65 protein-coding genes and 2 tRNA genes (1 of these 67 only partly in view) are annotated in these 51,813 nt (G+C 61.5%); 29 read left to right on the forward strand and 38 right to left on the reverse strand.

The window, feature by feature from the left end:
* Positions 1 to 221: 221 nt before the first annotated feature.
* Positions 222 to 740, reverse strand: a complete 519-nt coding sequence (locus ACZIRK_RS20225; protein WP_245474694.1) for an arsenate-mycothiol transferase ArsC — start codon at positions 738 to 740, stop codon at positions 222 to 224.
* 277 nt (positions 741 to 1,017) lie between these two features.
* Between ACZIRK_RS20225 and ACZIRK_RS20230 the strand changes: the two genes are divergently transcribed.
* The 3 genes from ACZIRK_RS20230 (at position 1,018) to ACZIRK_RS20240 (ending at position 2,144) form a co-directional block, all read left to right on the forward strand.
* Positions 1,018 to 1,263: an H-NS histone family protein gene (locus ACZIRK_RS20230; protein ID WP_463328029.1), complete on the forward strand. Its 246-nt coding sequence runs from the start codon at positions 1,018 to 1,020 to the stop codon at positions 1,261 to 1,263.
* A gap of 329 nt (positions 1,264 to 1,592) precedes the next feature.
* Entirely contained in the window at positions 1,593 to 1,859 is a 267-nt protein-coding gene (locus ACZIRK_RS20235; protein ID WP_245474693.1) for a hypothetical protein, read from the forward strand.
* A 144-nt stretch (positions 1,860 to 2,003) separates the two neighbouring features.
* Positions 2,004 to 2,144 carry a hypothetical protein gene (locus ACZIRK_RS20240; RefSeq protein WP_165435194.1) on the forward strand — a complete coding sequence of 47 codons (141 nt, stop codon included), beginning with the start codon at positions 2,004 to 2,006 and terminating at the stop codon, positions 2,142 to 2,144.
* A 326-nt stretch (positions 2,145 to 2,470) separates the two neighbouring features.
* On the opposite strand, the gene ACZIRK_RS20245 is transcribed toward ACZIRK_RS20240, so the two are convergent.
* The 3 genes from ACZIRK_RS20245 to ACZIRK_RS20255 all read right to left on the reverse strand — a co-directional run bounded on the left by ACZIRK_RS20245 (position 2,471) and on the right by ACZIRK_RS20255 (position 4,486).
* Positions 2,471 to 3,592 (reverse strand): helix-turn-helix transcriptional regulator, encoded by a 1,122-nt coding sequence (locus ACZIRK_RS20245; protein ID WP_028166818.1) that lies wholly within the window; start codon positions 3,590 to 3,592, stop codon positions 2,471 to 2,473.
* 377 nt (positions 3,593 to 3,969) lie between these two features.
* Complete coding sequence (locus tag ACZIRK_RS20250) at positions 3,970 to 4,203, reverse strand: hypothetical protein (RefSeq protein ID WP_028166817.1); 234 nt, start codon at positions 4,201 to 4,203, stop codon at positions 3,970 to 3,972.
* Between the two features lie 106 nt (positions 4,204 to 4,309).
* Positions 4,310 to 4,486: a hypothetical protein gene (locus ACZIRK_RS20255; RefSeq protein WP_165435193.1), complete on the reverse strand. Its 177-nt coding sequence runs from the start codon at positions 4,484 to 4,486 to the stop codon at positions 4,310 to 4,312.
* A 208-nt stretch (positions 4,487 to 4,694) separates the two neighbouring features.
* Here ACZIRK_RS20255 and ACZIRK_RS20260 point away from each other — a divergent pair, with 208 nt between their 5' ends.
* Both ACZIRK_RS20260 and ACZIRK_RS20265 read left to right on the forward strand, forming a co-directional pair.
* Positions 4,695 to 4,910 carry a hypothetical protein gene (locus ACZIRK_RS20260; protein WP_130225726.1) on the forward strand — a complete coding sequence of 72 codons (216 nt, stop codon included), beginning with the start codon at positions 4,695 to 4,697 and terminating at the stop codon, positions 4,908 to 4,910.
* Between the two features lie 215 nt (positions 4,911 to 5,125).
* Complete coding sequence (locus ACZIRK_RS20265) at positions 5,126 to 5,482, forward strand: DUF6481 family protein (protein ID WP_130225725.1); 357 nt, start codon at positions 5,126 to 5,128, stop codon at positions 5,480 to 5,482.
* A gap of 110 nt (positions 5,483 to 5,592) precedes the next feature.
* On the opposite strand, the gene ACZIRK_RS20270 is transcribed toward ACZIRK_RS20265, so the two are convergent.
* The 5 genes from ACZIRK_RS20270 to ACZIRK_RS20290 all read right to left on the reverse strand — a co-directional run bounded on the left by ACZIRK_RS20270 (position 5,593) and on the right by ACZIRK_RS20290 (position 9,062).
* On the reverse strand, positions 5,593 to 5,838 hold the full coding sequence (locus ACZIRK_RS20270) for a pentapeptide MXKDX repeat protein (protein ID WP_130225724.1): 246 nt from the start codon (positions 5,836 to 5,838) through the stop codon (positions 5,593 to 5,595).
* Positions 5,839 to 6,599: 761 nt separating this feature from the next.
* Complete coding sequence (locus tag ACZIRK_RS20275) at positions 6,600 to 6,827, reverse strand: hypothetical protein (RefSeq protein ID WP_130225722.1); 228 nt, start codon at positions 6,825 to 6,827, stop codon at positions 6,600 to 6,602.
* 329 nt (positions 6,828 to 7,156) lie between these two features.
* Complete coding sequence (locus ACZIRK_RS20280; RefSeq protein WP_130225720.1) at positions 7,157 to 7,396, reverse strand: hypothetical protein; 240 nt, start codon at positions 7,394 to 7,396, stop codon at positions 7,157 to 7,159.
* A gap of 294 nt (positions 7,397 to 7,690) precedes the next feature.
* The gene (locus ACZIRK_RS20285; RefSeq protein WP_245474692.1) at positions 7,691 to 8,056 is read right to left on the reverse strand and encodes a response regulator; all 366 of its coding nucleotides are present in this window, start codon (positions 8,054 to 8,056) and stop codon (positions 7,691 to 7,693) included.
* Between the two features lie 16 nt (positions 8,057 to 8,072).
* Positions 8,073 to 9,062 carry a sensor histidine kinase gene (locus ACZIRK_RS20290; protein ID WP_130225719.1) on the reverse strand — a complete coding sequence of 330 codons (990 nt, stop codon included), beginning with the start codon at positions 9,060 to 9,062 and terminating at the stop codon, positions 8,073 to 8,075.
* A 1,299-nt stretch (positions 9,063 to 10,361) separates the two neighbouring features.
* On the opposite strand from ACZIRK_RS20290, the gene ACZIRK_RS20295 reads away from it, so the two are divergent.
* Genes ACZIRK_RS20295 through ACZIRK_RS20305 form a run of 3 tightly spaced genes read left to right on the forward strand, consistent with a single transcriptional unit; the run spans position 10,362 to position 13,290 of the window.
* Positions 10,362 to 11,384, forward strand: coding sequence for a TRAP transporter substrate-binding protein (locus ACZIRK_RS20295; protein ID WP_130225717.1), 1,023 nt, complete (start codon positions 10,362 to 10,364; stop codon positions 11,382 to 11,384).
* Positions 11,381 to 11,935, forward strand: a complete 555-nt coding sequence (locus ACZIRK_RS20300) for a TRAP transporter small permease (RefSeq protein WP_130225716.1) — start codon at positions 11,381 to 11,383, stop codon at positions 11,933 to 11,935. The genes ACZIRK_RS20295 and ACZIRK_RS20300 overlap by 4 nt, the downstream gene beginning before the upstream one ends.
* A complete protein-coding gene (locus ACZIRK_RS20305) occupies positions 11,932 to 13,290 on the forward strand; it encodes a TRAP transporter large permease (RefSeq protein WP_130225715.1) in 1,359 nt (452 codons plus the stop codon). Before ACZIRK_RS20300 ends, ACZIRK_RS20305 begins: the two co-directional genes overlap by 4 nt.
* A 194-nt stretch (positions 13,291 to 13,484) precedes the next feature.
* Here the strand turns inward: ACZIRK_RS20305 and ACZIRK_RS20310 are convergent, their stop codons facing one another.
* From ACZIRK_RS20310 to ACZIRK_RS20320, 3 genes are read right to left on the reverse strand one after another with little or no spacing between them, the layout of a single operon-like run.
* On the reverse strand, positions 13,485 to 14,384 hold the full coding sequence (locus tag ACZIRK_RS20310) for a hydroxymethylglutaryl-CoA lyase (RefSeq protein WP_463328030.1): 900 nt from the start codon (positions 14,382 to 14,384) through the stop codon (positions 13,485 to 13,487).
* Entirely contained in the window at positions 14,384 to 16,390 is a 2,007-nt protein-coding gene (locus tag ACZIRK_RS20315; RefSeq protein ID WP_463328031.1) for an acetyl/propionyl/methylcrotonyl-CoA carboxylase subunit alpha, read from the reverse strand. The genes ACZIRK_RS20310 and ACZIRK_RS20315 overlap by 1 nt, the downstream gene beginning before the upstream one ends.
* A 2-nt stretch (positions 16,391 to 16,392) precedes the next feature.
* Entirely contained in the window at positions 16,393 to 17,997 is a 1,605-nt protein-coding gene (locus ACZIRK_RS20320) for a carboxyl transferase domain-containing protein (protein ID WP_130225712.1), read from the reverse strand.
* A gap of 320 nt (positions 17,998 to 18,317) precedes the next feature.
* On the opposite strand from ACZIRK_RS20320, the gene ACZIRK_RS20325 reads away from it, so the two are divergent.
* Both ACZIRK_RS20325 and ACZIRK_RS20330 read left to right on the forward strand, forming a co-directional pair.
* On the forward strand, positions 18,318 to 18,968 hold the full coding sequence (locus ACZIRK_RS20325) for a TetR/AcrR family transcriptional regulator (protein ID WP_130225711.1): 651 nt from the start codon (positions 18,318 to 18,320) through the stop codon (positions 18,966 to 18,968).
* A 26-nt stretch (positions 18,969 to 18,994) separates the two neighbouring features.
* Positions 18,995 to 19,468 (forward strand): Lrp/AsnC family transcriptional regulator, encoded by a 474-nt coding sequence (locus ACZIRK_RS20330; RefSeq protein ID WP_130225710.1) that lies wholly within the window; start codon positions 18,995 to 18,997, stop codon positions 19,466 to 19,468.
* On the opposite strand, the gene ACZIRK_RS20335 is transcribed toward ACZIRK_RS20330, so the two are convergent.
* Positions 19,465 to 19,881 (reverse strand): MarR family winged helix-turn-helix transcriptional regulator, encoded by a 417-nt coding sequence (locus tag ACZIRK_RS20335; protein ID WP_130225709.1) that lies wholly within the window; start codon positions 19,879 to 19,881, stop codon positions 19,465 to 19,467. The two genes, ACZIRK_RS20330 and ACZIRK_RS20335, sit on opposite strands and share 4 nt — an antisense overlap.
* Positions 19,882 to 19,973: 92 nt before the next feature.
* Here ACZIRK_RS20335 and ACZIRK_RS20340 point away from each other — a divergent pair, with 92 nt between their 5' ends.
* The gene (locus ACZIRK_RS20340; protein WP_130225708.1) at positions 19,974 to 20,426 is read left to right on the forward strand and encodes a DUF2000 domain-containing protein; all 453 of its coding nucleotides are present in this window, start codon (positions 19,974 to 19,976) and stop codon (positions 20,424 to 20,426) included.
* Positions 20,427 to 20,452: 26 nt separating this feature from the next.
* Here ACZIRK_RS20340 and ACZIRK_RS20345 read toward each other — a convergent pair whose 3' ends face one another.
* Positions 20,453 to 20,761: an ETC complex I subunit gene (locus ACZIRK_RS20345; RefSeq protein WP_035691450.1), complete on the reverse strand. Its 309-nt coding sequence runs from the start codon at positions 20,759 to 20,761 to the stop codon at positions 20,453 to 20,455.
* Positions 20,762 to 20,984: 223 nt separating this feature from the next.
* Between ACZIRK_RS20345 and ACZIRK_RS20350 the strand changes: the two genes are divergently transcribed.
* Positions 20,985 to 22,139, forward strand: coding sequence for an OpgC domain-containing protein (locus tag ACZIRK_RS20350; protein WP_028166802.1), 1,155 nt, complete (start codon positions 20,985 to 20,987; stop codon positions 22,137 to 22,139).
* Between the two features lie 183 nt (positions 22,140 to 22,322).
* Here the strand turns inward: ACZIRK_RS20350 and ACZIRK_RS20355 are convergent, their stop codons facing one another.
* Complete coding sequence (locus tag ACZIRK_RS20355; protein WP_463328032.1) at positions 22,323 to 24,134, reverse strand: carbamoyltransferase family protein; 1,812 nt, start codon at positions 24,132 to 24,134, stop codon at positions 22,323 to 22,325.
* 355 nt (positions 24,135 to 24,489) lie between these two features.
* Here ACZIRK_RS20355 and ACZIRK_RS20360 point away from each other — a divergent pair, with 355 nt between their 5' ends.
* Positions 24,490 to 24,765, forward strand: a complete 276-nt coding sequence (locus tag ACZIRK_RS20360; RefSeq protein ID WP_130225706.1) for a hypothetical protein — start codon at positions 24,490 to 24,492, stop codon at positions 24,763 to 24,765.
* A gap of 98 nt (positions 24,766 to 24,863) precedes the next feature.
* On the opposite strand, the gene ACZIRK_RS20365 is transcribed toward ACZIRK_RS20360, so the two are convergent.
* The gene (locus ACZIRK_RS20365; RefSeq protein WP_028166799.1) at positions 24,864 to 25,640 is read right to left on the reverse strand and encodes a cyclase family protein; all 777 of its coding nucleotides are present in this window, start codon (positions 25,638 to 25,640) and stop codon (positions 24,864 to 24,866) included.
* A 205-nt stretch (positions 25,641 to 25,845) separates the two neighbouring features.
* Between ACZIRK_RS20365 and ACZIRK_RS20370 the strand changes: the two genes are divergently transcribed.
* From ACZIRK_RS20370 to ACZIRK_RS20400, 7 genes are all read left to right on the forward strand, one after another.
* A complete protein-coding gene (locus ACZIRK_RS20370; protein ID WP_130225705.1) occupies positions 25,846 to 26,085 on the forward strand; it encodes a hypothetical protein in 240 nt (79 codons plus the stop codon).
* A 294-nt stretch (positions 26,086 to 26,379) separates the two neighbouring features.
* On the forward strand, positions 26,380 to 28,788 hold the full coding sequence (locus tag ACZIRK_RS20375) for a phosphoketolase family protein (RefSeq protein ID WP_130225704.1): 2,409 nt from the start codon (positions 26,380 to 26,382) through the stop codon (positions 28,786 to 28,788).
* A gap of 31 nt (positions 28,789 to 28,819) precedes the next feature.
* Positions 28,820 to 30,001 carry an acetate/propionate family kinase gene (locus ACZIRK_RS20380; RefSeq protein WP_463328033.1) on the forward strand — a complete coding sequence of 394 codons (1,182 nt, stop codon included), beginning with the start codon at positions 28,820 to 28,822 and terminating at the stop codon, positions 29,999 to 30,001.
* Positions 30,002 to 30,175: 174 nt separating this feature from the next.
* On the forward strand, positions 30,176 to 30,526 hold the full coding sequence (locus tag ACZIRK_RS20385) for a hypothetical protein (protein ID WP_028166795.1): 351 nt from the start codon (positions 30,176 to 30,178) through the stop codon (positions 30,524 to 30,526).
* A gap of 189 nt (positions 30,527 to 30,715) precedes the next feature.
* Complete coding sequence (locus ACZIRK_RS20390) at positions 30,716 to 30,874, forward strand: hypothetical protein (protein ID WP_165435192.1); 159 nt, start codon at positions 30,716 to 30,718, stop codon at positions 30,872 to 30,874.
* Positions 30,875 to 31,114: 240 nt separating this feature from the next.
* The gene (locus ACZIRK_RS20395; protein ID WP_130225702.1) at positions 31,115 to 31,441 is read left to right on the forward strand and encodes a hypothetical protein; all 327 of its coding nucleotides are present in this window, start codon (positions 31,115 to 31,117) and stop codon (positions 31,439 to 31,441) included.
* Between the two features lie 38 nt (positions 31,442 to 31,479).
* Positions 31,480 to 31,941 carry a cupin domain-containing protein gene (locus ACZIRK_RS20400; RefSeq protein WP_130225701.1) on the forward strand — a complete coding sequence of 154 codons (462 nt, stop codon included), beginning with the start codon at positions 31,480 to 31,482 and terminating at the stop codon, positions 31,939 to 31,941.
* A 41-nt stretch (positions 31,942 to 31,982) separates the two neighbouring features.
* On the opposite strand, the gene ACZIRK_RS20405 is transcribed toward ACZIRK_RS20400, so the two are convergent.
* From ACZIRK_RS20405 to ACZIRK_RS20430, 6 genes are all read right to left on the reverse strand, one after another.
* Positions 31,983 to 32,390, reverse strand: coding sequence for a hypothetical protein (locus ACZIRK_RS20405; RefSeq protein WP_130225700.1), 408 nt, complete (start codon positions 32,388 to 32,390; stop codon positions 31,983 to 31,985).
* Between the two features lie 331 nt (positions 32,391 to 32,721).
* Positions 32,722 to 32,798: transfer RNA gene (locus tag ACZIRK_RS20410), tRNA-Pro, on the reverse strand.
* Positions 32,799 to 32,957: 159 nt separating this feature from the next.
* On the reverse strand, positions 32,958 to 33,440 hold the full coding sequence (locus ACZIRK_RS20415) for a DUF192 domain-containing protein (protein ID WP_463328034.1): 483 nt from the start codon (positions 33,438 to 33,440) through the stop codon (positions 32,958 to 32,960).
* A gap of 126 nt (positions 33,441 to 33,566) precedes the next feature.
* Positions 33,567 to 34,229 (reverse strand): cold-shock protein, encoded by a 663-nt coding sequence (locus ACZIRK_RS20420; RefSeq protein ID WP_130225698.1) that lies wholly within the window; start codon positions 34,227 to 34,229, stop codon positions 33,567 to 33,569.
* A gap of 197 nt (positions 34,230 to 34,426) precedes the next feature.
* The gene (locus ACZIRK_RS20425; RefSeq protein WP_130225697.1) at positions 34,427 to 35,188 is read right to left on the reverse strand and encodes an SIR2 family NAD-dependent protein deacylase; all 762 of its coding nucleotides are present in this window, start codon (positions 35,186 to 35,188) and stop codon (positions 34,427 to 34,429) included.
* Between the two features lie 106 nt (positions 35,189 to 35,294).
* Positions 35,295 to 35,540, reverse strand: coding sequence for a hypothetical protein (locus ACZIRK_RS20430; RefSeq protein ID WP_028168571.1), 246 nt, complete (start codon positions 35,538 to 35,540; stop codon positions 35,295 to 35,297).
* Positions 35,541 to 35,729: 189 nt separating this feature from the next.
* Between ACZIRK_RS20430 and ACZIRK_RS20435 the strand changes: the two genes are divergently transcribed.
* Positions 35,730 to 35,927 (forward strand): hypothetical protein, encoded by a 198-nt coding sequence (locus tag ACZIRK_RS20435; RefSeq protein ID WP_130225696.1) that lies wholly within the window; start codon positions 35,730 to 35,732, stop codon positions 35,925 to 35,927.
* A 57-nt stretch (positions 35,928 to 35,984) separates the two neighbouring features.
* Here ACZIRK_RS20435 and ACZIRK_RS20440 read toward each other — a convergent pair whose 3' ends face one another.
* Together ACZIRK_RS20440 and ACZIRK_RS20445 are read right to left on the reverse strand one after the other, a co-directional pair.
* A complete protein-coding gene (locus tag ACZIRK_RS20440) occupies positions 35,985 to 36,335 on the reverse strand; it encodes a hypothetical protein (RefSeq protein ID WP_456641573.1) in 351 nt (116 codons plus the stop codon).
* A gap of 330 nt (positions 36,336 to 36,665) precedes the next feature.
* Entirely contained in the window at positions 36,666 to 36,854 is a 189-nt protein-coding gene (locus tag ACZIRK_RS20445) for a hypothetical protein (RefSeq protein ID WP_130225694.1), read from the reverse strand.
* A gap of 360 nt (positions 36,855 to 37,214) precedes the next feature.
* Between ACZIRK_RS20445 and ACZIRK_RS20450 the strand changes: the two genes are divergently transcribed.
* On the forward strand, positions 37,215 to 37,379 hold the full coding sequence (locus ACZIRK_RS20450) for a hypothetical protein (protein ID WP_155255576.1): 165 nt from the start codon (positions 37,215 to 37,217) through the stop codon (positions 37,377 to 37,379).
* Positions 37,380 to 37,430: 51 nt separating this feature from the next.
* On the opposite strand, the gene ACZIRK_RS20455 is transcribed toward ACZIRK_RS20450, so the two are convergent.
* The 3 genes from ACZIRK_RS20455 to ACZIRK_RS20465 form a co-directional block, all read right to left on the reverse strand.
* Positions 37,431 to 37,643 carry a hypothetical protein gene (locus ACZIRK_RS20455; RefSeq protein WP_028168574.1) on the reverse strand — a complete coding sequence of 71 codons (213 nt, stop codon included), beginning with the start codon at positions 37,641 to 37,643 and terminating at the stop codon, positions 37,431 to 37,433.
* A gap of 533 nt (positions 37,644 to 38,176) precedes the next feature.
* Positions 38,177 to 38,386, reverse strand: coding sequence for a hypothetical protein (locus tag ACZIRK_RS20460; RefSeq protein ID WP_130225693.1), 210 nt, complete (start codon positions 38,384 to 38,386; stop codon positions 38,177 to 38,179).
* A 124-nt stretch (positions 38,387 to 38,510) separates the two neighbouring features.
* A complete protein-coding gene (locus ACZIRK_RS20465) occupies positions 38,511 to 38,714 on the reverse strand; it encodes a hypothetical protein (RefSeq protein ID WP_130225692.1) in 204 nt (67 codons plus the stop codon).
* A 229-nt stretch (positions 38,715 to 38,943) separates the two neighbouring features.
* Here ACZIRK_RS20465 and ACZIRK_RS20470 point away from each other — a divergent pair, with 229 nt between their 5' ends.
* Positions 38,944 to 39,396: a VOC family protein gene (locus ACZIRK_RS20470; protein WP_130225691.1), complete on the forward strand. Its 453-nt coding sequence runs from the start codon at positions 38,944 to 38,946 to the stop codon at positions 39,394 to 39,396.
* Between the two features lie 312 nt (positions 39,397 to 39,708).
* On the forward strand, positions 39,709 to 40,365 hold the full coding sequence (locus tag ACZIRK_RS20475) for a glutathione S-transferase family protein (RefSeq protein ID WP_130225690.1): 657 nt from the start codon (positions 39,709 to 39,711) through the stop codon (positions 40,363 to 40,365).
* Between the two features lie 129 nt (positions 40,366 to 40,494).
* Here ACZIRK_RS20475 and ACZIRK_RS20480 read toward each other — a convergent pair whose 3' ends face one another.
* The gene (locus tag ACZIRK_RS20480) at positions 40,495 to 40,740 is read right to left on the reverse strand and encodes a porin (protein ID WP_130225689.1); all 246 of its coding nucleotides are present in this window, start codon (positions 40,738 to 40,740) and stop codon (positions 40,495 to 40,497) included.
* 31 nt (positions 40,741 to 40,771) lie between these two features.
* Positions 40,772 to 41,029 (reverse strand): PilZ domain-containing protein, encoded by a 258-nt coding sequence (locus tag ACZIRK_RS20485; RefSeq protein ID WP_028168579.1) that lies wholly within the window; start codon positions 41,027 to 41,029, stop codon positions 40,772 to 40,774.
* Between the two features lie 226 nt (positions 41,030 to 41,255).
* Between ACZIRK_RS20485 and ACZIRK_RS20490 the strand changes: the two genes are divergently transcribed.
* The 4 genes from ACZIRK_RS20490 (at position 41,256) to ACZIRK_RS20505 (ending at position 42,708) form a co-directional block, all read left to right on the forward strand.
* Positions 41,256 to 41,330: transfer RNA gene (locus ACZIRK_RS20490), tRNA-Glu, on the forward strand.
* Positions 41,331 to 41,523: 193 nt separating this feature from the next.
* On the forward strand, positions 41,524 to 41,898 hold the full coding sequence (locus tag ACZIRK_RS20495) for a hypothetical protein (protein ID WP_130225688.1): 375 nt from the start codon (positions 41,524 to 41,526) through the stop codon (positions 41,896 to 41,898).
* A gap of 353 nt (positions 41,899 to 42,251) precedes the next feature.
* Entirely contained in the window at positions 42,252 to 42,452 is a 201-nt protein-coding gene (locus tag ACZIRK_RS20500) for a hypothetical protein (RefSeq protein ID WP_245474690.1), read from the forward strand.
* Between the two features lie 46 nt (positions 42,453 to 42,498).
* On the forward strand, positions 42,499 to 42,708 hold the full coding sequence (locus ACZIRK_RS20505) for a PRC-barrel domain containing protein (protein WP_130225686.1): 210 nt from the start codon (positions 42,499 to 42,501) through the stop codon (positions 42,706 to 42,708).
* Position 42,709: 1 nt separating this feature from the next.
* On the opposite strand, the gene ACZIRK_RS20510 is transcribed toward ACZIRK_RS20505, so the two are convergent.
* Both ACZIRK_RS20510 and ACZIRK_RS20515 read right to left on the reverse strand, forming a co-directional pair.
* The gene (locus tag ACZIRK_RS20510; protein WP_349645068.1) at positions 42,710 to 43,204 is read right to left on the reverse strand and encodes a VOC family protein; all 495 of its coding nucleotides are present in this window, start codon (positions 43,202 to 43,204) and stop codon (positions 42,710 to 42,712) included.
* 262 nt (positions 43,205 to 43,466) lie between these two features.
* On the reverse strand, positions 43,467 to 43,688 hold the full coding sequence (locus tag ACZIRK_RS20515) for a hypothetical protein (RefSeq protein ID WP_130225685.1): 222 nt from the start codon (positions 43,686 to 43,688) through the stop codon (positions 43,467 to 43,469).
* Positions 43,689 to 44,969: 1,281 nt separating this feature from the next.
* On the opposite strand from ACZIRK_RS20515, the gene ACZIRK_RS20520 reads away from it, so the two are divergent.
* Positions 44,970 to 45,881 (forward strand): sialate O-acetylesterase, encoded by a 912-nt coding sequence (locus tag ACZIRK_RS20520; RefSeq protein ID WP_463328035.1) that lies wholly within the window; start codon positions 44,970 to 44,972, stop codon positions 45,879 to 45,881.
* Positions 45,882 to 46,275: 394 nt separating this feature from the next.
* Here ACZIRK_RS20520 and ACZIRK_RS20525 read toward each other — a convergent pair whose 3' ends face one another.
* From ACZIRK_RS20525 to ACZIRK_RS20555, 7 genes are all read right to left on the reverse strand, one after another.
* Positions 46,276 to 46,428, reverse strand: coding sequence for a hypothetical protein (locus ACZIRK_RS20525; protein WP_165435190.1), 153 nt, complete (start codon positions 46,426 to 46,428; stop codon positions 46,276 to 46,278).
* A 362-nt stretch (positions 46,429 to 46,790) separates the two neighbouring features.
* Positions 46,791 to 47,978 (reverse strand): 6-phosphofructokinase, encoded by a 1,188-nt coding sequence (locus ACZIRK_RS20530; protein WP_130225683.1) that lies wholly within the window; start codon positions 47,976 to 47,978, stop codon positions 46,791 to 46,793.
* A gap of 78 nt (positions 47,979 to 48,056) precedes the next feature.
* A complete protein-coding gene (locus ACZIRK_RS20535; RefSeq protein WP_130225682.1) occupies positions 48,057 to 49,202 on the reverse strand; it encodes a fructose-1,6-bisphosphatase in 1,146 nt (381 codons plus the stop codon).
* Positions 49,203 to 49,475: 273 nt separating this feature from the next.
* Positions 49,476 to 49,763: a hypothetical protein gene (locus ACZIRK_RS20540; RefSeq protein ID WP_463328036.1), complete on the reverse strand. Its 288-nt coding sequence runs from the start codon at positions 49,761 to 49,763 to the stop codon at positions 49,476 to 49,478.
* A gap of 796 nt (positions 49,764 to 50,559) precedes the next feature.
* Positions 50,560 to 50,826: a DUF6894 family protein gene (locus tag ACZIRK_RS20545; protein ID WP_456641567.1), complete on the reverse strand. Its 267-nt coding sequence runs from the start codon at positions 50,824 to 50,826 to the stop codon at positions 50,560 to 50,562.
* A gap of 42 nt (positions 50,827 to 50,868) precedes the next feature.
* Positions 50,869 to 51,579, reverse strand: a complete 711-nt coding sequence (locus ACZIRK_RS20550; RefSeq protein ID WP_130225679.1) for a Crp/Fnr family transcriptional regulator — start codon at positions 51,577 to 51,579, stop codon at positions 50,869 to 50,871.
* Positions 51,580 to 51,783: 204 nt separating this feature from the next.
* A protein-coding gene (locus ACZIRK_RS20555) for a hypothetical protein (protein WP_155255580.1) crosses the window boundary here: on the reverse strand, positions 51,784 to 51,813 show its final stretch. Its footprint extends 138 nt past the window's final position; the window shows 30 of its 168 coding nt (coding positions 139-168); its start codon lies off the right edge, out of view; its stop codon occupies positions 51,784 to 51,786.

Raw genomic sequence — 51,813 nt, forward strand, 5'->3', positions numbered from 1 at the left:
CCGCCCGAACCGTCGACGCTGTCTGCCTCGCCATCGGCCAGGTTCTGCAGCTCTTCACGCCCAAAGAATGCGCAAGCTACTTGGCAAACTCAGGATATGCACGAACCTAACTTCATCACGCTCTAGTCTTCCACACCCACGACGGCCGGCAGATCGATCTCCGTTAGGCTGCCTCCGACGACGGCTGCGCTACGCCTGACGATGAAGACGATCCGCGCCGTTCAGGACGCGCGCGCGTCCGAAAGCGAGCCCAATAGATCGTCGACGTGGCGGTCGATCAAGGCCAAGGCAATGGCAGGCTTGGCGACGTCTACGTCGTCCACATGCCAGTATCTCACTCTGTCCGCCATCTCCGGAAAACGCCGTTCGATGAGCGGCCGATGCTCTGCTTCCTTCAGCGCGATGATCAGATCCGCGCTCTCCAGGTCAGGCAGAGTGCAGGGTTGAGGGTACCGCAAGTTTCCGACCGGCCGGATGCCCCTGGCCTGCAGACCATCGAGAGCGAAAGGCGACATTGGGCCGACGTTGTCGGGCGATCCCCTTTCCGCGGCCCCTTTCGAGAAGGCGCGCCAGTTCAACTCGGCCAGCCCTGCGCGGTGATTGAATAGCTCTTCTGCAAACCGGCTGCGGTAATAATTGCCCGTGCACAGGAACAACAGATGATGAGCCATCGCGAAAGAATCATGAGCTGAGAGAGAGCCGCCGTCCCGATTGATATCGATGGTCGCTTTCTTGCGCAATTGCGCGAGGGCTGCAGAAAGGTTCGCAAGGTACGAATTTGATCATCAAATCATCTTGCAGACGATGATGCACTCTTACACGGATTCGTCATTGTTGAGGCACGTTTTGTCGCAGCGTACCCAGCGGGAGGCGGGTGGATAATGAGCGATCATTATGAGGTTGGGATCGTGATGGAGTTATGTCATGAGACGAACCGAACTCAAGCGGATGAGTTCTGACCGTCTGTGGACGTTGCGTGTCGAACTCGCTGGCGTCCTGCGACAGAAGATTCTGTCGATGAAGGCGCAGTTGGAAGATCGTCTGAGGAAGCTGCGGGTCCCCGCTTCGGCGCATCGGCCATATCCGGAGATACAGCCCAAGTACCGTAATCCTGATCAGCCATCGGAAACCTGGGCTGGTCGAGGCAAGAAGCCGCGGTGGCTGGTCGCGCAGCTGAGGTTGGGAAAACGGATCGAGGATTTCAGAATCAAGGTGCGGAAAAAGAGCCGGATCGCCGACGGCCTGGCGCGCGTCGGCAGGTAGTGTCCGCCGGGCGAGGAACGAAACCGCGGGGCCAGCGTCGAATCCCAGCCTCCGGTCGAACGCCCCCTACCCCCACCGGCCGGAGGAAAACCTCCAAGGTTGGCGGCCCCAGCGCACCCTGGGGCCGTTTGATGAGTAGCGCGCTCGGGCGAGACGTCTTCCGGGGCAAGGCTCCGCGGCTCGCGCGACCGCTGGAGAGGCACGCGGGAGGCGCTTTGGCATGGTTAATCCCTCGTTGCCGAATTTGGCAAAGGTCTTGCTAATCGCTGCTCCGACACTGCAGCCCCCGACGAGGCTGCGCCGAGTTGGATCAAGCGGGAGCAATGCCCATGGGTGCCGCGTCTCAGACTGGGAATTCCAGCATCACCGCGTTACGTGACGTCATCGTCATCCAGACGATGCTCAAGGATCTGCAAAGGTCTGTCCGGATCCTCGATTGCGATATCGCGACGGAGGAAGCCTCCGGAGGGGTCAGCAACGCTGCGGACCCGCGATATCCGCTGCTCGCCAGAACGCTCTCGACGCGACGGGACAATCTCAAATCGACCATCCGGGCGCTGAGCGACCGCCTGGGCCAACTGACGGCAACGGCGTAGCCCCCCTGTTCGGGTGGATAGGCGGGCTGCCGGTTATTGGCGGCCAGAGAAGATGGGCAGGTTTGCGTCCAGTGCGCCTTGCTGGCGGCGCCGGCATGCCTTAAGGCGGCTCGCAGATTCCCGTCCGCGATTCACTGGAACTCGATGAGAAAACTGCTTGTCACGCTCTCGGCTGCCCTTCTGGTGGGGGCCTGCCTGCTGGTACTCCGGAACGAACTGCACGCAAGGCCCGCCACGCAGTGCGGCTTCTGGGGCGAGATGGAAGCCGGAATGTCCTGCCGGTGAATTCGCCGCCGTTTTCGGCCTTGGAACAATGGCCTGAATTGGGGCAGAGCTGACGCGAGCGGCGAAGATCAATGCCGCCGCGTGGTTTGGCCCCGCCAACCACGCCCCGAGCAAAACCCGGGCGCGCCAATTCCCAAAGCTTGGTCTCGTTGCCATCGTCGGAGGTGAGGCGCTGCTGGCCCCGGCCTCACCCGACCGTCGGTCATGCTGATCTCTTCACCGGTCGCGGGCGCGCCGACATTCCCCAAATGGGAACTGTCCGATGATTTTCTCTGGCGTTCGAGGGCGATACGGCCGGCCTGCCGGGCCTTGCGCCGGCAACCGGGCTATCTGAGCACCAGCCGCGCCAATAGCGCCGCCAGTTCGCCTTGCCGCGACACGCCCACCTTGGAGAACACGCGCTTGAGGATGGTCCGGGCGCTCTCCTCGGTGATGCCGAGCTTGTCGGCGGCGTCGCGCGGCGACTGGCCGGTGCCGACCAGCGCCGTCACCCTGGCCTCGCCCAGCGTCAGGCCGAGCACATCGCGGATCAGCGACGGGTCCGGTGGGCTGCTGTTGTCGGGGTCGACGACAAGGATGAGCAGCCTGGCCTGGGTCAGGAACTGGTTGATGCTGTTGGCCGCCATCGAGACCGGCAGGACATAGAGCGCAAGCGGCCGTCCCGACGTCCGCCGGTGCACGATGATCGGCTTTTCGCCAGCCAGAACATCCTCGGCGCGGTACGCCGCGAGACGTTTCATCGCCGCGGAGGCCGGCGAATTCAGCGCCAGCGATCCCGCGGCAAGCTTCTCCTCCACGATCTCGAGCCCATCCCCGAGCAGCGACTCCGCCTTCGGGTTGGAGAAGATCACGCGGCCGACCGAATCGAGCACAAAGACCCCGGTTCCCAACCTCGCGAGCGCGGCGCCGAGGCCAAGCTTGCTTAGTTCGGAGTCCATCAGGCGAATGCCAAGGCGAAGCGAGCGCTCGACGTGACGGCCGAGTTGGGCCACGAGATCGAGCTCGGCGTCGCTATAGACCGGCTTGCTGCTCGCGCGCTGGATGCTCATCGCCACCTCGATCTTCGCATCCGGCGAGACCGTTGCGGCGGCGAAATATTTCAGGCCGTGTTTCCGAAGCAGCTCGGAATAGAAGGGGTCGGTTGCGATGTCCTCGTCGGAGACGACGTCGCGGTCGGTCAGGACATCACGATTGAAGAAATAGCCGCGCTCGCGCGCACGGATCGCGCGGATATCCCGAAACGTCCACTCGCGCATGTATTCTTCCGCGATCACATCGAGCGAGGCGGACTGGATGGCGCCAAAACTTCCGTCGTCCCTGCCATAGAGCAGGATAGCGCCGACATCGTCGAGGCAATCGGCAATGCTCTGCAGGGCCACCGGCCAATGCGACGGCTCCGCCGCGGATTGATAGATGGCGTCGATGGCCTTCAGCAGATGATGCGACATTGAACCGACAAACCGAATGACGAGTGAACGCGTGGCAATCAATCACGAGGATTGAATGCCCCGCACAACGCATTTGGATGTCAGGAAACGATAACGGGCAAGTCCGTACGATCACGGCCTTTGCATGGGTAAGCGCAACCACTGACGGCCGATCGCGGTCAGCCATCCCGTGAGGCGCAAATTACTGCTTATCGGACGGAAAACTCCAAGAGTGTCGAACGCCAGTCGCTTCGTGCAATGCACGCACTAGACCACGAAAGCCCGCCTCGCGCCAACGCGGGAAGGTCCGCGCGAATCTCAGGGTATAGCGGTCACGTCCGCGGTTATGTTGCGGCGGTCACACGCGATGCGTGCTGACCTGTCGATCAACGGGAAGCCTAACCGGGCGACGGCTGCTCCGCGTGCGCACGCGCGCGCTCCGGCCTTGCATCCCTGGTGCAGGTCGTCATGACAAAGGCGATGCGGCTGCATTGCCACCCCGGCCCGAGCGCCGCGCTCGCCACCGTCTCCTGAGAGAGGCTGCCGGCTGACAGGAGCGCCACGCCAAGGCCGATCACGACGATGGCGGCCAGCAGCGCTAATCCCTTGCGGCTATAGAGTTGGTGGATCATGCGATCGTTCCTGTTCAGTTTGCGCGGAGCATAGGACCTCGTCGCCCCTCTTCCTGTGATCGGAATCACAGTCGCCCCGCGGCGTTTTAGCGCTGGCGCCGGCCGCTTATTGCGCCGGCTGGATCACGTTGCAGTTGGTCCGCCCGGACATCAGGCAGTCCTGCATCTTGCTCGCCGCGGTCAGCTCGCGCGCCAGCCACAAGCCCGCTGCCAGCATCGCGGCCGCAATCAAGAGACCGGCAATCGCGCCGCGGCGGCTGCCGCCTCCCCTCGGGTCTGTCATGATCGTGTCGGTTCCCGCACCGTCACCGCAGAAGAGATCGTGGTTGCAGTAGCTGCTTCGCAAGTGCCCGTGTGATCACAACAACTTCAGATCACATCTGCAAAGCCTGGGCATAAGTGTCGCAAATCCGTTGCGCGCGTCCCCGCGCTGCTCAACACTGCGCGCCTTCCGGGAAGCGCGTGTGCGGAGCGTGCCATGGGTAAACAACATGGGTAAACAAGAAACGGGCTACGACTATCATCGCTACAAGAAACTGCTGGCGGAAGCGGTCGACGAGAGCAAGCGGCTCGAATTGATCCAGCTCCTGATCCACGAGAAAGCCCGGGACAAGTTAGAAGCGCAGCGGACCTCCGATCGCGTGGCCATGACGGCGCAGACGGTCGCCAGGGTGCTGGGAACCTCCCGCCACCGCGACAGCTTCTAGGTCGCGTAGAATTTTAGCGAAGTTCGACGCGCATCGCCGTGTTACTCTCGGGGGTAGGCTCACTTCTCCCGCGCGCACATTGCTGGCTACGGATAGCTCCCCCATTTGGCATGCCAAATTGGACGCTGGCATTTTGCCCCGGGTTCACTTATGTGCTGTGCCGAACCCGATTTTCATCATTCCTCCAACCAGCAGTGAAGATAACAAGGCTCTCTATGAGCGGCTTCAAGGAACCGAACTTTTCCGACCGCCAGAAGGCTGCGCAGCAGTCCCGGCAGAACATTTTGCAAAAATTCCGTTCCCGTCCCGGGCCCGATGATCCCGCGGTGCAGGCGCGCGCCGCCGAGCGCGCGGCACTTGCCGCCAACCGGGAGCAGGCAAGGCTTGCGCGGGAAGCAGCCAAGGCCGAGCAGAAGCGCCTTGAGGAAGAGGCTGCCGCCGCCGACGCGGCACGAATCGCCCGCGAGAAAGAAGAGGAAATCGCGCGGCTGGCCGCGCTCGAGGCCGAACAGAAGGCCAAGCGCGACGCGCGCTACGCCGCCCGCAAGGAGCGCGGCAAGAAAAAGAGGTGACGCTTTGCTGCGACACCATCGAGACCAGCAAAGCTTGCCCTCGATACTCGATGTAAAAGGACTCTCCGCGAGAAGCGCTCGCGGTGAGTCCTTCTCAGACGAGACGGCGATCAGTTCTTCTTCATGCCGTCGTCTTTCTTCATCGCATCGTCCTTCTTCATCATCCCGTCGCTTTTCTTCATGCCGTCATGCTTCGACATGGCGTCCTTGGACATGGCATCCTTGGACATCGTGTCTTTCTTCATGGTGTCCTCCTTGCCCATCTTGTCCTGGGCAAAGGCTGCGGGCGAGAGCCCAACGCTGAGGGCAACGAGAGCGGCGGAGACGCCGAGGCCGATACGGGTCGAGAAGGTCATGGTGGTCATCCTTGTTGGGTTGATCATGGAGCGACGTCTGCCGCTCTCCCCTCGACGTGGCCAAAACGGCCCTTGTTACCCCGTCACAAAGTCTTGAAGCGGTGTGCAGACTGGCGCGCTGCCTGAAAATCGCAGTGTCGGTGGTTCGATTCCGCCCTGGGCACCATAAAATCAATGGCTTAGCGATACACAGCTAGGCCGGTTAGACAGTTTCCGTCTCGGGTTAGACATTTATGTTCTCGATTTGAGTGGGTCGAGTTTTTTGATCACCTGATTTCTCTGCCTCAAGGCATCATGGAAAATTCATTCTTCGACGAGGTTCCCTTTTCGTCCAGTTTCCTCCATAGTTCGGCATGGCAAAAGCAAAAGTGAGCTTCAAACCAGTTCGCAAATCTGAGGGCGACTGGGCTATTATCGCCGAGTACCCGGGCGCAGAAGCCCGAGAGATAACGGGCTTCACGAGCAAAGCCGATATTGACGATTGGATGAATGGAGAGCGTCGTATCGCTTGGCTCCGATCACAGGGCTACGCGAAGTGACTCGATATCTCATTCCTTCAGCTATCGCGTCGGTCTGACGCTTCTGGCTTGCGCTGAAGGTCTGGCTGTCACCTCTGCTCTTAGCAACTGCCCCAACCAAAGCCGCCACTCTCGCTGGTGGCCGAGGTAGTTTTATCAACTCGCTTTCAAGTTGGCAGTAGCGGTTTAAATCGCCATCGGCGCTATAAGGCGATGCGGCCATGATCAATGAGTGTTAGGATCTTACGCAAACGGCGGTATCTCGACCAGCGTTCCGATCAATCGCAACAATGCTTGTTGTTCGGGTCCCTTGCCGTCACGCAAGAACTCCCCCAACTCGACGTGAGATAACCGGCCACCAGAGGGCGCATTGGGCTGGTGGATGATGAAAGCGTAACCGTTTGTCGGCTCGCGTGCGATGAACCATGCGTCGCCATTTGGGCTACGATAGAGCTCCCGCCGGTCTGACATTTTTCCTCCTAGCTGCCTCCCGATACTGTCGGAGGCCGATGGACGCATGCGGCAATGATGCGGAGATCATTGAAAATACGAAAGCTGATCTTCCGTAACGACGCGCTCGATCTTCTCGGACTTGCATTTGATACGGTACCTAAGTCGTCCATCGGACTCGATGGGCATATGCTGTACGATAGTGTAAATCATCGGCGGATCAGTTGCGGCGCGTCCTTGTGGCCCTTGAGGTTGATGACGAACATCTTCATTTAGCTTATAGGCGTGTGACATGTTTTTACCTCAACGTTTACCGATCTATTTGGCCTCTTGTGTACTAGGCGGAATGTCTAGTCCTCAAGAATGGATTTCGTGGCCTCGAAAACTTGTTCCGCGGTGCCCTTGATCGTGCCCTTCGCCCAGGCCTGAAACACGGTGACGTAGGCGTTCTTGTACGCCTCTTCGTCTGCAGAGAAGTAGACTTCGTCGGTGGCGGTATCCAAGACAAGCGCCCCTGTATCGATGCAAATTTCCTCGATCAGTACCAGGCGTTCTTCTTGCTCGGCCAGATGACGTTTTACAATGCTCATTGAATCTCCTGCTTTGCATCCATCATACAACGTTCCGGATGCACCCGCGCCTATTGAACATGTCGATGTAGTCGGAAGAGCGATACCCTTGCCTCGAATTGAACCAGCTATCCGCCTAATATGTAAACATCTCCCGGCCTAAGCTTCAGCTCCTCGAACAGCCTTTTCTGCTCTTGCGTCAGGGGTTGAACCACGAGTTCAGCCGTCCAGCCTGCCGGTCCCGAATGGCCCGAAGCCGAAGTCCTCCTAGCTCTCGTGAGGCCAATGCGACCGAGAGCGCCAGAAGGGACAAGCTCACGCCCCGTCTAGTGCGTCACGAAGAGCCTTCAGGAGAAATTCGGGTCTCCACGATTTCCCCACATTGACAGCATCTCGCAGGACTGGATGGGCTTGGAGGTCGGCCGCGGCGTAGCCGCTGGCAAGAATGAACGGCACAGACATCGCCTTGAGCATTTCCGCGACGGGAGTGATCCATTGTCCGACCAAGTTGACGTCGAGGATGGCAGCGTCGGGCCTTTCAGCCTTCAACTGCTCCAAAGCGCTGTCAATATCTGGGACCGGACCGATGACGCGGTATCCCGCAGTCCTCAACTCAGTGTCGAGCTCCAATGCGATGAGGTACTCGTCTTCGACAACCAATATTTGGGGAGCGTCGTGCACGATGTGTCCCCGGGGTTCAAGGCTCCACAGGCGCGGTGATGTGAACCCTTAAACCGGTTGGCTCATACTTCAGTTCCACGGTGCCGCGTAAGCCCTGCACGGCGCTGAGATTGATCAGCCTTGAGCCGAAGCCGGAGCGAGTTGGTGGAGTGACGGGCGGGCCGTTTTCCTCTCCCCACTTGATGTGGAGGAAGGTCTTGCCCTGCTCTTCCGACGTGCGCCAGCTCAGGTTTACGAGCCCTCCCGGCCTGGAGAACGCTCCATACTTCCAGGCGTTGGTGACGAGTTCATGCAGAATGAGGCTCATCGGCACGACTTGCGGCGGCTTGAGTCGCACTGCCGGTCCGGCGATCACCCGGTATCGCTCTGGACCCGCGGCCTTCAACGATTGCTCCACCAGGGCACTCAGATCGGCTTCAGCGCCGCCCGCGAGGGCGAGGGTCTCGGCTTCGGCCACAGCATGGAAGCGCCCCAAGAAGGCGTCACGGTACTCCTTGGCTGACCGTCCCTCCACCTCAGTCTGATTGGCGAGAGAGCGCACGATCCCGAGAAGGTTCTTCATCCGGTGGCGCGTTTCCGCGAGGAGAATGTCTTTTTGAACGTCGCTGTGCCGTCTGTCGGTCACGTCCTCGAACAGGATCAGGATGCTCGTGCTGTTATTGTCGGGGTGAACTAAACGGCGCGCGCTGACCAGCATTGTGCGGGGACCGATGGTCGGGAATTCCCCCGTTACTTCGTAGCCGACGACAGCGGTAGACCGGGGAATGATCTCGCTAACAAGGCGTCTGAGTTCCGGTATGTCCCATTGACCGTTACCGAGGTCGAACAGACTGCGCCCAACGGTGTCATCCCGTGCCACCCTGAAGGTTTCATAGAAGCCGCGATTGGCCGTGAGGACACAACCAGTCTGGTCAAGCACCAGGAGGGGCTCCTCCAGGGTATCAACGATCCCTTGCGCCTGGACGTGCTCGCTGCGCAGGAGCCGGTACAAATCTTCCAGATGCATACTTGCCGCTCACCTCAGAAGAGTTCGCCGCCACCTTAGTAGGGCGCGTATTCGTCCACAACGGTCGGGTCAGCCGGTTGGGGGTATCGGTTGCTGCTCCGTCCTCGGTCAAACCGGCTGCCCACCTTATTGACCTAGTTCCATTTTTCTCATTGCAGCCAATTTTGCCGTTTGGGTGCATAAACAAGCATGCCGGAAGCTCATCACCGATCCTGCCAATGCGGAGCGGTCTATAGCCGAAGCGAGGCAATGGCCCCAGGTCGGCAGATTGCCAGCTTCGAGTGCTCGGTTTGCGGGACGACCATGGAATCGTGGAACAGTGCGTGGGTACCCACGTATCGTTTGATTGCGGGTCCAGTTCGACTTCCCGGTCGCAATTAGCTTTGCAACTCGCATCGGGCTGCCGGATTAGCCAAGCATGGCAGAGTCGTTCGGAAATTCCTTCACTGTCGTTGAAGTGACCTCAGACGACGCGTCGGCTGCGAAGCAGATGTGGGTAGCATCGCCAAACCGAGCCAGGCGTTGACGCTGGTGCTCGCGGCTGTTCCTGAAGGTTGGACAGCTGAAATTGTATCGGCAGTTCTTACCCAACAGCAGCACAGGCTTTTGGAGGGACGCAACCTCAAGCCTGGGGAGGTATACAGGCTCGCGCCAGAGCGAGCCCCTTGCTAATCCAAGTTCCGAACTAACATTTGTTGCAGAGACCTCGCCTTATACACGGCATTTTCTCTGGATCACCGCGCGGGCGGTGGCATCAGTTGGTGATGAGAACGCCCGACGGCGCTCCCGCTTAGTCAAACGTGGGAGGCGCGTTATGATCATCCAGCGGCGTCGTTTGAAGCAACAGATCACCTTGGAGGATCGTCTTTCGTTGTGGGCGAAAGCCATCCAAGAGCAGGCACGCAACTGCCACATGGCCCGAGCGCGGGCGTGATCAAAAAGCTCGGCAGGTGATGTGGCAGCGCACCTTCACGGCTGGGCCTGCCGTCACGTGACGGCGCAGGCTGGCCCGACGGTTAGACTAATCCGACGTAACTCGTTGATTTTCGTTAGCTGATTAGACAGTTTGTATTCTCTAACGCACTGTTATCACCGAAAAAAATGAGCCTGAAAATCAGGCGCTCGCCCCGCACTGTGCAGTGCAGCAACGCCTACCCAGGTGTGACGCTTTGGCGCCAAGCGCCCAAGCCGCCTCAAACTATCAGCCTAGAGAAAATTCTGGCAAATTCGCCTAAATGCGGCCCTCAAGTTCCGCCTTATCGCCAAACAAGAACAGCTTTTGCCAATGGGAGAAACTTTATGCTCACTCGCCGTCACCTTTTTGCCACGGCGCTTGCCGCGCCCGCGGTGCTGCGCTTCGGCGTCGGAACCGCTCATGCCGCGACCACGCTGAAAGTCTCGCACCAGTTCCCCGGCGGCACCATCGACAAGGGCGATTTTCGCGACCGGCTGTGCCGGATGTTCGCCGCTGAGGTGGCGAAGCGCTCGGGCGGCGAGATCGCTGCCGAAGTCTATCCGAATTCCTCGCTGATCAAGACCAATGCGCAGTTCTCGGCCATGCGCAAGGGCGCGCTCGATATCAGCCTCTACCCGATGCCCTATGCCGGGGGCGAACTGCCGGAGACCAATATCGGCCTGATGCCGGGCCTGGTCACGACCTACGACCAAGGCCTGCGCTGGAAGAAGGAACCGGTCGGCAAGGCGCTCTCCGACTTCCTGGCGGATAAGGGCATCATCCTCCTGACCTGGGTCTGGCAGGCCGGCGGCGTCGCCAGCCGCTCCAAGCCGATCGTGGCGCCCGAGGACGCCAAGGGCATGAAGGTGCGCGGCGGCTCGCGCGAAATGGACATGGTGCTGCAGACGGCCGGCGCGGCCGTGCTGTCGGTGCCCTCCAACGAGCTTTATGCTGCGATGCAGACCGGTGCCTGCGACGCCGGCATCACCTCCTCCACCAGCCTGATCTCGTTCCGCCTGGAGGAAGTCGCGAAATCGCTGACCTCCGGCGCCGGCACCTCCTACTGGTTCATGCTGGAGCCCCTCATGATGTCGAAAGCGATCTTCGACAAGCTGCCGAAGAAGCAGCAGGACGTCATCCTTGCGGTCGGCGCGGAGCTCGAGGCCTTCGGCAAGAAGGGCGCGCAGGACGACGATGTCGAGGTCGCCAAGGTCTACGAGAAGGCCGGGGCAAAGGTCAGCGCGCTTGACGCAGTCACCGTCAACAAGTGGCGCGACATTGCGCGCGATACCGCCTGGAAGGACTATGGTGCTAAAACCGCGACGGCAGCTAATCTGTTGAAGCTCGCAAGCGACGTCGCCGCATGATGCATGGTCCGGTCGCGGATCAAGCCGAACGCCAGACCGCCGTCACGGGCAATGCACTCGTGGCAGCGCTGTCGCGCGGGCTTGGCATCTGCAACAACATCATCGTCGTCTTCGCCTCCATCGCGCTGATCGCGGCCTGCGTGATCCTGAGCTACAGCGTGCTCGGCCGCGCGCTGTTTCATAGCCCGAACTACTGGCAGGACGAGGCCGCGGTATTCCTCCTGGTCGGCGCGACCTTCATGACGGCGGCCTATGTGCAGGCCCAGCGCGGCCATGTCAGCATCGAGGCCTTCGTCGGGCTGATGTCGCCGCTCGCAAATCGCATTAGGCTGTGGCTGGTCGATGTCGCAAGCCTGGCCTTCTGTGCCTTCTTTGCCTGGAAATCCTGGACGTTGGCGCATGAAGCCTATGTCGATGGCCAAGTCTCGAACTCGATGTGGTCGCCGCCGCTTGCGATCCCCTACGTGCTGATGGCGCTGGGTATGTCGCTGCTGTGCCTGCAGCTCCTGCTGCAGATCATCATTCCCATGATGGGTGGTGCGCGCCGATGACTGTACTTGGGATCGGCATCAGCTACGGGCTTGCCACCCTGTTTGCGATGTTCTCGGGCATGCCCATTGCGTTTGCTTTGGGCGCAGTCGCCGTCGTGTTCATGGCGATCTACATGCCGACGGCCTCGCTCGATACCGTGACGCAGAACGTCTACGAGGAGATGGCCTCGATCACGCTCTTGTCGATCCCGCTGTTCATCCTGAAGGGCGCGGCGATCGGCAAATCCCGCGCGGGCCAGGATCTCTATTCGGCGCTGCACGCCTGGTTGCACCGCGTGCCCGGCGGGCTCGGGGTTGCCAACGTGTTCGCCTGCGCGCTGTTTGCCGCGATGGCGGGATCCTCGCCGGCGACCTGCTCGGCGATCGGCTCGGCCGGCATCCCCGAGATGCGCAAGCGCGGCTATTCCGGCGGCTTTGCCGCAGGGATCATCGCCGCCGGCGGCACGCTCGGCATCCTGCTGCCGCCCTCGATCACCATGATCCTGTTCGCAGTCGCGGCGGAGAAATCGCTGGGGCGCCTGTTCCTCGCCGGCATCGGACCGGGCCTGTTGCTGGTGACGCTGTTCGGCATCTACGCGATGTTCCGTTTCCGCAAGGAGTATGCGGCCGCGCGCGCCGCCTATGACGCGACCGGTGCTGATGCCGCGATCCTGCAGCGCGACGAGTTCACGATGGCCGACCGCTTCAACGCGCTGCCGCGGGTGCTGCCGTTCGTGCTGCTCCTGACCGGCGTGATGATCGCGCTCTATGGCGGCTACGCGACGCCGTCGGAGACCGCCGGCCTCGGCGGGCTGTTGGCGCTCGGGCTGATCGCGGTGATCTATAGCGTCTGGAAGCCGAGCGAGCTCGAGCCGATCCTGAAATCCACCATCCGCGAGTCGACCATGCTGATGATGATCATCGGCATGTCGCTGCTCTATTCCTACGTGATGAGCTATCTGCACATCTCGCAGTCGGCCGCGGAGGCGATCGTCGCGATGCACCTGCCGCGCTGGGAATTGCTCGTGGCGATCCTCCTCATGGTGATCGTGCTCGGCTTCTTCCTGCCGCCGGTCTCGATCATCCTGATGACCGCGCCGATCATCCTGCCGCCGCTCCGCGCCGCCAATTTCGACATCATCTGGTTCGGCGTGGTGATGACCATCGTGATGGAAATGGGCCTGATCCATCCGCCGGTCGGATTGAACATCTTCGTCATCCGCAACGTCGCGCCCGATATTCCCTTGAGCGAGGTGATCTGGGGCACGCTGCCGTTCGTGCTCCTGATGATGCTGGCGGTGCTGTTGCTCTGCTTCTTCCCGGGAATCTCGACGTGGCTGCCGGATCTCGTGATGGGGCCGGAGAGCGTGCGGTAACTTTCATCCGTCATTGCGAGCGAAGCGAAGCAATCCATCTCGCCGCTTGCGCCAGTGGCGGCAATGGATTGCTTCGCTTCGCTCGCAATGACGGCAATCAATTGTAGGGTGGGCAAAGCGGAGCGTGCCCACCACTTCTTGCGGAGGGCGGATGGCGGATGGCGGGCACGCTTCGCTTTGCCCACCCTGCGAAGCTAGCGTTTCTTCTTCGCGTTCAGCGCGTTGGCGACGCGGCTTACCGGCGGACGGCCGAGCAAACGGCTCACTTCGTTGGTTGCGGCGAGCAGCTTGTCAATATCGACGCCGATTTTGATGCCCATGCCCTCGAGCATGTAAACGACGTCGTCGGTCGCGACATTGCCGGTGGCGCCGGGTGCATAGGGGCAGCCGCCGAGGCCGCCGGCGGCGGAATCGATGACTCGGACGCCCTCCTCCATGCCGGCGTAGAGGTTGGCGAGCGCCTGGCCGTAGGTGTCGTGGAAATGCATCGCGAGGTTTTGTGCCGGTACCTCGCCGGCGACCGCTCGCATCAGGTGCCGCGCCTTGACCGGCGTGCCGACGCCGATGGTGTCGCCTAACGATATCTCATAGCAGCCGAGATCCCACAGCGTCCTGGCAACGTCGACGACCGCCTGCGGCTTCACCTCGCCGTCGAAGGGGCAGCCGAGCACGCAGGAGATATAGCCGCGCACCTTGATGCCGTCGGCCTTGGCACGCGCCAGCACCGGCTTGAAGCGCTCGATCGATTCCGCGACCGAGCAATTGATGTTGGCGCGCGAGAAACCTTCGGAGGCCGAGGCGAACACCGCGATCACCTTGGCGCCGGCGGCCTGCGAGGCCTCATAGCCCTTCTCGTTCGGCACCAGCACGTGGAATTCGCCGGGAAGATGGCTGACGCCGCGCAGCACCTCGGCCGATCCCACCATCTGCGGGACCGCCTTCGGCGACACGAAGGCGCCGACCTCGACGATCGGCAAGCCGGCGCCGATCAGTCGCTCGATGAAGGCGATCCGATCGGCGACGCTGATCGGCGTCTTCTCGTTCTGCAGCCCGTCGCGCGGGCCGACCTCGACGATGCGGACGGGCTCGCTCATCACGCGGCCACCGGCTCGACTTCGGCGAGCTCGACGCCCTCGCCGACGATATCGCCCACCTTGCATTTCAGCTTCTTCAGCACGCCGGCATACGGCGCGCGCAACGTCTGTTCCATCTTCATCACTTCCAATGTCAGGATCGCCGCGCCCTTCTCCAACATCGCGCCCTCTTCGGCAAGCAGGGCGACAACGGTGCCCGGCAGCGGCGCGACGATTTTGTCCTCGCCGACCTGCTCCTCGGTCTCGCCGCCGAACGGATCGACCCAGTGCAGGTCGAAGCGGCCGTTGCGGGTCCGCAAATAGAGCTCGTGACCTTCGATCACGGCCACCACACCGGATTTCGTGCCATCAAGCGTCAGATCAAAGCCCTCATCCGCGGACGGCGCCAGCGCCAGCGCGAACGTGCGATCGCCGACCGACACCGTCGACGGCCCGTTGCCGTAGCGCAGCGTCACCTTCTGTTCCGCGCCCTGCCCCTGCCGGAACGAAAACACCCGCTGCCGTTGGCCGACCGGCATCCAGCCGAAGGTCTGCCACGGCGAATGCGCCTCCTTCCGTGCAGCCTTCTGCTCCTCATTCAAGATCGCAGCGACCGCGGCGCACAGCTCGAACGCACCGGCAGCCCCACGTTCTGCGGCCAGGCTCTTCAGTTCGCGCTCAATGAAGCCGGTATCGATGGCATTCGCAACCACAGCAGGATGCGTCACCAGCGCCGACAGGAACGGGATGTTGGTGACGATGCCGCGGACGTCGGTTTCTTCCAGCCCGCGATTGAGCTTCTCGATCGCGATCTCGCGCGTCGGCGCCCACGCGATCACCTTTGCGAGCATCGCGTCATAATACGGCGAGACGTTGTCGCCGCTGCGATAGCCGGCATCGATGCGCAAACCGTCGCCCTCCTCCGGCGTGCGCCAGGTCTTGATGCGTCCGACCGACGGCATGAAATTCTTCTGCGGATTTTCCGCATAGACCCGCGCCTCGATGGCGTGGCCGTTCAGCTTGATTTCGTTCTGGGTTAGCGGCAGCTTCTCGCCGAAGGCGACGCGGAGTTGCCATTCCACGAGATCGACGCCGGTGATCAGTTCGGTGACGGGATGCTCGACCTGCAGGCGCGTGTTCATCTCGATGAAGAACACGTCCCTGCCATCGGAGACGAATTCGATGGTGCCGGCGCCCACGTAATTGACAGCCGCGGCCGCCTTTCGCGCGGCGGCGCAGACGGTCTCGCGCTGGGTGGCATTCAGTGTCGGCGACGGCGCTTCCTCGATCACCTTCTGGTGCCGGCGCTGCAGTGTGCATTCGCGCTCCCATAGCGAGAGCAGATTGCCATGGCTGTCGCCGATGATCTGCACCTCGATATGGCGCGGGTTCTGGACGTATTTCTCGATCAGCATGCGGTCGTCGCCGAATGCCGCCTTGGCCTCGCGCTTGGCGCTGATGATTGCAGCCGACAGCTCGGCTGCTGAATTGACCACCCGCATGCCGCGGCCGCCGCCGCCGGCCGAGGCCTTCACCAGCACCGGGAAACCGATACGCTCCGCGGCATTCGCCAGAGTGGCCTCGTCCTGCGCCTCGCCGTGATAGCCGGGCACCAGCGGCACATCCGCCTTCTCCATCAGCGCCTTGGAGCCGGATTTCGAGCCCATCGCGTTCATCATCTCGGCCGTCGGGCCGACGAACACCAACCCTGCCTCGAAGCAGGCTTGTGCGAATTCCGCGTTCTCGGACAAGAAGCCGTAGCCGGGATGAACAGCCTCGGCCCCGGTCTCGCGCGCCGCTTCGATCACGCGCTGGATGTTGAGATAGCTGTCGCGCGCCCGGCCCGGGCCCAGCAGCACGGCCTCGTCGGCGAACGCGACATGCAGGGCATCGCGGTCGGCCTCGGAATAAACCGCGACGGTGCGCAGGCCCATGGCCTTGGCGGTGCGGATCACGCGGCAAGCGATCTCGCCGCGGTTGGCGATCAGCAGGGTGCGAAAACGCCGGTAGAGCTTTGAGCGGTCCATCGTCACATCCTGAACAGGCCGAACTTCGTCGGCTCGATCGGCGCATTGGCGGCGGCCGATAGCCCGAGGCCGAGCACAAGGCGCGTGTCGGCGGGATCGATCACGCCGTCGTCCCAGAGCCGGGCGGTCGCGTAATAGGGATTGCCCTGGCTCTCATATTGCGCGCGGATGGGCGCACGGAACTTCTGCTCTTCCTCCGCCGACCAGGTGTCGCCCTTGGCTTCGATATTGTCGCGCCGGACCTGGCTCAGCACCATCGAGGCCTGCTCGCCGCCCATCACGGAGATGCGCGCATTCGGCCACAGCCAGAGGAAGCGCGGGCTGTAGGCGCGGCCGCACATGCCGTAATTGCCGGCGCCATACGAGCCGCCGATCACGACGGTGAATTTCGGCACGCCGGCGGTCGCCACCGCAGTGACGAGCTTGGCACCGTCGCGCGCGATGCCGCCGGCCTCGTATTTCTTGCCGACCATGAAGCCGGTGATGTTCTGCAGGAACACCAGCGGAATGCCGCGCTGGCAGCACAGCTCGATGAAATGCGCGCCCTTCAGCGAGCTCTCGCTGAACAGGATGCCGTTGTTGGCGATGATGCCAACCGGGAAGCCCCAGATATGGGCAAAGCCGCAGATCAGCGTGGTGCCATAAAGCCGCTTGAACTCGTCGAACTCGGAGCCATCGACGATCCGCGCGATGATGTCGTGAACGTCGAACGGCTTGCGACCGTCGGAGGAGACCACGCCATAGATCTCCTCGGCCGGATAAAGCGGCTCCCGCGGCTCGCGCATGTTGAGCGCGGCGCGCGCCGGCGGCTTCAATGTGGCGACGATACGCCGGGCGATGCCGATCGCGTGCGCATCGTTCTGCGCGTAGTGGTCGGTGACGCCGGACTGCCGCGAATGCACGTCCGCACCGCCGAGTTCTTCCGCGGTGACGACCTCGCCGGTCGCGGCCTTCACCAATGGCGGGCCGCCAAGGAAGATCGTCCCCTGATTGCGTACGATGATGCTCTCGTCCGACATCGCCGGCACATAGGCGCCGCCGGCGGTGCAGGAGCCCATCACGATCGCGATCTGTGGGATGCCCGCGGCCGACATCTGCGCCTGGTTGTAGAAGATGCGGCCGAAGTGGCGCTCGTCCGGGAATATCTCGTCCTGCAACGGCAGGAAGGCGCCCCCGGAATCGACCAGGTAGACGCAAGGCAGATTGTTCTGCCGCGCGATATCCTGGGCGCGCAGGTGCTTCTTCACCGTCATCGGGTAATAGGTGCCGCCCTTGATGGTGGCATCATTGGCGACGATGATGCATTCGCGGCCCGAGATGCGTCCCACCCCGGTGATCACGCTCGCCGAATGCACGTCGCCGCCATAGAGGCCATTGGCCGCGAGCGGCGACAATTCCAGGAATGCGGTGCCGGGATCGACCAGGAGGTCGACGCGGTCGCGCGCCAGCATCTTGCCGCGCGAGGTATGCCTGATACGGGACGCCTCGCCCCCGCCGCCCGCAACCTGGCTCAGCTTGTCGCGGAGCTCGGCCACCAGGCCGCGCATCACCTCGGCATTGCCGGAAAATTCCTGGGATTTGGGATCGATCGTGGAATGAAGCTGCATGTTGCGCTTTTCTGCCGCGTGTTTCGACAATCTTCAAACTAGAATATCGCGGCTCATCGCGCGATAGGGCCCGCCACTCAAGCCGGATGATTCCCGCCTTGCGAAATTGACCACTGCCGCCGGTTTCGACGCCATGATTCCTCCCGTCGCTATGGATCCTATATCGAAACGATCATACGTTTTTTTATCATTCTCTCAAGAGGCTCAACATTGAGCGATTACCAAGGTTATAGCACGTTGATTTCGCTTGATTTTCCGACTATAAACATACGATCGTTCGCTAGTTTCCCGCTCTTTCTAACGCTCCCGCGAGGGTCCCGATGGCGCGCACGATCGGCTCACACGGTCCAACGACGCTGGAGGCGATCCGCAAAGCCGGAACGCGCCTGATCTTCGAGCATGGCTATGAGGCCATGAGCCTGCGCCAGCTCGCCGCCGAGGTCGGCATCCAAGCGGGCTCGCTCTACAACCACATCAGCACCAAACAGGAATTGCTGTTCGACCTGGTGCAGCACCATATCAACGAGCTGCTGCGCCAGCTCGATCTTGCGCTCGACGGCAAGAGCGGTCCGGAGGAAAAAATCCGCGCCTTCGTTGCCTTCCACGTCAGCTATCACATGACGCGCAAGCGCGAGGTCTACATCGCCAATTCCGAGCTGCGCAGCCTGGAGCCGAAGAATTATGCGGCGGTGATCGCCTTGCGCGAGGCTTATGAGCGGCGCCTTGCCGACATCCTCGAGGAAGGTGTTGCGCAGGGCGTCTTCGAATTGGTGGATGTGCAGGTCGCGACCTTTGCGATCCTGGCGATGCTGACCGGGCCCTGCACCTGGTATCGTCCCGGCGGCCGGCTCTCGAAGGAAGCCATCATCGCCACCCATGAAAAGCTGGTGCTGTCGGGCATTGCGCCGCAGGCGGCCACTCCCCCTGCCCGCGTCAGCCGTAGGGCAACCCGGCGTGTCGCCGCAGGATAATTCGTTCGTCAACGCACGAGGCATTCATGACGGAGCGCGCCGAGCTCGACGAGATCGACCGGAAGATTTTGTCCGAGCTTCAGCAGGACGGCCGGCTGCGCTACAACGATCTGGCGCAGCGGGTTGGCATCTCCGCGCCGGCCTGCCTGCGCCGCGTCCGTGTGCTGCGTAGCCGCGGCGTGATCAGGGACGTCCGTGCGAGCCTTGACGAGCGGACGCTCGGTTACGAGGTGGTGTCCTTTGTCCTGATACAGTTGACCAGCCAGAACCAGGCCACGCTGGAGGCGTTCGAGGCATCGATCGCCCGCCTGCCCCTGGTGCAGCAGTGCTGGCGCATTTCAGGCGAGGCAGACTTCCTGCTCAAATGCGTGGCAACCGGTGTTCAGGGCATGCACCAGCAGCTCCTGCAGTTCTCGGCGATGGCTGAGGTGCGCACCATCAGGAGCTTTCCGGTGCTCGGCGTCTCCAAGGACGCACCGCTGCCGCTCCCGCTTCCCTAGCCAGACGTACCAACTTTGCGCAGCATGCGGTGGAAGCGCGGCCAATCCTTGCCGAGGAGTTCCACGACTTCGGCATTGAGCTTTTCCATCGCGGAATCCAGCGGGGCTCGCAGCGCCCGCCCGCGATCGGTCAGGTAGAGATGGTAGATGCGCCGGTCGCTCTCATCGGCGTGGCGCCTGATCAGACCCGAGCGCTCGAGCCGGTCTATGACGCCGGTCATGGTCGCGCTGTCGATCACAAGGCGCGCGCCGAGCTCGGCCGCCGTCTGCGCGTCCTTTTCCCAGAGCACGCATAGCGCGGCGTACTGCACCGGCGTCACATCGTGCTCGGCCAGCAATTCCTTGGCGCGCCGTGTCACCCGCTGCTGCGCCTTTCCGAGCAGGAAGCTGATGCAGTCCTCGATCTTGTCCATCGTTCCCTTACAGCCGCCGGGGCGTTCTGGGTTGACGTTTTTCACGCACGCATGTTACTTGTGTACAAGTTACTTGTACAGCGGGGTTGGTGATGTCGCATCCTGCCGATCGCAATGCCGAGGAAGGCGCGTCCGAGCCGCAACGCTGCGTGGCGGTGATCGATGCGGGGTTGCCGCTTGGCAAGGCCGCCAACGCCGCCGCCGTGATGGCCCTGACGATGGGCGCCCGCCACCCTCACCTCGTCGGCGATGCGCTGATCGATGCCGCGGGCAATCCCCATGCGGGACTGATCCCGATCGGAATTCCCGTGCTGGGCGCGCCGAAGGAGGATTTGCCGCGAATCCGGCAGAAGGCGGCCGAGGCGGGAATTGAGATCGTCGACTTCCCCGTGCAGGGACAAGAGACCAACGACTACGGCGAATTCCGGCGCATGATGAGCGGCCTTGCGCCGGATAGCATCGAATATCTCGGGATCATGCTGTTCGGCACGAGGAAGCGGGTCGGCCGCATCGTCGGCAAATATTCGCTGCTACGGGCGCTGTGAGAGCACGCTTACATGCTGCTAGTTAGTTAGTGCGTCCAGGGCTCGCCGCGGCGGAACGAGAAATTGTCGGCATAGGCGATCTGCCGGTGCAGCGATTCCTTCGGCTCGAGCACCTGGTAGGGGATGCCCTTGCGTTCGCAATAGGCGATCGCCTCTTCCTTGGTCTGGAAGCGCAGCGTGAGCTGCTGCTTCATGTCGCCGGACGAGGTCCAGCCCATCAGGGGTTCAACCATCCGCGGCTGTTCCGGCTCGTAATCGAGCTGCCATTCCCTGGTCTTGGCACGCCCCGATTGCATCGCGTTTTTGGCGGGCTTAAAAATGCGAGCTGTCGTCATGGATCGTCGAACCTTCGGGGATTGTGCGACATGGAGCGTGTGGAGGGAACGCCCGGGATAGTATACAGACACCTTTCACGGATGTGATGGGTGATTCCTGAACCCGGATGTTACCTTTCCGTCCGGTATAGCCATTCTACCGCGCTGTGACAATCTGGCCGCGGATGGGCTCGAATGTCTCGCGGCGCGGCCTTCTCGAAAGCATCACTTCGAAGCGGGACCCATGAAAATCAACGCCACCCTGCCCGAAAAGGGACGCGATCTCCGGCTCGACCTGTTTCGCGGGGTCGCGAACTGGGCGATTTATCTCGATCATATCCCCGACAATGTGGTGAATTGGATCACCACGCGGAATTACGGTTTCAGCGACGCCGCCGACCTGTTCGTCTTCATCTCCGGCTATACCGCCTCGTTCGTCTACGCCCGGATGATGCTGGAGCGCGGCTTCGTCGTCGGCGCGACCCGGCTGACCAAGCGCGTCTGGCAGCTCTACGTCGCCCACATCATCCTGTTTGTGATCTACATCGCCGCAATCAGCTACCTGGCGTTGCGCTTCGGCGATTCCAACCTGATCAATGAATTCAACGTCGCCGGCCTCGTCGACAACGCGACCGAGACCCTGCGCCAGGGCCTGTTCCTTAAGTTCAAGCCGGTCAACCTCGACGTGCTGCCGCTCTACATCGTGCTGATGGGCCTGTTCCCGCCGGTGCTCTGGTTCATGCTGCGGCAACCGAACCTGACCATGCTCGCCTCGATCGCGCTGTGGCTGGTGTCGCGCCAGGTGGGGTGGAACCTGCCGGCCTATCCGGCCGGCGTCTGGTACTTCAACCCGTTCGCCTGGCAGGTTCTGTTCGTGTTCGGCGCCTGGTGCGCACTCGGCGGCGCGCGGCAGAATGCCAACATCATCAACTCGCCCTACACGCTCTGGTTCTGCGTCGCCTATATGATCTTCGCGCTGATCATGACCATGGCCGGCCGCTTCCCGGATTTCGGCGCCATGTTCCCGGACTGGCTCTATTCAGCCTTCAACCCGAACGACAAGACCAACCTCGCGCCTTACCGCTTCATCCACTTCGCGGTGATCGTCATCCTCGTGATCCGCTTCATCCCGAAGGATTGGGCGGCACTGGAATGGAAGGTGTTCGATCCGCTGATCGTCTGTGGCCAGCAGTCGCTCGCGGTGTTCTGTGTCGGCGTGTTCCTGTCCTTTGTCGGGCACTTCGAGCTGTCGATGAGCTCTGGCTCGCTGCTCGCGCAGATCTTCGTCAGCGTCACCGGCATCGCGATCATGACGATCGTGGCCTACTACATCTCCTGGTCGAAACGGCAGGACAAGCCGCTGCCGAAGACGCCACCGACCCCGGCGAAGGCGACGTAGCGCCATCTTCTCCCTCTCCCCGTTCTTCACGGGGCCGGGACGAGCAGAGCTCGCCCTGAGAGGGTTGGGGTGAGGGGCTGCTTCCGCAAAAACGGTGAGAGTCTGACTCGCGGAGACCCCCCTCACCCGGATCGCATCTTACGATGCGATCCGACCTCTCCCCGCAAGCGGGACGAGGTAATCTCAACTCGGCGGCGGGGCAGTCGAGGCGACGATGCTGGCGACATCGCCATAGGTCCTGACCAGCGGCGCGACGACCTTGTGCATCCGGCCCTTCGACACGATCGTGTCGTGCAGGATCAGGTTGTCGACCCCTGTGGCGAGGAAGCAGTTCACGGCGTCCTCCGGCGTCTCGATGATCGGCTCGCTCTTGACGTTGAAGGAGGTGTTGATCAGCACCGGCACCCCGGTCAGCGCCTCGAACTCCTTCAGGAGCCGGTAGAGCCTCGGATTGGTCGCCTCGCGCACAGTCTGCACGCGCGCCGAGCCGTCGACATGGACGATGGCCGGAATCTTGTCGCGCCACTCGGGACGGACCGGCTTGGCGATCAGCATGAACGGCGAATCCTCCTCACCTTCGAAGATCTCCGTCATTCGCTCGGCCAGCACCAGCGGCGCAAACGGGCGGAACGCCTGCCGGTGTTTGACGCGGCTGTTGAGGATGTCCTTCATCTCTGCCCGGCGCGGATCGGCAATCAGGCTGCGATTGCCGAGCGCGCGCGGCCCGAACTCGGACGGCCCCTGGAACCAGCCGATCACGCGCTGGTCGGCGAGCAGCTTGGCGGTATCGCGGCAGATATCGTCGCTGCGCCTCGCGTCCACCTGCACGCGCACCAAAAACTTCTGCAGCGCGGCCGCGACCTCCGCCTCGCTATAAGGCCTGCCGACGAAAGCGTGCTCCATCACGAAGTTGCGCCGCTGTTTCAGGATCTCGAGCCAGCCGTAATAAGCGCAGCCGATCGCGGTGCCGTCGTCGCCCGCCGCCGGCTGGATCCAGACGTTCTCGAAGCCGGCTTCCCGCGCAATCCGTCCGTTGGCGACGCAATTCAGCGCGACGCCGCCGGCGATGCAGAGGTTCTTGGCGCCCGTGGTCTCGCGCAGCCAGCTCGCGCGGGCGAGCAGCACGTTCTCGGTGTCGTCCTGCACGCGCCAGGCGATGTCCTCCCAGTGACGCATCGCCGGGCTCTTGTCCCAACTGCCGCTGTCGAGCAGATAGGGTTGATTGAATTCGCTGGTCCATGGCGGCACGTGCAACTTGCCGTCGCTCATGTCGAGGAGATGCTTGACCTGCTCGCGACGGCCGTAGGGGGCAAGGCCCATCAATTCGCCGCACTTGTTCCAGTCGCCGAACACGTAGGACGAGACACGGCTATAGAGCGCGCCGAGGCCCGGCATATTGTAGAACTCGTCGCTGAGCATGCCGCGCGAAGGCTCCATGAAGACCTTCTTCAGGCACTCCAGCTTCTCGCCCTCGAACCGGTAGTAGCTTTCGGATTCACGCGCCAGCGGCGACGCCGCATCCGCGTTCGGATACTGCTCCATGACGTCGGACTGATAGTTGCCGACGCCGTCGACCACCATCACCACACCCTCATCGAACGGCGACACCGCAAATGCGCTGTAGGCATGCGCCAGATGGTGGGAGAGCGATACCACCTTGCCCGAGGTCGAACGAAACAGCGGATGTTTGGACGCTTCCTGCCGCTCGGGATACGGAAGAAAGCCGGCCATGTCCTGATAGATCAGCCGCTCTTCCAACTCCGGCACCGGCAGGATGTAGCAATTGCTGACGACCAGATCGACATCATCGAGCGTGATGCCCTCGGCCTTGAGGCAATAGTCGATCGCCTCCTTGTAGAATCCGGACGCGTGCTTCTCGCGCGTGATCCGCTCCTTGGCGATCGCAAAGGCGATCGCGCCGTCGCGCAACAGGCAGGCGCTGACGTCATGATCGTAGGTGTTGAGGCCGAGGACGTAGGTGTGCTGCTTGGGCATGGGGACTCGTCAGGCGGGAATCATCGCGTGGCTTAGGATACGCGATCGTGTCGACATCAAGTTCTCTGCGAGATTTTGTCGGAATCTTTGTCGCCATGGTTCGGCGGCGCACAAATCATTGGATACGACGAAGATGAACAAGATGAACGACGGATGAACGGCAAGACAAACGATGCATTTCTGCAAGCGGGACTATAACTTGACCTCCCCCGACACGCCCAATAGAGTTTTTGCGAAGCGCAAGAACGTTCGACAAAATTTTGTCTTAGTGCATCTGAACTAGTGGCTGTCTCAAACGTCTAAGCAAGACAGTTCGGATTGTTTGGATGTCTGGAAGTGACCGGGAGATTACTGAATGGTTAAACGCTACAATTTCCTGACGCGCTGCCTTGCCGCGGTGGCATTGCTGTTCGTCTATGTCGCCAGCACCTCGGCGATTCTGGTCGGCGCGACCACCTCGTCGGCGCAGGCGCAGTATCGCGGACGCGGCGGTTGGGGTCGCGGTCGCGGCGGATGGGGTTATCGCGGCGGTTATCGCCGTGGCTGGTATCCCCGCGGCTACGGCTACTACGGCGGCTATGGTGGCCCGCGCTGCTGGTGGACCCCGCGCGGCGTTCGCGTCTGCAGGTAGTAGCGTTAGCCCGACGCTACTGCACTAGATCAAAGGAAAAATCAGGTGCGTCGGAAACGGCGCACCTGATTTTCTTTTGGCAAGAGAGCTCTCGCGGCTCAGCTCTCGAGGATCGCGACCGCCCGCGTCCAGCCAGCGGAAGCGCGCTCGATCTTCACCGGGAAGCACGACACCATGAAGCCGGTCGAGGGCAACAGTTCGAGATTGTGCAGCTTCTCGAGGTGGCAATAGCCGATGTGGCGGCCGGCCTTGTGGCCTTCCCAGATCAGGCTGGCATCCCTCGTCTCGGCATATTTCTTCGCGGTGTAGACGAACGGCGCATCCCAGCTCCAGCCGTCGGTGCCGGTCAGCCGCACGCCGCGCTCCAACAGATACATCGTCGCCTCATAGCCCATGCCGCAGCCGGAGACGACATAATCCGGCCGGCCGAATTTTGCGCCGGCGCTGGTGTTGACGACGACGATCTCGAGCGGCTTGAGCGTATGGCCGATGCGGATGAGCTCCTCCTCGACATCCTTGGCGCTCGCGACATAGCCGTCCGGTAGATGCCGGAAGTCGAGCTTGACGGCCGGCTGGAAACACCATTCCAGCGGCACTTCGTCGATGGTCCAGGAGCGCTCGCCGCGGTTCATCGTGGGATGGAAGTGCCAGGGCGCATCCAGATGCGTGCCGTTATGGGTGGAGAGATTGACCTGCTCGACCGCCCAGCCCTGCCCGTCCGGTAGATCTTCCGCTCGTAACCCCTGGAAGAATTCCAGCATCCGCGGCAGGCCCTGCTGGTGGTCGATATACTGGATGGTCGGATGGTTGCCCGGCGGATCGGCCGGCACGTCGTTCTGCAGGGGGACGGAGATGTCGATCAGTTTGCGCGCCATGGTCTGTCCTCTCGGGTTTCCTCGATGAAATTCTGGATCAGTACGCCGATCCCTGCAACGTCAGCAGAAATCTCGTAGTCCGGGTGGAGCGCAGCGCAACCCGGGCTACGGACACACACGGCGAACCTTTTACCAATGGTTAGCCTTACCGATGTTGCCACAGGAACGTCATTCACCAGCCTTCATTGACGTGCAAGGAGTGCGGATGACGAACGAGCTCGACAAGATCGACCGGACGCTCGACGAAATGCTGGTGAACCTGGGCGCCATCGTGCTCAAGCTCGCCTCGGTGTCGAAGACCGCGGCGGAGCGGCGGGCGCTGGCTCAATCCGTCCATCAGTACACGGTCTGCGCCGAGCGATCGAGCGACCCCCGAGTCCAGCGCCTGCGGGTGGAACTCGAAGCGACCCTCCAGCCTCCGCTGAAACTGATCTCCAGCCGGTAGCGCCGACGCATCCTACCGGGCTTGGGGCGCACGCCTCTGCTCAAAAGCGCGGCATCGCAGTTTTGTCAAACGCCGCCGCTATAATTTGACATTTCGTGCGCCGGAACGGCGCCGATCCGCGCTCGTTGTCGTCGAACAGATGGCGCGGCTGGCGCATGCGCATGGCGCCAGATTGATGATGGCTGGATGCGGTTGATTTGGCTCAACACCCGTACCGCGCAGAAATAGACAGTAGCGCGTCCAGCAAAAGCCGTCACGATTGGCAATCGTCGCCAGGAAACAACGAGGCGTTCAATGCAAGATGCAAGCAGCCCGTCCGCCGTTCCCGATAGCGCCGAACTCGATCTCCTTGATCGGTACTGGCGCGCCGCCAACTACCTCTCGGTCGGCCAGATCTATCTGCTCGACAATCCCCTGCTCCGTGAGCCGCTTCGCAAGGAACATATCAAGCCGCGCCTGCTCGGCCATTGGGGCACGACGCCCGGTTTGAATTTCGTCTATGCCCATCTCAATCGCGTGATCAAACACCGCGATCTCGACGTCATCTATATCTGCGGCCCCGGTCATGGCGGGCCCGGCATGGTCGCCAACACCTATCTCGAAGGCAGCTACACCGAGATCTATCCCAGCATCACGCGCGACGTCGACGGCCTGCGCAAGCTGTTTCGGCAGTTCTCTTTTCCCGGAGGCATCCCGAGCCACGCCGCGCCGGAGACACCTGGCTCGATCCATGAAGGCGGCGAACTCGGCTATGCGCTCGCTCATGCCTATGGCGCGGCATTCGACAATCCCGATCTTCTGGTTGCCTGCGTCATCGGCGACGGCGAAGCCGAGACCGGCCCGCTCGCCGCCTCTTGGCATTCGAACAAGTTTCTCAACCCTGCGCGCGACGGCGCGGTGCTCCCGATCCTGCATCTGAACGGCTACAAGATCGCCAACCCGACCGTGCTCGGGCGGATGAGCGACGAGGAAATCCGCCATCTGTTCCTGGGCTTCGGCCATGAGCCGATGTTCGTCGAGGGCGAGGATCCCGCGACAATGCACCGGCAGATGGCTGCCACGCTGGATGCGGCGACCGATCGCATCCGCGCCATCCAGCAGGCCGCGCGAGGCGTATCGCCATCACAAGAGCGGCCACGATGGCCGATGATCGTGCTGCGCAGCCCAAAGGGCTGGACCGGACCCAAGGAAGTCGACGGCCTCAGGGTGGAAGGGTTCTGGCGCGCGCACCAGGTGCCGATTGCCGAAGTCCGCAGCAATCCAGGCCATCTCGCGATACTGGAGCGATGGATGCGCGGCTACCAGCCGGAAACGCTGTTCGACGAGCAAGGCAGGCTGGTTCCGGAATTGCAGAAACTGGCGCCGAACGGCGCGCGGCGGATGGGCGCCAATCCGCATGCCAATGGCGGCACGCTCAGGCGCGAACTGGAATTGCCCGACTATCGCAACTACGCGATCGAGATCACGACGCCCGGGGGCGTGATCGATGAAGCAACGCGCACAATGGGCAAATTCCTGCGCGACGTCATGAAGCGCAACGAAAGCACGCGCAATTTCCGCATCATGGGTCCGGACGAGACCGCCTCCAACCGGCTCGATGCCGTGTTCGAAGCGACCGATCGCGTCTGGATGGAGGAGATCGAGCCCTACGACGTCCATTTGTCCCGGGACGGCCGGGTGATGGAGGTCTTGAGCGAGCATCTCTGCCAGGGATGGCTCGAGGGTTATCTGCTCACCGGGCGACACGGATTGTTCTCCTGCTACGAGGCTTTCATCCACATCGTCGATTCCATGTTCAATCAGCACGCCAAATGGCTGAAGGTCTCCCGCGGCCTGCCCTGGCGGCGCCCGATCGCCTCGCTGAACTATCTGCTCACCTCACATGTCTGGCGGCAGGATCACAACGGCTTCAGCCACCAGGATCCGGGCTTCGTCGATCTCGTTGCCAACAAGAAGGCGGACATCGTCCGCGTCTACTTCCCGCCGGATTCCAACTCGCTGCTATGGATCACCGACCATTGCCTGCGCACCTACGACCGGATCAACGTCATCGTGGCCGGCAAGCAACCAGCGCCGCAATGGCTGACGATCAAGGAGGCCGCAGTTCATTGCGAGGCCGGAATCAGCGCGTGGCCATGGGCCGGAACGGAAACACCGGATAACGACGTCGACGTGGTGATGGCCTGCGCCGGCGACGTGCCGACGCTGGAGACACTCGCCGCTGTCGACATTCTCCGGAAGCAGATCCCCAAGCTCAAGATCAGGGTCGTCAACGTCGTCGACCTCATGGCCCTGCAGCCGCGCGAGCAGCATCCGCATGGCCTCACCGACCGCGACTTCGACACCCTGTTCACCCGCGACAAGCCGGTGATCTTCGCCTATCACGGCTATCCCTATCTGATCCACCGCCTCACCTATGCGCGCACCAACCACTCCGGCATCCATGTGCGCGGCTTCAAGGAAGAGGGAACGACGACGACGCCGTTCGACATGGTCGTGCTCAACGAGCTCGACCGCTTCCATCTGGCGATCGAGGTCATCAACCGCGTGCCGGGACTTGCGGCCTCCGCGGCAGCCGTGAAGCAGCATTGCCTCGACCGGCTGATCGAGCACGGCAAATATGTCCGCGAGCACGGCGAGGACATGCCCGATATCCGCGACTGGTCCTGGCCGTACGGCACGGCCGCGAACGCCGGCGACTGATGCCCGATCACAAGCGTTGAGGCTGAAGAAGATGCCAAACGCCCTCCTCGTCCTCAATGCGGGATCGTCCACGATCAAGCTGGCGCTGTTTGCGAGCGGCGGCTCAGGCGATCCCGCACTGCTGTGCAAGGGCATGCTCGACCATCATCAGCATCAGCCGCAGATGGTCGTGAAGGACCTCCACGGCAACGTGCTGTTCGAGCGGCACGCCGCGGCGGAAGCGGACGACGAGCGCTTCTTCTCGGATCTGTTGCACTGGATCGATGAATTCCTCGCCGGTGGAACTCTCGTCGCGGTCGGTCACCGCGTCGTTCATGGCGGCCTGAAATTCTTTGAACCGGTGCAGGTGACGCCGGCCATCCTGCAGGCGCTGCGCGAGCTCACCCCGCTCGCGCCCTTGCACCAGCCGGTCTGTCTGGCGCCGATCGAGGCGATGCAGAAGCTGCGGCCGGACCTGCCGCAGGTCGCCTGCTTCGATACCGCCTTTCACCACAGCGTCGCGCCGCCCATGAGCCGCTTTGCGCTGCCGCGGCATTTCGAACAGGAAGGCGTGCGCCGCTACGGCTTTCACGGGCTCTCCTACGAGTTCATCGCCCGCCGCTTACGCGAAATCGCGCCGGATCTGGCGACGGGGCGGATCGTGACAGCCCATCTCGGCAACGGCGCCAGCCTGTGCGCGATGCGCGACGGGCGCAGCATCGATACGACGATGAGCTTCACGACTCTGGACGGGCTGATGATGGGCACGCGCTGCGGCGCGATCGATCCCGGCCTGCCCCTCTATCTGCAGCAGCAGCGTGGGCTCTCGGCCGACGAGATCGAGCACGTGCTCTATTACGAGTCCGGACTGCTCGGCGTGTCCGGGATCAGCGCCGACGTGCGCGTGCTCACCACGAGCGACGATCCGCGTGCCGCCGAGGCGCTCGAACTGTTCGCCTTCCGCGCGGGGGCGGCAATCGCCGCGATGACCCACAGCCTGGGCGGCCTGGATGCGATCGTCTTCACCGCCGGGATCGGCGAGAACAGCCCCGAGGTGCGGAAGCGGATCTGCGCCGGCCTTGGCTGGCTCGGCGTGGAGATCGATGATCGCGCCAACAGCGCCAATGAACTCAGGATCGGTGCGAAGACGGCGAGTGTTGCAACCCTGGTAGTCCCGACCGATGAGGAAGCGGCTATCGCCGCTCACAGCCAGGCCTTGATTACAAATCGTTGAGAATGACGAACGGCATTGCCGTCGCTCTCACGGCCGCGATCCGGCGGGATGGTTCGCGCCAAAGGATTTGATGAGCGAGACCGCATTCGCGCGGCACCACAACACCTACTTCACTTCTACTGGCGCCGGCCGGACGGGCTGGCCCAGCCGTCTCGCGAAGACAGGAGTCTCGCCATGAAGAAACTATCCCTCCTCTGTATCGCCCTCGCCGTCGGCCTTTCGACCACCGCAGCATTCGCACGCGGCGGCGGAGGCGGCATGGGGCACGGTATGGGTGGCATGGGGATGCACGGAGGCATGCCCATGAGCAGCGGCCTGCCCACAAGCGGCGGCCTGCCGGTGACCGGCGGCGCTTTTGGAACCAGCCCCACCACGCCCGGCACCAACTCGCTCGGAACCGCACTTTCGTCCGAAGGCATCGCCAACGGTCCCCAGAAAGGCCCGCTGCTCGGCACCGATCCCTCGCTCGATCGCGAGGACGCCAAAGTCGACAAGATGATCGGATCGATCTGCCGCGGATGCTGAAGCGGCAGCAAAAGCACCTCGCGGCCCCGCTACACGGACGTTAAGGTTGATCGGTTAGGTTAAGATCAGGCTCGTCTTGAGCTTGGTGGCCGCGATGGTAAGCGAGTTTACCGTACCAGGTTTCCGGCTTATGACCCGACCGGGCTAAATCGAGCTTTCTCTCCGAGAGCCAGGATTGCAGGTGATATCATGTGGAACGGCCGCAAGAACGCAGTTATTGGGCTGAGCGCGCTGTTCGCATTCGTCCTGCTTGAATTGTGCGCGGCAATCGCTGCGATCGGCGCGGTGCTCGAATTGGCCATCGGCATTGACGTGCCGGTTCTGCCGTTCCTCCCGTCAAACGATTAAGGCGTCCCGCACCTAAAGGGAGTGCGCTGCCCCCTCGGTGCTTCGCCGCCACCAGCGTGCAGGCGCAAGCGCCCGTCCCAAAAATTCCTGCAGCCTGACGGTGGCGGCATGATCGGATCCGCTGATTTGACGTGCGATTTGGCAACCACAACCGTTGCTAGCAAAGCCGGATGCCACCTACTATGCTGCGCCCCTGCAAGCCCCGCCGCGATTCCTGAATTCTTTTCTTTGGAGCCATGAATGTTCAGAACGCCTCTGATAATTCTGTCAGCCCTCGCCTCGATGATTGCTTCTGCCGTTGCTCAGCCTGCCTCTCTCACCTGCAGCGGCTCCCTGTTCGATCCGACTGGATCGGCGCCGTCGTCAAAAAGCGTGACGCTTGCCCTCGGTCCGCCGATTTCGATCGACACCGGGAATGGCCCGCAGCGCGCTACGGTCGTCAGCAACAACAGGATTCAACTCAGATTCAAAACCAAGGACTTCACGGGCGAGTATTTCCACTACACCAGTGATCTTTTCCTAATCTACCGATCAGGACATCTTGCGCGGTTGACGTGTCAGCGTTGAGCAAGCAGTGCGGCCTCGGGTGTCATGGAAAGGACCTCATGCCCAAGATCGATATCGCCACTGTCCCGAAACGCAAGGGCTCCGGCTACCCGCCGCCATTCGACGCCGCCTGTGCCGAACGCGTGCGGCAGCGATTGGGCAATGCCGGCGGCCTCACCGACTTCGGGGTCAATCTCATGCACCTGCCGCCGGGCAACTGGTCGAGCCAGCGCCACTGGCACTCGGACGAAGACGAATTCGTCTATGTGCTCGAAGGCGAACTGACGCTGATTGAAGATGGCGGCGATACGGTGCTGCGCGCCGGCGATTGCGCGGCGTTTCCGAAAGGCTCCGGCAACGGCCATCACCTCGTCAACAAGTCGGGCGCAATGGCGGTTTATCTCGAAGTCGGCTCGCGCTCGCCAGCCGACGTCACCATCTGCTCGGACGTCGACATGATGAGCTCCAACGCCGACGGCCGGTTCGTGCACAAGGATGGCACGCCCTATTCCGAGCGGTAGAGGGAAATCGGGGTGGCCCCCATAGCAATTTCAGCGTTTCGCTATTCTCGTGCAGGGATCAGGCTTTGATCATCACACGGGAAAGACCAATGGCTCGCCCCAAATCCGCCGCTCACCTTCTTGAACGAAGCTATCGAGTTACCGAAGCCTCTCACAATTTGGAGACGCAGCGGACCGGCAAAATTGAAGCCACCGGCAACATCCGAAAATTCGCCGTCAATGATGTCGCCACGTAGCGTGCCTCGAAAAACGTTGGCAAAGTTCCGCTCTTTACTCGGTCCAAACCACCAAACAGTATTTCCGCGTTGCGCGACAAAGTAGGTACCTGTGTCGTTACCCTTCCAGATTCCCTTCATACTCCTCGGCCCTGTGCACGATGCATGTGCTTCTACCGAGACCGACAACGTCAGGACAAATCCAACGATAGCAATGCCGATATCCGAGCGCATTTTCTTGCTCCCTACCCACTGACGCAGCAATCGTTCGTATTCGACGGCATAAGAGTAAGCCGCCTCCTCCCGCGTGGATCGTCATCGATTCCATGCGCATTACAGAACGGACGTTATTCCATGGGTCGGGCAGTCGCGCATCGGACGTTCGTCCGACGCCATTCACCTTCCGGTTGCAAAGATTGGAAACGGAGCGCACTCGCCAGATCGCGCGCTCATGGAAGCCCCTCGACCAGCTCTCTCCGGCTGACCCCGAGACTCCCGACAGTGCACAGCAAATCAGCGGGCGGGACGCAGCACGTCGCTCAAATATTTGATTCCACTAATATTTTGGTCGGGGCAGCTGGATTCGAACCAACGACCTGCAGTACCCAAAACTGCCGCGCTACCAGGCTGCGCTATACCCCGAGCAATCCGCAGGCGATGTCGATACACGGTTAGGCGGGCGCCAGCAAGCCGCTCGCCAGGCGCGATGGTGATCCGATCAGGCTGATCGGATCAGCATCGCATCTCTTTGTTGAGCATGATCTTTCCGGAAAACCGGTGCCCACTTTTCCGGATCATGCTCTATTTGCCATTAAACAGCGGGTGGGCCACCCGGTCACCGGGCTGGATGCCGTATTTCTGCGCCGTGCCCGCGACCACCTCCAGCACGCCCTTGGCGAGCCCGCCGGACGAGATGATCTTGGTCGACAATGGCTCGGTATTCTCCGCGATCCGCAGGATGCGGCCGTCGGCGCGGATGAAGATCATGTCCAGCGATACATAGGTGTTCTTCATCCACATCGACACCTGTTGCTCCGGCGAGAAGTCGAACAGCATGCCTTTGCCGTCGGGCAGCTCCTTCCGGTACATCAGCCCCGTCGACTTCTCCTCCTCGGTCGTCGCGAGTTCGACGGAGAAGACGTGCACTCCATTCTTGGTGACGATCTCGAGCGGCTGGACCGTCGCAGCCCTTGCGGCCGGGCTCGCGATCACACCACACAGGAGGGCAAGCGACGCAAACAGGGCAACGAGCAGGCGATGCCCGGTGACACGATCGAAAGTCATGGAAACTGCACTCACGGCAAAATCAAATCGCGCGGAACCTAACCCGAGCACCGCGCCGATGGCCAGAGGGCAAAAACATAACGGGCGCCGTTCGGCTCACGTTTCCGTCAGAGCTTAAGCGGGAAATCAGTGCGACGACAGCGCCGACGGGCCGGTCTCCGGGTGGATCTCCGCGGCCATCATACCCTTGGAGCCGGGCCCGAACCGCACCAGCACATATTGGCCGGGGCGCAGCTCGGTCATGCCGAAGCGGCGCAGCGTTTCCATGTGCACGAAGATGTCGGGTGTCCCTTCACCGCAGGTCAGGAAGCCGAAGCCGCGCAGCCGGTTGAACCACTTCACTTGCGCCCGCTCGAGTCCGCTGGTCGGGGTGACCGTGACATGGGTCCTGGGCGGCAGCATCTGCGCCGGATGGATCGCCGTCGTTTCATCCATCGAGAGGATGCGGAACGCCTGATAGCCCTTGGCGCGCTGCACGCATTCAACCACCACGCGAGCGCCCTCGTAGGCCGTCTGATAGCCGTCACGCCTGAGCACGGTGACGTGCAGAAGCACATCTGGCCAGCCATTGTCTGGGACGACGAAGCCGTAGCCTTTCGAGGCATCGAACCATTTGATGACGCCGGAAATCTCGACGAGGTTGGCGGCATCGCCCAAGCCGGAGAACGCATCCGCCGCCGGATCGCGCGGTGCTCTCTCCGAGTATTCACCCGGCACAAGCCTACCCTGCCCGGCGCCACCTGATGGTGGACCGCCGAGCTTCTTGGACTCAAATCCGTCCGACCCCATGACCCCGGACCCCGCACATCATCTGCAATCCGTCTCTCTGCGACGGTACCTTATCAATGCGTTGTTGCACGACCGCTCATGAACAACGCACGCGAATCTCGAATCAAAAGATAACACTCCCGCTTGAATCGCATAGATAAAAAATGAATCCGGCGGGAACTATGAACAGACTTGCACGACCGCGAATCAATTGAGCGTCAATTGCCCACGAACGGCCCAAGCGTCTCGCCGATGTCGTGACGGATCACGAGATCCGCAATGTCGTCCTGATCGGTCGGCTCGTTGTTGATGATCACAAGCCTGGCACCGCAGTTCTTGGCCATCATCGGAAATCCGGCCGCGGGCCACACCACCAGCGAAGACCCGATCGCAAGGAACAAGTCGCAGTGCTGCGCAAGTTCCGTCGCCCGTCGCATCGCATCCTCCGGCATCGCCTGGCCGAACGAGATGGTTGCGGTCTTGATGGGATCGCCGCAGTCGGTGCAATCGGGCGCACTGCCGTTCTCGTCAAAGCGCTGCTTGACCCACGGCAATTCGTACGCCCTGCCGCAACCGATGCAGCGCGCATAGGTCGTGTTGCCGTGCAGTTCGACCACATGATCCGATTTGAAGCCGCTCATCTGATGCAGGTTGTCGATGTTCTGGGTGACGATCGACGGAATCTTCCCCGCGCGATAGAGCGAGGCGAGCGCGCGATGCCCGCGCCCGGGCTTCGCCGCCATGAAGGTCGGCTCCATCGCAAAGCGCCGGCGCCAGGCCTCGTCGCGCGCGTCGGCACTTGCAACGAATTCGTCGAATGGAATTGGCCGGTTGCGCGTCCACAGCCCGCCGGGCGAGCGGAAGTCGGGAATCCCGCTCTCGGTTGAAATGCCGGCACCAGTGAAGGGAACGATGGTGGAGGCCTCGGCGATCAAATTGCCGAGCGCCTCGACACCGCTGCGCAGATCTTTTGTAATCACGTGAGAAACCCGAGTTGACCGCGCGCACTATAGCACGGCCAACCGGACCGAGGGATCGCACCTAGGATGCGGCTCTCAGGCCGCCTTTGTCACGCCGCCTTGTTTGTCACGCCGCTTTGGCGACCGGCTCCTTCGCCTCGTTCGGCTCCTTCACCTCGTCGCTCTTCTTCGCCTTCGCAACCGGCGCGGCATCGGACTTCTTCACCGGCTTGCCGTATTGGGCAAGCTTCTCCAATTCCGCTTCGAGTTCGGCGCGGCGCGCCGCGACCTTCTCGAACAGCTTGTCGGTCGCGTGCTCGCGCAAGCTTGCGAGTTCTTCGATGCTTAGTGAATCCAGATCGATCTTTGCCATGAACGGCCTCCCCAGTTTCCCCCTTTTTGGCTAGCGGGGCCGCGGAGAAGCGACAAGCAGCGTACGCGCCTTATCCACCGCCTTCGCTGCCCATCATCTCACCACAATCCTGCACCGGCTCCTCCCCATTGGCGCCCCATTGGGGAGGCGAATTCGCCCCCGATGACATTACGATTACAGGGATGGGCCATGATCAAAGCCATGACCGAAGACGCCATGACCGAGAAGGAAGAGCGGCTCGCACGTGAACGCGAAGAGATCGCCGCTCGCATTGCAAGCTTCAAGGCGACCCAGCGAAAGTTCGAACGCGAGCGCCAGGAGTATTACGAGAGCACGCTTGGCAGCGCCTGGCACGGCTATCAGCAGGCACCGATCGAGACCGATTAGGCGCTCGCAGCACAAGTGGAGTCAAAAAGCCCGGGGCGCGTCGCTCCGGGCTTTCTGTTACCAATAAGGATCCCAGTAGGCGCGCCGATAATAAGGGCCGCCCCCGTAGGCGTAAGGACCACCGCCGTAGTAACGTCGATACCCGTAGCCGCCATAATAGGCCGGGTAGTTGTAGTAGCTCGGTCCGTAGTATCCGCCGTAGTAGCCCGGACCGTAACCGTAGTAATAGGGGCTGGACGCTGCGGCAGCGCCCGCAATCAGTGCGCCCGCGGCGAGACCGAATGCCAAGCCCGGACCTGCACCCCGCCAGCCCCAGCCGCCGCCGCGCCAGTACGCCTCGGCCGGCGAGCTCATTGTGGTCGCCCCCAGCGCGGCGACCGTAGCCAAAACTACGAAAGCCTTTTTCATCCTCGCCTCCTTAAGGATTCATCCGCGGCTCCAACGCAGAAATTCCCGATTGGTTGCATCGGGAACCGGCAGGCATATCGCCGCAAACAGCCGTCTTTGCAGCGCTTGGGCCGGGTCCCCGTCTCCCTTCGAGCTATGCAATTCGACCGGACCACCCATGGATTGGCGCAGGAACAAACCACGACCTCCGCGCGTATTGTGGTGCAGAAGGGGTGTGGCCATGCCGGTCTGGCTGGAAATTCTGATCAACATCATCGGCTATGGCGGGTTCATCGCCATCGCGATGTATCACCGCTCCTCTAGCGAGAAATTGCCCGGACAGGATCCGCGCTAATTCGCCTTATGCGGTTCGCCCGCGGTGCGCACCAGGCGGTCGGCCTTCACCAGCACGCGTCCATCGTCCGCCTGCGGCCGCAGCGAAAAGCTGATCGCGACGAAGGCGAGACAAAACAACAGCCCCACCAGCATCACGCGCCGGTGAGTTCGCCTGTCTGCATTGTGGAATGAAGGGATCATCATGGCTCGGGTTCCGCAGCTGATCCCTATGCGCAACCTCCGGTTATCGCAACGCGATCCTGCCCTTAACCTAACTGAATAGCGTTATCGGCTGCCCCGAAAGAGATCGTTAGGAACACGGTGCCGCACGGGCGCCATCCGCTACCTCTCGTCCCCAGCTTATCCGCAGCAAATCCACAGGCCGCCGGACCGGCCTTTGCCAAGCAATTTCCTGATCTTGCTGCGCAGCGATCCACACACGCCCCGCCCCTGCTCGCGATCGGAGATCCCGGACGTTTGGACAACCGAATTCATCCCCATTAACCGCACCTCTTTAGAAAACGTAAATGCGGATCTGGGATTTTTGGGCAGGAGGTTGCCGTCATGGTCATCTACCCCGTCCCTGCCGCGGTGACGCAGGCGAAGGTTCAGCTCGTCATCGACGAGACTGCAAAAGCGCCGCCGCATCAGATCAATGCCGATGTCCAGAGCGTCATCGACGCCCAGACCCACGCCGAACGCGAGGCGCTGCTCGACCGCAAGGCGTGACGGCAAGCGCCTCCGCGTTCTCCTGGCGTGAATGCCGAACCGCGCCAGCGCTTAGTCGTTGGATTTTGGCCCGCCATGATAGCGGTGGGCGTCGGCATCGCTCATTTGCGGTGCCATCTGCTGATCGAACATGTTGAGCGCGTCGTAGGCGCGCTGGTCGGCCGCCGTTTCCTGCCGCGGCGTTGAGGCGTCCGAACGTGCGAACGCCTGTCCGGACGTTGCCGCCACCGCCACGATCGCCGTGGCCAGAATGATGCTTTTCATGGATCTGCTCCTCGCTGCGTACGTCGCCTCGGTTCCGACATGCGCGCGGCGGCATAGGAATGCGATGCAGGCTCAAACGCTTGTGTAAAAAGGTGAGATCAGAACACCAAGCCGTTGCGGCATGCCGCGCGCGGCCTTGAGACCCGTGACAACACTCCGCAGGAACACTTCTGATCGTCAGGAATTGAATGAGCATCAGGAAGTGCCGGTAGGAACACTCCCCCTGCCGCCTACCGGCTAAGAAGCCCCGCGATGCCCCGTCGCGGGGTTTTCTTTTGAACCTCTTTTGCACGCCGACAGACATAGTGGAACTGGGGATTTCAGGGCCCAGTAATTCGCGGCAGCGTCGCCCGGAGAACATACTCCTCTAGGCGGCGCTGTTGCTTTTTGAAAATTCAACCTTAAGTTATCGACTGAAGCTGGCGGCTCGCGCCCTGAATCCCCAGACCGTCAGCCCGAAAGCCCCGTGCCCCCACGCGCGGGGTTTTCTTTTTCGGACTTGTTCTGACTCTTGGGCAATTCACCGGCGCCGCTCACGACAGCGTGGCGATGATCGTCTGCACCTGGTCAGACGCTGACGCGACGAGGCCATCGAATGACGTTTGGCCGTGAGCCGCCGCTCTCAGAATACGTTCGGCCACCGCCGCCTTGACGCCGAACACGGATTGATCGGCGGGAATTTTCGCCATGACCGCTTCCAACGCGGCCCGCATGGTCTCGATGAGTTCAGGACTGTATGGCATAGCGTCCTCCCCGCGCGGCAAGATAGTCGGAGCGCTGTTGCCTGCCACTCACAAGCCCGAGACTCACGACCATGTGTCGTTGCGGGTTTCAATGAATTCGGGCGGAGATCGCTTGCCCGCCTCGCTATCCAAATACCCACCAGATCAGGGGACCACCGAGTCCGACGAGAATGGCGAAACAGAGCGTGAGGCGGCCGATCTTCTGCAGCGTGGTCACCTGCGAGAAGTCCCGGTCAGGCATGCGGCCCAATCGACGCCCCGTCCAATCCAGGGCACGCCCCATCAACCCAGCGACCAGTTCGAACAGATACGGGACAACGCCATCCATGGCCTCACCTTGGCACAGCCAGTGCTTCCACTTTGTTACATGGGAGCCCGTTCGACACCCTGCCCTTCACGGCCTTTTCTGATATCTAGGGCGTGATCCGGAAAATTGGATACCGTTTTTCGAAAGGGTCATTCTCAAGCAAAAAGATCGAGCGGGATGATTAATCATCACCTTGGTCTCGCGAACCGCCCAAACCAGACGCTACAACCCCCCAGAGGGAGCCAACACCATGCGTTATCTCCACACCATGCTGCGCGTGCGCAATCTCGACATCGCGATGAAATTCTACCAGGACGCGCTGGGGCTGAAGGAAGTGCGCCGGATCGACAACGAGAAGGGTCGCTTCACGCTGGTGTTCCTGTGTGCGCCCGAGGATGTCGACCAGTTGAAGAAGCTGCCGAGCACGCGCGGCGCGCCGCTGGTCGAGCTCACCTATAACTGGGACGAGGAGAAATACGGCGAGGACCGCCATTTCGGCCATCTCGCCTACGAGGTCGACGACATCTACGCGACCTGCGATCGGCTGATGAAGCTCGGCATCACCATCAACCGCCCGCCGCGCGACGGCAACATGGCGTTCGTGCGCTCGCCGGATCTGCACTCGATCGAGCTGCTGCAGAAGGGCGATCCGAAGCCCCCGGCCGAGCCGTGGCTGTCGATGCCGAACACCGGCCACTGGTAGCCCTCGCGCAAACACTGCGCGCACGTCAGGTCACAGCATGAGCGCTGCGATCCATAACGGAACGAGCGTGTGGATCGCGCGTTTCCTCACCGATACGAATGGAGGAGGAAACGATGGCAAGAGGACTCTTGCTGTGGCTGCTTGGCGTGCCAATCCCGGTGATCATCCTGTTGTGGCTGTTCTTCGGACACTGATCGCACGCAGCCCACCCAACCCAACAAAATCAGGTGCCGCTCAGCGGGCCTGATTTTTTGTTGGTGCGGGATGATCGGGATCGCGCTTTCTGCTATTCCGCCGCCAACGCAAGAAGGCATGGGAGAAAGACGCGTGGCGGAAAAATATCAACTCACGGTTTGGGGCCGGGCCAACTCGGTCAACGTGAAGAAAGTGCTGTGGTGCCTCAGCGAGCTCGAGCTGCCCTATCACCGCATCGATGCCGGCATGGAGTTCGGCAAGAACGACCAGCCGGACTATCTCGCAATGAACCCCAACGGCCGCGTGCCGACGCTGGTCGACGGCAGCTACACGCTGTGGGAATCCAATTCGATCATGCGCTATCTCTGCCTCGCCTATGGCGAGGGCTCACCGATCTATCCGGCCGCGCCGCGCCAGCGCGCCAGCGTCGATCGCTGGCTCGACTGGACGCTATCGACGCTGCAGCCGGTCGACCGTCCGGTGTTCTGGGCGCTGGTGCGCACACCGCCGGAGAAGCGCGACATGGCCGTGATCCAGAAGGACGCCGATGCCGAAGCCGAGGTGTGGCGGATTGCCGATGCGCAGTTGGCGAGCCGGCGCTTCATCGACGGCGACGGGTTCACCATCGCCGACATCGCGATCGGTGCCTTTGCACGGCGCTGGTTCGGCGTCGAGGGCATCACCAAGCCGAGCCTGTCCAATCTGGAGCGCTGGTTTGCCGAGATTTCCGCACGCCCGGGCTTCGTCCAGTTCCTGGCGCCGCCGTTGTCGTGAGCTGATTTCACAGAGCGTTTTCGAGCGAAGCATGCCCTCGGACTTGATCCGAGGGTGGGCACCGGTTCGCGTGAAGAAAACAAACAAAGAATCTAGAGCTTCGTTTTCGATTCAATCAGAACCGAAGCTCTAACGCCCGCCGATCGAGACGCCGCCGCCAATGTCGATGGCGCCGCCGATCTTGATGCAGGTGTCGGAACCCTCGATCCTGACGAAGCCCGCGCCGTATTCTGCGCACGCATTGGGCCGTGCGCCTCTCTTCAGCGGGAGCGGCTTTGCGGAAGCCGTTGCTTTGCCGGACTTGGTTCGATGAGGCTGCTCCGCGAGTGCGATTGCCGGCAGCAGCGCGAGGACGAGGATCAGCGTCTTTCGCATCGGGCCTTTTAACGCGCGAAGGCGGGAACTGCTAGCTCACGAACTTGACGCCCACCGTCCTGCCGCGGCGCCACACCACCTCGCAGGGCCGTCCGGTGCGGGTGTCGCGCGAGAACGCCAGGCGCAATTTTCCAGGCAGCGTGTTGGGATCGTCGATCGTGATCTTGGCGCCGGTGGACGACATGTCCTGCACCACGCAGGGCCGCGCGGCGAATCCGCCCTCCAGCGTGATCCACCCGGGCTGGTGCATCGATTTGCGCGCCTCGCGCTTCTTGCGGCTGAACGCCATGGCCGACGCCTACGGCACCAGGCTTTACAAAGCGTTGCGAAACACCCGCGGTTTTTCGGGTATCGGCGCCTGTGCTGATCGATCCGGGGACGGCTGCAAAAAGGGCCGTCCTGCGGCTTGCCCCCCCATCCAATCACCACTATACGTTCGCTCCGTCGCCGCCAGTAACCGTCGGCGGCCGATCTGGCATATCCCGCGGCTAACGCATTGATTTGCCGATTGTTTTGCTCCCTTCGTCTATCGGTCAGGACGCCACCCTTTCACGGTGGAGAGAGCGGTTCGATTCCGCTAGGGAGCGCCAAAAGCCAATAAAATCAAAGAGATAGCCGGACAGGTTAGCCAAGGCGGTTAGCCGCGACCCTTCGGAAGCGCGGCTCCAGTTCCTAGTCTACTCAGCACGTCACACCGCAAGCGCTAGCGGCTTGCCGCCGGTAGCCGCGAAGCTCATTTTCAGATGATCGGCGCCAAGTCACGCGAGACCATTCGGCGCGTCCGTGCGCGCCGCCGCCGAGCAGGCCGCCGAAGCACGCCAGCGCGCCGATCGGCTCGCCTGTGAAGCCTGGAACAAGCGCATGCTGGCGTTCCAGGGCCCGGCGCAGCCTTCGCCCGCCCTCGGCGACGCACTCGACGCCGGCTACACCTATCTCGAGGTGAAGTGTCTCGGCTGCGAGACGCACCAGACGGTCGCCCTCGATATCGTGCGCCGGCCGAAGACGACGCCGATCCATGAGCTTGAGCGCTACATGCGCTGCAAGCTGTGCTCCGAGGAGCGAGGCTATCCCTACAAGCGCAGCCACCTCGCGGCGCTGCGGCCGACGAAGATATCCGCGCAGGATCCGCCGTCGACCTGCTGGCCGGGTGAACGCTGAACGATCGGAAAGTCCTATGGTCACCCGGTTGGCAAGAGTGGACTCTCAAGCTCCCTTTCTGTTGGCCACGTCGTGAGAATGGCACCGCTCGGCCGAATTACTGCGAGAAGAAATTGGGAACGAACGCTCGCGTCACGATTTTAGAAGGTGTGAGACCGCCACTCGCCGTTAAACTACACGGCGCATATCGCGGATAGCCAAAGGTCACAAAGACCCGCTGTTTCAGAACAAGCGCTCGCGCAGATAGCCAAAAGCGGCGGTCTCCGGTTCCATTCGGAATTGCCAGCGGTACTCGCTAGCGGAGGGCTAGTTGGTGCCGGGTTTCTGTTGGTTTTCTTATGCCGAGCTTCGCCATGCGCAACCCCATCGACCTCGACCACAAACACAGCCGCGCCATTGTTCGAGAGATCGGCGAGAGATTGCGTACGTTGCTAAAACCAGAGCCTGAATTGCCACCGAGCGTCAGAACGCAAATCAACCGGCTCAGACAATTGGAAAATCAGGCACCATCGATCATTCCAGCCGCCGAGCATTGGGGCAAGCCGGGCCGTTAAGCTGCGTTGGGGCAGCACCAACGACTCGGCGGAACGGGGGCCAGCAATGCCATCGGTTAAGCTTCGTGCATCAAAAATTTTGAATGAATTCGGTGAGGCACAATCCGAACTGATCGGCATCGCCGTCGTCCTCACGAACGGAAAGGCCGGCGAGGTCGAGAACGTTTGGTTAGATGAGTTGCACGGGCTGCGGATTTCCATCAAAGGCCATGATGGGAAATGGCCCGTCTCAACCATCAAATTCCCGGAAGACTAGTCTAACAACGGCCCTTTGTGGGACGCGCTCCCTGACATTGTCGCCCTTCGTCATTGTCCTCGCATTGCGCTCGGCTGAGTTCTTCGGCGAGCCCGATGAGAAGCCCTTCGGGCCCGCGGATGTAGCAGAGCCGATACGCATCTTTATACTGAACGACTTCGCCGATAAGCTGCGCGCCGCGATTGCGGAGCCTTTCAAGCGTCTCATCGATGTCGTCCACGGCGAACATGACGCGGAGGTAGCCTAGAGCGTTAACCGGCGTTACGGTGATCCGCAGCGGGAGGCGGCGTGAGGAAGCGGATAGCTCGAGCCGGCCGAGGCCGTCCGGCGTGCGCATCATGGCGATCTCGACGCGCTGATCGCCCAGTCCAGTGACACGTCCGGCCAATTCTCCTTCGCTCGTGGCTCGCCCTTCGAGCTGAAGCCCGAGCTCGCGAAAGAAATCCCCGAGGTCATCGACGAGGATTCCTACGTTGTCCATCCGTTTGAGCGCCATGTGGCCAATCTAGCAGGTGTCGCCTAGGCCGCAAACCGATACGACAAACGCGCCGACAATTTCCTTGCTGCCATCAGAACATTCCGATCAGGATGAAGACGCTGACCCGATTAAAAACGTGGTCGACGTGATGGCAACTGTCAGGAACACATCGCCGGCTGAGAAAGGATTCATTATCACCTCGCATCCGGCGAAGCCCCCCATCAATGCGCATGGGCTACAAAGGTTTCGGTTCCAGACATGGAAGATGCGAGCGGCAGACCTATCGCATTTCGAGCTCTTTGATTGCCAGAGCCGAAATTTGTGCGGGGTCCTTGATGCCGGATTGCGCGATCTTGATGATGTTTCTCGCGATCATTTCCGTTAGAGGATCATCGCGATCCTTGACTTTTAGCGTCTGCAACGCGCGCTCATAAGCCGCTGTGATGCGGCTGAACTTTTCCGGCTCCACGACGGAGCTTTGCAACAGTCGATAGATGGCCAATTCTCACCGCCCAAGCCCCGCCGGGGGAAGCACAGGAACCTTGTACACGGTCGAAGAACTACGGACGCTATTGTGTCACGACCTATCAGGAAGCGATCCGCGCATTATTCCGGGCAGTCAATCGGTACATTGGACAGACTAGCGGCATGGAAAAGGAGCGGTCCCGGCTGGGGGCAATGCTGAGACCGCTCCTCTCGGGACATGACACGAGGCCGTCACACATGTCGGTGCAAGCGGCCGCGGGCACTCCCCGTCGCCGGCATGGCGCTGAGCTTCAGAACTTCACGCATGCTTGCGCCGCCGCTTGACCAACCAATAGACGCCATAGCCGACAGCGAGCATCGGGAGACCGGCGCCGGCGATTGGACCAGGGGCTCCGTCGACGCGGTGACCGGGCGGGTCTCGGCCGGGGGCGTTCTCGCAATTCCCGCCGCCGTTGCAGGCATTCGCAGGCGGGGCAGTCATGATCAAAGCTAGGGCAAAAAAAGCAGCGAGAATCGCAGATACAATCTTCACAGATACCTCCTGCATTCTGACCAATTCAAACTGTGTAATTAAATATGACATTTAACAATTAAATATGTTAGTTTATTAAATTTGTTGGTTGCAATAAACCGAATGTTCGCAGAAATGCGCGGAAGGCGGAATATGGCCAATTTGAAACCGATCAGTTGCCCCCTTTGCGGGGCTGAGGCCCAAGACATTACCGTTGCGACGTTCGATGGACGGACGATCTGTTGCGGCTTCTGCGGCGACTATGATGTCTCCGGCACGGTGTTCGAGGCTGGGCTGCTTGACAGGTTGGATCGCAGAAGAAGGTTGGATGCGCTCGAAAGAGCGAAGGGCTCCGCTCCCTCGGGCAAGCGCCCAATGATAACAAGCCACGATCTTTAGCAGACATGCCGACCGCGCCCGCCGATCTCTTCCTCCGCCCACCGTAATCGGCGGCGACCATGTGGTCATCTGGGATGGCTTCTCGATCCGGCGTATCTACAGGAACGTACCGCAGCAGCCAGACCATCGCGGTAGCTGTGCGGACCTCGAGAGGGCCAAGGCAGTTTTCAAGGCGACTTGGCTGCGAGTGCACCAGCCGCTGAGCGATGAGGACGTTGCGGAGGCCTGCAGGATCTCGCAGGATCGAATGGGCACAAGAGATGAGGTGCAGGTCGAAGACTATCCACATTCGTGGAGGGTCATGGCCCTCTCGCAAGTGCCGTTTCGCGCCTTCAATGGTTGCGCTAATTTACCAACCGCGGCGGGGCTAGGTCCGCAGGTGTTCGAATGCACATGTCGCGCGCGAGCTTTTTGTTGGCAATTCTTGTCTTGACCGCGACGTATCTGCTTGGAGCGTACAGCGGTCGCCATGACTTTTTTCCCTTTCCGGTTCTTCACGCGATGAAATCTCGGACGGCTCCCGACCGCTACACATTTGACCAGGCGGGACGGCTGGCATCCGGCGATCAAAAGAAAGCTATTGCCTGCCCGCAGCAGACGGAACGTACGGCCGTGCTGTTGCTAGTCGGACAGTCCAACGCCGGGAATCACGCGGGGCAGCGGTTCCGCTCGGAACACGGGGAGAGGGTCGTCAATTTCTTCGATGGACAATGCTATGCGGCCGCGTCACCCCTGCTGGGATCTGACGGCATCAGCGGAGAATATTGGACCCAGCTTGGCAACCTTCTGCTGGATCGTGGATCGTTCGACCAGGTCGTCCTGGCTCCGGTGGCCGTAACCGGCTCTGAGGTCTCCCGCTGGGCGCTGGGTGGCGATCTGAACGGAATCATGATCGGCACCACGAGTCAGCTGCAGCAGCGAGGCTATGTTGTGACGCACGTCCTCTGGGTCCAAGGTGAGATCGACTACGTGGTGGGAACGAACGAGAAGGATTACCGCGATCGCTTCCTGTCGCTGGTCACCTCGTTGAGATCTCACGGCGTCGGTGCGCCGGTATACGTTGCCATTGCGACCAAGTGTTTATCGGCAAGCAACGGAGGAACACGCTTCCACTCTGCCGAAAACCCGGTGGCGCGCGCTCAGTTGGGCCTTCCCGATGGCAGCGCTGATCTGAGAAGGGGAGTTAACTTAGACGCCTTGCTTGGTGATCTGGATCGGTACGACGATTGCCATTTCGGCTCTTTGGGAGAGCAGAAGGTCGCGAGAGCCTGGGCAGACCTGCTCTCGACCGCCCGCTGAGCCGGCGCCAAGAAACTGCGATCGGTGAGGCGATGAGGAGCAGCGTGCTTTCACGGAATCGGCTTAGATTGTCGAGTGGCAATTCGGACACGAGGAACGGCCCCGCGCCACCGGGTAACCGCCTTTCAAATTGGAAACTACGGCCACACTGCTGTGGCGCGATTTCATGACTAGGACGCTTCTATCGCTCTCGCCTCCGTCGCAGCGGCTGCCATCCGGCTCTGTTCCACCTCGCACGAATAGACCTCGGCGTGCTCGATGTTGTCGTGCCCGCGCATATCCATAAGCTGCCGAGATCATCAAAATATGCGCCGCTGCTCGATCGCCTCGAGCAGAAGCTTGCCGCGATCAAACGCCGACGACCCGGTCAGCCGTGCGCCGGCGCCTTCACTTCCTACGGTCTGTAGGTGCCGGAGTCGTCGCCGCCGACCAATCCGCCCCGGTTGTTCGGGCCGCCGCCTGCACCGCGGCTCCAACCGTAGCTGCTCCCACCGTAGTTGTTCCAACCGGGGTTGTTCCAGCCGTAATTGCTCCCATTATAGTTCATAGAGGGCTGCGTCCGGGCGTAACTACCGGAATGCGTGCTGGCGCCTGACTTATGATGCTTCGTGTATGCAAGTGCGAACGTACTTGAGAGCGCGAACACAGAAGCCAGTGCTATCGTCGCAAGTTTCATGGTCGTTCTCCCTTGGGTTAGCAAATTCAATGCGCCCCCCCGTCTAGGACGGCGTACGCAGCGCGCGCATCCGCCTCGCAAGAGGATGTCGGAACTGGCGTGTCTGCCTATGCATGTTCGGCAGATCGCGGCCTCGTGATCGAGGTCGCGACTGTACGAAGGCCAGGATCGTTCCAGCAACGACGGATCGAAATCCTGGATACCGCGTTCTCGAGCATTTTCTACCTGCCACCCTAAGAGGCGCGGGTGAGAAAGATCGGCAGCCCACGCTTGTTGGAATAGAGAGGACGGTAGCGCTGCGTGTTGTATGTGCTGGCGACGTCCAGTTTGCGCGGTCCGAGCCTGGCGTCAGGGATCGGCACGAGGTCATAGCGGCCCTCGACCAGCGCCGACATGAGGCCGGTCTTGCCTTCCAGGATAGCATCGTAGGCCATGTTTCCAAAAGTCAGGGCGACCAGCTTGTCGATGAAGTCAGGATCGCCCGAACGCAGGTCGTAGGTGAGATCGGAGACGATGGTCTCCTCGCCGGCGCGCCGCTTGATCTCGTCGGCAAGCGCTTCGGCCACGCTCGCCTTCTTGCGGTGACCGTAGGCGTCCGGTTCGCCGTATTCGTGCGCTTTGTAGCCCTCCCATTCCGCGCCTTCGCTCAACACGATCAGCGCATAGTTGCTTGGGTTGCCGCGCTTGTCCTCGATCAGCAACTGGATCAGCTTATCGAGATCGACCTTGTACTCCGGTATCAGGCATCGGATCGAGGTCGCGTATGCTGTATAGAGTGCCGTAAAGCCGGCATCGCGGCCAAAGATGCGGAAAATGCCAACGCGCTCGTGCGAGCCGACTGTGGTGCGCTGCCGCTGGATCGCATCGCTGGCGCGGGTGATCGCCGTCGAGAAGCCGATGCAGTACTCCGTGTTGCGGACGTCGTTATCCATCGTCTTCGGGATGGCGATGATCTTGACGCCGAGTCCGTTCAGCTTGTCCGCATAGCTGAGCGTGTCGTCTCCGCCGATGGCGATCAAATGTTCGATGCCGAGCGCCGACAGGTTCGCCAACACCTGGCCGCTGAGGTCCCAGGTCTTGGTTGCGATCCCGCCCTTGGTGCTCTCCGAGACCGGAGGGTCGCTGCCGACGAGATGATCGGGGAGCTTTTTCATTTTGGAGGGATTGGTGCGGCTGGAGTGCAGCACGGTGCCGCCGCGTCGGTCGATGATGCGGGTGTTCTCACGGCTGAGCGGAATGAGGTAGTGCGATTTGCTGGCGGGGTCGTCGAGGTTCAGGTGCGTCAGGGCTTCCCAACCGCGGCGGAGACCGACGACTTCGATGTCGTCCTCGCTGCCGCGATAGGTCACCGTCTTGATGATTGCGTTGAGGCCGGGAACGTCGCCGCCGCCCGTGAGAACACCGATGCGCTTTTTCGCCACGCTCGCCTCCCAAGATCAGGACTCGCAAATGCGCTCTCGCCGCAACTCGACGCTTCCACTGCTGCCGCCTGGCGCAGCCTACTCGGCCGCTTCCGGCTTGCGCTCCTCGCGCAGCCGAAAACGCTTCAGTAGTCCGGACACGGTGTCGCGGAAGCCGCCATACTCCAGCTCGGAATAAGGCAGCATCGCAGCGCCGGACCAGCCTTGGCTGCGCATCTCGATTGCCTTGCGCTGTGCGCTCCGGCGCACCTCGTCCCACGCCGGATTGTCGAAGAAGTCGGTGTAGGACTCCGAAAAGCGGCCCTCCCTGTCGATCGAAAAGGCTGCGCAGGAAACGATCGGCAGGCAGTACATGCCAGTCACCGGCGTATTAAGCGGCACGGGCATGAGCGGCATCACGTGCGAGCCGCGCGCGTCGCCACCCACGAAATGCGCCTTGGCGAAGGGCGAGACGATTTCCTCGGGCGCCGGGAAAATTCCCTGGTTCCTGATGATCGCGACCGGATCATCCTTGCCGGTGTACTTGCCTGCGATCGCGTGAAGACGCTGCGCCGACACTGCGGCGGCGACCTCACCATGGGTTTGAGAAACGATGCGATCAATGCCAAAACGCTCGTTGTCGCGGAGCAGCGCAGCAATGTGGTAGTTGTCCGCGGGCGCGTTGAGTTCGATCACGCTGTCGCCGGCCGTGTCGTCCATGTCGATGATATGGAAACGGAATCCCTTGATCATTGGAGGCAGCATCAGCCCCGCGCAATACATTGGATCAGCAAAGGCAAGGTAGAGCGGCAAATTGTAGGCGCCGGGGCCGCATTTGTCGGCGGCAAACACCATGAATGATTCCGCCGGTCTCGGAGCCGAGAGGCTGTGCTCGAAGCTGAGCTCGGCGACACCAGGGCCGGCACCGCGAATGTTTCCGGAAGGTGCGTCTGCGAGAAGATCCTGGCCGGCACCGTAGAGACCGGCAGTCTTGGCGACCGAAGTGGCGGCGAGAAACGCCTTCCAGGCGAGTTGATGGACCTCGGAACTCCCCTCGCCCCGTGTGTGCGTCATGATGATCGCGATGTCATCGCCGGTGTGGCAGATGAAGGCATCGATCAAGAGCCCATTGCAGATCGCCTTGGCGACCTCGCCCTCGACAGTTGCGAGCATGCGGGAAGACGGTTTCGTGTGCCCGCCTACGGACCCAATGTCAGCCTTGATGACCGAAAGAGTAAGTCTCATGAGCATCCCCTCCCAGCAGCACAGCTCAACGCCTCGGCCACGACGCTTGCTGCGCCGGGGCGACGGCGCTGCTCATTCGCGAAAGCGAACGTCTATGTCGCAATTAGGTTCCAGCCTGGAGCGTAACAACCTCCGCACTGAGTGAGCGACCCTGCCCTTTTGGTGCAGACAGCTTGCCAACGCGGAAAGTTTTGCAGACTGGCGCCGCACTGCGGGCACACGAGGTCGTCTTTCATCTCATGCGCGCCGGAAAGAATCCGCGCCAGACGCACGTCAAGGCCGGAAGCGATCGCACCCGCTATGACGTCTCGAAAAACCGGTTCGACCTAACCGTCGGGCATCATGTTTTTCCTGAGGACCGATCAATTGCCGCGGTGTCAGTAAGCCAATTTTGGAGGGATTTTCCTGAGGACGCGATGCCAACGAAGCTGTAGCACGCTCCGCAGTGGACACCTTTTCTCGAAGTGCAAGCAGTTCAGCTCTCTGCTGTTCCAACGTGTCAACGTCGACAATCAAAGTTTGAAAATCTTTCTTCGAGCCAGCTTCGATCGAAACAGCCATAGGCGCCTCCCTTCCGAAAAAGCAGCATTGCCTCCTCTGACAATGGAGTCCACTTACCTGTGTTAGACAAACGCCAGATTTTCTCTCGCGTTCGTTCAGCTGCCATTCATCTAGCCGGTCGCAGCAGTCCGCTGCCTGACGGACGATTGCAGTGTGCTGACGGTTGGTCTCGCTGCTCGCGCGATCGACGCCGTCGCCTCGGCGGAGGCATTGCCGGCCGATCCTCGGCCTTTTGCTCAGATGGCCCGTGCCTGGAAGTGACCGGCTGCCCCCGCCGTCCGCACAGTAGTGGACGCTCGGACAGGTTGTAGCGGATGCAGGCATGTCCCTCTCCGCAGCGATCTCACACGTCGCCACCTCGCAAGCTCGGCACAGCAAGGCTTCGCTGGCGAACCGCCGCGTAGTCCCGGAAATCAATGAGCCTTTCGTCTGCCGCGGGAGGGGGCGTGCCGTTCGACTGAGGCGCGGACCTCGCGTGCGCGACGCGTGGCTGCCAACTCGGCATCCGCGACGCGTTTGCGAAGCGCAAACAGCGCCGTCACTTCGCGCTGAAGATCGAACAGGCTGGTTGTGTTGAGATAAAAATGTGCCTCCGACATGAGAGGCCCGCATGGTCGTCGCATTGGCTACGCCTCCGCTGCGAAATGCTGCTCGCTTTTCCCATGAGGCAGGGCCTTTGCAAATAACCCATGTGATTCCAGATTCCCGGAGATCGCACCCTCTAAGCACATATCCTACGACGTGCACAACGCCCGGTGTGTGCACTTTTGAACACAAGCGGTACGGGAGCGGGTCTCTAAAGCGTTTTCGAGCGCTTCATCGTCATGGCGGGACGGCTGCTGCGCCGGATCCGCATGTCTTCGGTCGCGAGATTGATGCGGAAAATTGTCGCGCCGTCTTCGACGACCTCCAGAGACCAGCTTTCACTCGGTTGCAGCGATCCCTCGATGTCGCGCACCAGCCGCAGCGCTTCCGCCCAGGCGGTTTCGGCATCCGGTAGTTCCATGCCCTCCTCGTCGTGGAAAGGCCTGAGCCCGGCAATGTGAAACTGATAGGTATGCATTTTGCGCCAACGCGAGGCGCTCCCGCTCGTTCCGCAAAAGCTTCATTGCTGATGCAGATAGGTGTCGTTGAATCCTCCGATCTCCACGAGCTTCTCGATGTCGCTCAGCTTCACCATGTTCTTCTGAATGTCGAGCACGCCTTCCGCGCGAAAGGACTGGAGAACCCGGTTGACATGGACAGCGCTTAGCCCCAGCGCCTCCGCCAGCCGCGATTGGGTGATCGGAAATTCGAACTCGTCATCGGCGGCCAGCCCCATTGCGGTCAGCCGCTGGCGGAGTTCGGCAATGAGATGGGCCATGCGTCCCGCGGCCGTTCTCGTGCCCAGGCTCACGATCCACTCCCTGAAGACAGCCGCGTCCACCAGCGTTTCACGCCAGAGCGCCTGCGCGATCGATGGCCGCGCCTCGATGAGCTGATGGATGGACCGATGTTCGATGAAGCCGACCCGAGCGCGCGACAGCGTCACCAGATCATGGTCCATGCGATCAAGGAAAAGCCCCTGCAGGTCCGGCAAGTCGCCTGCGGGGTGGAACGAGAGGATCTGTCGCTTGCCGTTCTCCGCCACCTTGGCACGATAGGCAAACCCGCTCAGGATCACGCAGCAATGCGTCGCGTGTTCGCCTTCGCTAATGACGACTGTCTCTTCCGGAAATTCCTTTACCTGAACACGCAAGGAGCGGAGCGCCGAGACATCATCCTCGCTCAATTTGGAATTGACCCGCAGCCTGCGGATCATCATTTCGCTGGGCATTGTCCAAACCAAAGGCAGGTGCAATTACAACAAGGCGCGAGAGCTGTCGCACTTTTGCCCCCTCAGCGTTAAGACCAAAAGCCTACCCCTCCTCGCCGGGGTTAGCGAGTCCTGTTCTCGACCTGCTTGGGTCGGGTTGCGCTGCCGCGAACCTGCGCGCTACGCTTCGGTTTCGAAGGCTGAGGCTGTCAGGCGGGCGATCACCTAATGATCGGCCGATTCCTCGTTGCGGAC

The organism is Bradyrhizobium sp. Leo114, assembly GCF_055229415.2.

What these genes read in the sequence shown, in the direction of transcription:
- ACZIRK_RS20230 (WP_463328029.1), top strand. Translation starts at nt 1,018, where the DNA reads ATGAAGGCGCAGTTGGAAGATCGTCTGAGGAAGCTGCGGGTCCCCGCT.
- ACZIRK_RS20235 (WP_245474693.1), top strand. Translation starts at nt 1,593, where the DNA reads ATGGGTGCCGCGTCTCAGACTGGGAATTCCAGCATCACCGCGTTACGT.
- ACZIRK_RS20240 (WP_165435194.1), top strand. Translation starts at nt 2,004, where the DNA reads ATGAGAAAACTGCTTGTCACGCTCTCGGCTGCCCTTCTGGTGGGGGCC.
- ACZIRK_RS20245 (WP_028166818.1), bottom strand. Translation starts at nt 3,592, where the DNA reads ATGTCGCATCATCTGCTGAAGGCCATCGACGCCATCTATCAATCCGCG.
- ACZIRK_RS20250 (WP_028166817.1), bottom strand. Translation starts at nt 4,203, where the DNA reads ATGATCCACCAACTCTATAGCCGCAAGGGATTAGCGCTGCTGGCCGCC.
- ACZIRK_RS20255 (WP_165435193.1), bottom strand. Translation starts at nt 4,486, where the DNA reads ATGACAGACCCGAGGGGAGGCGGCAGCCGCCGCGGCGCGATTGCCGGT.
- ACZIRK_RS20260 (WP_130225726.1), top strand. Translation starts at nt 4,695, where the DNA reads ATGGGTAAACAAGAAACGGGCTACGACTATCATCGCTACAAGAAACTG.
- ACZIRK_RS20265 (WP_130225725.1), top strand. Translation starts at nt 5,126, where the DNA reads ATGAGCGGCTTCAAGGAACCGAACTTTTCCGACCGCCAGAAGGCTGCG.
- ACZIRK_RS20270 (WP_130225724.1), bottom strand. Translation starts at nt 5,838, where the DNA reads ATGACCTTCTCGACCCGTATCGGCCTCGGCGTCTCCGCCGCTCTCGTT.
- ACZIRK_RS20275 (WP_130225722.1), bottom strand. Translation starts at nt 6,827, where the DNA reads ATGTCAGACCGGCGGGAGCTCTATCGTAGCCCAAATGGCGACGCATGG.
- ACZIRK_RS20280 (WP_130225720.1), bottom strand. Translation starts at nt 7,396, where the DNA reads ATGAGCATTGTAAAACGTCATCTGGCCGAGCAAGAAGAACGCCTGGTA.
- ACZIRK_RS20290 (WP_130225719.1), bottom strand. Translation starts at nt 9,062, where the DNA reads ATGCATCTGGAAGATTTGTACCGGCTCCTGCGCAGCGAGCACGTCCAG.
- ACZIRK_RS20295 (WP_130225717.1), top strand. Translation starts at nt 10,362, where the DNA reads ATGCTCACTCGCCGTCACCTTTTTGCCACGGCGCTTGCCGCGCCCGCG.
- ACZIRK_RS20300 (WP_130225716.1), top strand. Translation starts at nt 11,381, where the DNA reads ATGATGCATGGTCCGGTCGCGGATCAAGCCGAACGCCAGACCGCCGTC.
- ACZIRK_RS20305 (WP_130225715.1), top strand. Translation starts at nt 11,932, where the DNA reads ATGACTGTACTTGGGATCGGCATCAGCTACGGGCTTGCCACCCTGTTT.
- ACZIRK_RS20310 (WP_463328030.1), bottom strand. Translation starts at nt 14,384, where the DNA reads ATGAGCGAGCCCGTCCGCATCGTCGAGGTCGGCCCGCGCGACGGGCTG.
- ACZIRK_RS20315 (WP_463328031.1), bottom strand. Translation starts at nt 16,390, where the DNA reads ATGGACCGCTCAAAGCTCTACCGGCGTTTTCGCACCCTGCTGATCGCC.
- ACZIRK_RS20320 (WP_130225712.1), bottom strand. Translation starts at nt 17,997, where the DNA reads ATGCAGCTTCATTCCACGATCGATCCCAAATCCCAGGAATTTTCCGGC.
- ACZIRK_RS20325 (WP_130225711.1), top strand. Translation starts at nt 18,318, where the DNA reads ATGGCGCGCACGATCGGCTCACACGGTCCAACGACGCTGGAGGCGATC.
- ACZIRK_RS20330 (WP_130225710.1), top strand. Translation starts at nt 18,995, where the DNA reads ATGACGGAGCGCGCCGAGCTCGACGAGATCGACCGGAAGATTTTGTCC.
- ACZIRK_RS20335 (WP_130225709.1), bottom strand. Translation starts at nt 19,881, where the DNA reads ATGGACAAGATCGAGGACTGCATCAGCTTCCTGCTCGGAAAGGCGCAG.
- ACZIRK_RS20340 (WP_130225708.1), top strand. Translation starts at nt 19,974, where the DNA reads ATGTCGCATCCTGCCGATCGCAATGCCGAGGAAGGCGCGTCCGAGCCG.
- ACZIRK_RS20345 (WP_035691450.1), bottom strand. Translation starts at nt 20,761, where the DNA reads ATGACGACAGCTCGCATTTTTAAGCCCGCCAAAAACGCGATGCAATCG.
- ACZIRK_RS20350 (WP_028166802.1), top strand. Translation starts at nt 20,985, where the DNA reads ATGAAAATCAACGCCACCCTGCCCGAAAAGGGACGCGATCTCCGGCTC.
- ACZIRK_RS20355 (WP_463328032.1), bottom strand. Translation starts at nt 24,134, where the DNA reads ATGCCCAAGCAGCACACCTACGTCCTCGGCCTCAACACCTACGATCAT.
- ACZIRK_RS20360 (WP_130225706.1), top strand. Translation starts at nt 24,490, where the DNA reads ATGGTTAAACGCTACAATTTCCTGACGCGCTGCCTTGCCGCGGTGGCA.
- ACZIRK_RS20365 (WP_028166799.1), bottom strand. Translation starts at nt 25,640, where the DNA reads ATGGCGCGCAAACTGATCGACATCTCCGTCCCCCTGCAGAACGACGTG.
- ACZIRK_RS20370 (WP_130225705.1), top strand. Translation starts at nt 25,846, where the DNA reads ATGACGAACGAGCTCGACAAGATCGACCGGACGCTCGACGAAATGCTG.
- ACZIRK_RS20375 (WP_130225704.1), top strand. Translation starts at nt 26,380, where the DNA reads ATGCAAGATGCAAGCAGCCCGTCCGCCGTTCCCGATAGCGCCGAACTC.
- ACZIRK_RS20380 (WP_463328033.1), top strand. Translation starts at nt 28,820, where the DNA reads ATGCCAAACGCCCTCCTCGTCCTCAATGCGGGATCGTCCACGATCAAG.
- ACZIRK_RS20385 (WP_028166795.1), top strand. Translation starts at nt 30,176, where the DNA reads ATGAAGAAACTATCCCTCCTCTGTATCGCCCTCGCCGTCGGCCTTTCG.
- ACZIRK_RS20390 (WP_165435192.1), top strand. Translation starts at nt 30,716, where the DNA reads ATGTGGAACGGCCGCAAGAACGCAGTTATTGGGCTGAGCGCGCTGTTC.
- ACZIRK_RS20395 (WP_130225702.1), top strand. Translation starts at nt 31,115, where the DNA reads ATGTTCAGAACGCCTCTGATAATTCTGTCAGCCCTCGCCTCGATGATT.
- ACZIRK_RS20400 (WP_130225701.1), top strand. Translation starts at nt 31,480, where the DNA reads ATGCCCAAGATCGATATCGCCACTGTCCCGAAACGCAAGGGCTCCGGC.
- ACZIRK_RS20405 (WP_130225700.1), bottom strand. Translation starts at nt 32,390, where the DNA reads ATGCGCTCGGATATCGGCATTGCTATCGTTGGATTTGTCCTGACGTTG.
- ACZIRK_RS20415 (WP_463328034.1), bottom strand. Translation starts at nt 33,440, where the DNA reads ATGACTTTCGATCGTGTCACCGGGCATCGCCTGCTCGTTGCCCTGTTT.
- ACZIRK_RS20420 (WP_130225698.1), bottom strand. Translation starts at nt 34,229, where the DNA reads ATGGGGTCGGACGGATTTGAGTCCAAGAAGCTCGGCGGTCCACCATCA.
- ACZIRK_RS20430 (WP_028168571.1), bottom strand. Translation starts at nt 35,540, where the DNA reads ATGGCAAAGATCGATCTGGATTCACTAAGCATCGAAGAACTCGCAAGC.
- ACZIRK_RS20435 (WP_130225696.1), top strand. Translation starts at nt 35,730, where the DNA reads ATGATCAAAGCCATGACCGAAGACGCCATGACCGAGAAGGAAGAGCGG.
- ACZIRK_RS20440 (WP_456641573.1), bottom strand. Translation starts at nt 36,335, where the DNA reads ATGAAAAAGGCTTTCGTAGTTTTGGCTACGGTCGCCGCGCTGGGGGCG.
- ACZIRK_RS20445 (WP_130225694.1), bottom strand. Translation starts at nt 36,854, where the DNA reads ATGATGATCCCTTCATTCCACAATGCAGACAGGCGAACTCACCGGCGC.
- ACZIRK_RS20450 (WP_155255576.1), top strand. Translation starts at nt 37,215, where the DNA reads ATGGTCATCTACCCCGTCCCTGCCGCGGTGACGCAGGCGAAGGTTCAG.
- ACZIRK_RS20455 (WP_028168574.1), bottom strand. Translation starts at nt 37,643, where the DNA reads ATGAAAAGCATCATTCTGGCCACGGCGATCGTGGCGGTGGCGGCAACG.
- ACZIRK_RS20460 (WP_130225693.1), bottom strand. Translation starts at nt 38,386, where the DNA reads ATGCCATACAGTCCTGAACTCATCGAGACCATGCGGGCCGCGTTGGAA.
- ACZIRK_RS20465 (WP_130225692.1), bottom strand. Translation starts at nt 38,714, where the DNA reads ATGGATGGCGTTGTCCCGTATCTGTTCGAACTGGTCGCTGGGTTGATG.
- ACZIRK_RS20470 (WP_130225691.1), top strand. Translation starts at nt 38,944, where the DNA reads ATGCGTTATCTCCACACCATGCTGCGCGTGCGCAATCTCGACATCGCG.
- ACZIRK_RS20475 (WP_130225690.1), top strand. Translation starts at nt 39,709, where the DNA reads ATGGGAGAAAGACGCGTGGCGGAAAAATATCAACTCACGGTTTGGGGC.
- ACZIRK_RS20480 (WP_130225689.1), bottom strand. Translation starts at nt 40,740, where the DNA reads ATGCGAAAGACGCTGATCCTCGTCCTCGCGCTGCTGCCGGCAATCGCA.
- ACZIRK_RS20485 (WP_028168579.1), bottom strand. Translation starts at nt 41,029, where the DNA reads ATGGCGTTCAGCCGCAAGAAGCGCGAGGCGCGCAAATCGATGCACCAG.
- ACZIRK_RS20500 (WP_245474690.1), top strand. Translation starts at nt 42,252, where the DNA reads ATGCGCAACCCCATCGACCTCGACCACAAACACAGCCGCGCCATTGTT.
- ACZIRK_RS20505 (WP_130225686.1), top strand. Translation starts at nt 42,499, where the DNA reads ATGCCATCGGTTAAGCTTCGTGCATCAAAAATTTTGAATGAATTCGGT.
- ACZIRK_RS20510 (WP_349645068.1), bottom strand. Translation starts at nt 43,204, where the DNA reads ATGGCGCTCAAACGGATGGACAACGTAGGAATCCTCGTCGATGACCTC.
- ACZIRK_RS20520 (WP_463328035.1), top strand. Translation starts at nt 44,970, where the DNA reads ATGCACATGTCGCGCGCGAGCTTTTTGTTGGCAATTCTTGTCTTGACC.
- ACZIRK_RS20525 (WP_165435190.1), bottom strand. Translation starts at nt 46,428, where the DNA reads ATGAACTATAATGGGAGCAATTACGGCTGGAACAACCCCGGTTGGAAC.
- ACZIRK_RS20535 (WP_130225682.1), bottom strand. Translation starts at nt 49,202, where the DNA reads ATGAGACTTACTCTTTCGGTCATCAAGGCTGACATTGGGTCCGTAGGC.
- ACZIRK_RS20540 (WP_463328036.1), bottom strand. Translation starts at nt 49,763, where the DNA reads ATGGCTGTTTCGATCGAAGCTGGCTCGAAGAAAGATTTTCAAACTTTG.
- ACZIRK_RS20545 (WP_456641567.1), bottom strand. Translation starts at nt 50,826, where the DNA reads ATGCATACCTATCAGTTTCACATTGCCGGGCTCAGGCCTTTCCACGAC.
- ACZIRK_RS20550 (WP_130225679.1), bottom strand. Translation starts at nt 51,579, where the DNA reads ATGCCCAGCGAAATGATGATCCGCAGGCTGCGGGTCAATTCCAAATTG.